This is a genomic window from Paenibacillus sp. 2TAB26, assembly GCF_052115145.1.
In the GTDB taxonomy this organism is placed as follows: Bacteria; Bacillota; Bacilli; order Paenibacillales; family Paenibacillaceae; genus Pristimantibacillus.
In genome coordinates this window covers 1-57,671 of record NZ_JBFRGC010000002.1, presented here as the reverse complement: position 1 = coordinate 57,671, position 57,671 = coordinate 1, and the positions used below count along the sequence as shown (strand labels likewise).

The 57,671-nt window shown below is 43.5% G+C and carries 44 protein-coding genes (1 of these 44 running past the window's edge); 10 read left to right on the top strand and 34 right to left on the bottom strand.

Features of this window, described 5'->3' with window-relative positions:
• The 14 genes from AB4Z50_RS01710 to AB4Z50_RS01645 form a co-directional block, all read right to left on the bottom strand.
• On the bottom strand, positions 1-156 hold the start of the coding sequence (locus AB4Z50_RS01710) for an ROK family protein (RefSeq protein WP_441874926.1). Its footprint begins 780 nt before the window's first position; only the first 156 of its 936 coding nucleotides appear in the window; its start codon is at positions 154-156; its stop codon lies off the left edge, out of view.
• Positions 146-1,927 (bottom strand): class I mannose-6-phosphate isomerase, encoded by a 1,782-nt coding sequence (locus AB4Z50_RS01705; RefSeq protein WP_441874924.1) that lies wholly within the window; start codon positions 1,925-1,927, stop codon positions 146-148. The genes AB4Z50_RS01710 and AB4Z50_RS01705 overlap by 11 nt, the downstream gene beginning before the upstream one ends.
• A gap of 77 nt (positions 1,928-2,004) precedes the next feature.
• On the bottom strand, positions 2,005-3,324 hold the full coding sequence (locus AB4Z50_RS01700) for a glycoside hydrolase family 125 protein (RefSeq protein ID WP_076265556.1): 1,320 nt from the start codon (positions 3,322-3,324) through the stop codon (positions 2,005-2,007).
• A gap of 26 nt (positions 3,325-3,350) precedes the next feature.
• The gene (locus tag AB4Z50_RS01695; RefSeq protein ID WP_441875544.1) at positions 3,351-5,660 is read right to left on the bottom strand and encodes a glycoside hydrolase family 3 N-terminal domain-containing protein; all 2,310 of its coding nucleotides are present in this window, start codon (positions 5,658-5,660) and stop codon (positions 3,351-3,353) included.
• Complete coding sequence (locus AB4Z50_RS01690; RefSeq protein ID WP_441874921.1) at positions 5,660-8,110, bottom strand: glycoside hydrolase; 2,451 nt, start codon at positions 8,108-8,110, stop codon at positions 5,660-5,662. Before AB4Z50_RS01690 ends, AB4Z50_RS01695 begins: the two co-directional genes overlap by 1 nt.
• A 22-nt stretch (positions 8,111-8,132) precedes the next feature.
• A complete protein-coding gene (locus AB4Z50_RS01685) occupies positions 8,133-9,017 on the bottom strand; it encodes a carbohydrate ABC transporter permease (RefSeq protein WP_339203079.1) in 885 nt (294 codons plus the stop codon).
• A 17-nt stretch (positions 9,018-9,034) separates the two neighbouring features.
• A complete protein-coding gene (locus AB4Z50_RS01680; protein ID WP_430059307.1) occupies positions 9,035-9,892 on the bottom strand; it encodes an ABC transporter permease in 858 nt (285 codons plus the stop codon).
• Positions 9,893-10,020: 128 nt separating this feature from the next.
• On the bottom strand, positions 10,021-11,700 hold the full coding sequence (locus AB4Z50_RS01675) for an extracellular solute-binding protein (protein ID WP_441874919.1): 1,680 nt from the start codon (positions 11,698-11,700) through the stop codon (positions 10,021-10,023).
• 99 nt (positions 11,701-11,799) lie between these two features.
• Positions 11,800-13,455 (bottom strand): response regulator transcription factor, encoded by a 1,656-nt coding sequence (locus AB4Z50_RS01670; protein ID WP_441874917.1) that lies wholly within the window; start codon positions 13,453-13,455, stop codon positions 11,800-11,802.
• A gap of 1 nt (position 13,456) precedes the next feature.
• Positions 13,457-15,190: a sensor histidine kinase gene (locus AB4Z50_RS01665; RefSeq protein WP_441874915.1), complete on the bottom strand. Its 1,734-nt coding sequence runs from the start codon at positions 15,188-15,190 to the stop codon at positions 13,457-13,459.
• Between the two features lie 54 nt (positions 15,191-15,244).
• Positions 15,245-15,517 carry a hypothetical protein gene (locus AB4Z50_RS01660; RefSeq protein ID WP_441874913.1) on the bottom strand — a complete coding sequence of 91 codons (273 nt, stop codon included), beginning with the start codon at positions 15,515-15,517 and terminating at the stop codon, positions 15,245-15,247.
• On the bottom strand, positions 15,514-15,867 hold the full coding sequence (locus tag AB4Z50_RS01655; RefSeq protein WP_441875540.1) for an endo-beta-N-acetylglucosaminidase: 354 nt from the start codon (positions 15,865-15,867) through the stop codon (positions 15,514-15,516). Before AB4Z50_RS01655 ends, AB4Z50_RS01660 begins: the two co-directional genes overlap by 4 nt.
• A gap of 338 nt (positions 15,868-16,205) precedes the next feature.
• The gene (locus AB4Z50_RS01650) at positions 16,206-16,370 is read right to left on the bottom strand and encodes a hypothetical protein (RefSeq protein WP_441874911.1); all 165 of its coding nucleotides are present in this window, start codon (positions 16,368-16,370) and stop codon (positions 16,206-16,208) included.
• Between the two features lie 279 nt (positions 16,371-16,649).
• The gene (locus tag AB4Z50_RS01645) at positions 16,650-16,991 is read right to left on the bottom strand and encodes a helix-turn-helix domain-containing protein (protein WP_441875537.1); all 342 of its coding nucleotides are present in this window, start codon (positions 16,989-16,991) and stop codon (positions 16,650-16,652) included.
• A gap of 699 nt (positions 16,992-17,690) precedes the next feature.
• Here AB4Z50_RS01645 and AB4Z50_RS01640 point away from each other — a divergent pair.
• From AB4Z50_RS01640 to AB4Z50_RS01615, 6 genes are all read left to right on the top strand, one after another.
• Positions 17,691-18,065, top strand: coding sequence for an MMPL family transporter (locus AB4Z50_RS01640; protein ID WP_441875534.1), 375 nt, complete (start codon positions 17,691-17,693; stop codon positions 18,063-18,065).
• Between the two features lie 460 nt (positions 18,066-18,525).
• Positions 18,526-19,074: a hypothetical protein gene (locus AB4Z50_RS01635; RefSeq protein WP_441874909.1), complete on the top strand. Its 549-nt coding sequence runs from the start codon at positions 18,526-18,528 to the stop codon at positions 19,072-19,074.
• A gap of 57 nt (positions 19,075-19,131) precedes the next feature.
• Positions 19,132-19,584, top strand: a complete 453-nt coding sequence (locus AB4Z50_RS01630; RefSeq protein WP_441874907.1) for a hypothetical protein — start codon at positions 19,132-19,134, stop codon at positions 19,582-19,584.
• 44 nt (positions 19,585-19,628) lie between these two features.
• Complete coding sequence (locus tag AB4Z50_RS01625; RefSeq protein ID WP_441874905.1) at positions 19,629-20,081, top strand: hypothetical protein; 453 nt, start codon at positions 19,629-19,631, stop codon at positions 20,079-20,081.
• Positions 20,082-20,165: 84 nt separating this feature from the next.
• Entirely contained in the window at positions 20,166-21,407 is a 1,242-nt protein-coding gene (locus AB4Z50_RS01620) for a sialidase family protein (RefSeq protein WP_441874903.1), read from the top strand.
• A gap of 213 nt (positions 21,408-21,620) precedes the next feature.
• Positions 21,621-22,532, top strand: a complete 912-nt coding sequence (locus AB4Z50_RS01615; protein ID WP_441874901.1) for an NAD-dependent epimerase/dehydratase family protein — start codon at positions 21,621-21,623, stop codon at positions 22,530-22,532.
• Between the two features lie 60 nt (positions 22,533-22,592).
• Here the strand turns inward: AB4Z50_RS01615 and AB4Z50_RS01610 are convergent, their stop codons facing one another.
• Complete coding sequence (locus tag AB4Z50_RS01610) at positions 22,593-23,231, bottom strand: class I SAM-dependent methyltransferase (RefSeq protein WP_441874899.1); 639 nt, start codon at positions 23,229-23,231, stop codon at positions 22,593-22,595.
• Positions 23,232-23,355: 124 nt separating this feature from the next.
• On the opposite strand from AB4Z50_RS01610, the gene AB4Z50_RS01605 reads away from it, so the two are divergent.
• The 3 genes from AB4Z50_RS01605 to AB4Z50_RS01595 are packed head-to-tail and all read left to right on the top strand — an operon-like array spanning position 23,356 to position 24,794.
• Complete coding sequence (locus AB4Z50_RS01605) at positions 23,356-23,814, top strand: hypothetical protein (RefSeq protein ID WP_339203094.1); 459 nt, start codon at positions 23,356-23,358, stop codon at positions 23,812-23,814.
• A 26-nt stretch (positions 23,815-23,840) separates the two neighbouring features.
• Complete coding sequence (locus AB4Z50_RS01600) at positions 23,841-24,290, top strand: hypothetical protein (RefSeq protein ID WP_076265539.1); 450 nt, start codon at positions 23,841-23,843, stop codon at positions 24,288-24,290.
• Positions 24,291-24,335: 45 nt separating this feature from the next.
• The gene (locus AB4Z50_RS01595) at positions 24,336-24,794 is read left to right on the top strand and encodes a hypothetical protein (RefSeq protein ID WP_441874896.1); all 459 of its coding nucleotides are present in this window, start codon (positions 24,336-24,338) and stop codon (positions 24,792-24,794) included.
• A gap of 87 nt (positions 24,795-24,881) precedes the next feature.
• Here the strand turns inward: AB4Z50_RS01595 and AB4Z50_RS01590 are convergent, their stop codons facing one another.
• The 5 genes from AB4Z50_RS01590 to AB4Z50_RS01570 are packed head-to-tail and all read right to left on the bottom strand — an operon-like array spanning position 24,882 to position 31,009.
• Positions 24,882-26,117, bottom strand: a complete 1,236-nt coding sequence (locus tag AB4Z50_RS01590) for a sialidase family protein (protein ID WP_441874894.1) — start codon at positions 26,115-26,117, stop codon at positions 24,882-24,884.
• A gap of 26 nt (positions 26,118-26,143) precedes the next feature.
• On the bottom strand, positions 26,144-27,502 hold the full coding sequence (locus AB4Z50_RS01585) for a glycosyltransferase family 4 protein (protein ID WP_441874892.1): 1,359 nt from the start codon (positions 27,500-27,502) through the stop codon (positions 26,144-26,146).
• On the bottom strand, positions 27,499-28,719 hold the full coding sequence (locus AB4Z50_RS01580) for a glycosyltransferase family 4 protein (protein ID WP_441874890.1): 1,221 nt from the start codon (positions 28,717-28,719) through the stop codon (positions 27,499-27,501). The genes AB4Z50_RS01585 and AB4Z50_RS01580 overlap by 4 nt, the downstream gene beginning before the upstream one ends.
• A 34-nt stretch (positions 28,720-28,753) precedes the next feature.
• Complete coding sequence (locus tag AB4Z50_RS01575; RefSeq protein ID WP_441874888.1) at positions 28,754-29,716, bottom strand: NAD-dependent epimerase/dehydratase family protein; 963 nt, start codon at positions 29,714-29,716, stop codon at positions 28,754-28,756.
• A gap of 15 nt (positions 29,717-29,731) precedes the next feature.
• The gene (locus AB4Z50_RS01570; protein WP_441874886.1) at positions 29,732-31,009 is read right to left on the bottom strand and encodes a nucleotide sugar dehydrogenase; all 1,278 of its coding nucleotides are present in this window, start codon (positions 31,007-31,009) and stop codon (positions 29,732-29,734) included.
• 266 nt (positions 31,010-31,275) lie between these two features.
• Here AB4Z50_RS01570 and AB4Z50_RS01565 point away from each other — a divergent pair, with 266 nt between their 5' ends.
• On the top strand, positions 31,276-32,685 hold the full coding sequence (locus tag AB4Z50_RS01565) for a glycosyltransferase family 4 protein (RefSeq protein WP_441874884.1): 1,410 nt from the start codon (positions 31,276-31,278) through the stop codon (positions 32,683-32,685).
• Positions 32,686-33,040: 355 nt separating this feature from the next.
• On the opposite strand, the gene AB4Z50_RS01560 is transcribed toward AB4Z50_RS01565, so the two are convergent.
• From AB4Z50_RS01560 to AB4Z50_RS01495, 14 genes are all read right to left on the bottom strand, one after another.
• Entirely contained in the window at positions 33,041-33,391 is a 351-nt protein-coding gene (locus tag AB4Z50_RS01560) for a CatA-like O-acetyltransferase (RefSeq protein WP_441875531.1), read from the bottom strand.
• Between the two features lie 792 nt (positions 33,392-34,183).
• The gene (locus AB4Z50_RS01555; protein ID WP_441874882.1) at positions 34,184-36,808 is read right to left on the bottom strand and encodes a glycoside hydrolase family 3 C-terminal domain-containing protein; all 2,625 of its coding nucleotides are present in this window, start codon (positions 36,806-36,808) and stop codon (positions 34,184-34,186) included.
• 409 nt (positions 36,809-37,217) lie between these two features.
• Positions 37,218-38,132 carry a hypothetical protein gene (locus AB4Z50_RS01550; protein ID WP_441874880.1) on the bottom strand — a complete coding sequence of 305 codons (915 nt, stop codon included), beginning with the start codon at positions 38,130-38,132 and terminating at the stop codon, positions 37,218-37,220.
• 8 nt (positions 38,133-38,140) lie between these two features.
• The gene (locus AB4Z50_RS01545; protein ID WP_441874878.1) at positions 38,141-38,887 is read right to left on the bottom strand and encodes a hypothetical protein; all 747 of its coding nucleotides are present in this window, start codon (positions 38,885-38,887) and stop codon (positions 38,141-38,143) included.
• Positions 38,888-38,890: 3 nt separating this feature from the next.
• Positions 38,891-39,601, bottom strand: a complete 711-nt coding sequence (locus AB4Z50_RS01540; RefSeq protein ID WP_441874876.1) for a helix-turn-helix transcriptional regulator — start codon at positions 39,599-39,601, stop codon at positions 38,891-38,893.
• A gap of 3 nt (positions 39,602-39,604) precedes the next feature.
• Positions 39,605-39,763: a hypothetical protein gene (locus AB4Z50_RS01535; protein ID WP_441874874.1), complete on the bottom strand. Its 159-nt coding sequence runs from the start codon at positions 39,761-39,763 to the stop codon at positions 39,605-39,607.
• A gap of 23 nt (positions 39,764-39,786) precedes the next feature.
• Positions 39,787-41,088, bottom strand: coding sequence for an ABC transporter substrate-binding protein (locus AB4Z50_RS01530; RefSeq protein ID WP_441874872.1), 1,302 nt, complete (start codon positions 41,086-41,088; stop codon positions 39,787-39,789).
• 179 nt (positions 41,089-41,267) lie between these two features.
• Positions 41,268-43,058: a cache domain-containing sensor histidine kinase gene (locus AB4Z50_RS01525; RefSeq protein ID WP_441874870.1), complete on the bottom strand. Its 1,791-nt coding sequence runs from the start codon at positions 43,056-43,058 to the stop codon at positions 41,268-41,270.
• On the bottom strand, positions 43,055-44,623 hold the full coding sequence (locus tag AB4Z50_RS01520) for a response regulator transcription factor (protein ID WP_441874868.1): 1,569 nt from the start codon (positions 44,621-44,623) through the stop codon (positions 43,055-43,057). The genes AB4Z50_RS01525 and AB4Z50_RS01520 overlap by 4 nt, the downstream gene beginning before the upstream one ends.
• 501 nt (positions 44,624-45,124) lie before the next feature.
• Entirely contained in the window at positions 45,125-51,871 is a 6,747-nt protein-coding gene (locus tag AB4Z50_RS01515; RefSeq protein WP_441874865.1) for an InlB B-repeat-containing protein, read from the bottom strand.
• Positions 51,872-52,068: 197 nt separating this feature from the next.
• Positions 52,069-53,088, bottom strand: a complete 1,020-nt coding sequence (mglC, locus tag AB4Z50_RS01510; protein ID WP_441874863.1) for a galactose/methyl galactoside ABC transporter permease MglC — start codon at positions 53,086-53,088, stop codon at positions 52,069-52,071.
• Entirely contained in the window at positions 53,066-54,622 is a 1,557-nt protein-coding gene (locus AB4Z50_RS01505; protein WP_441874861.1) for a sugar ABC transporter ATP-binding protein, read from the bottom strand. The genes mglC and AB4Z50_RS01505 overlap by 23 nt, the downstream gene beginning before the upstream one ends.
• A 78-nt stretch (positions 54,623-54,700) precedes the next feature.
• A complete protein-coding gene (locus AB4Z50_RS01500) occupies positions 54,701-55,729 on the bottom strand; it encodes a galactose ABC transporter substrate-binding protein (protein ID WP_441874859.1) in 1,029 nt (342 codons plus the stop codon).
• A gap of 140 nt (positions 55,730-55,869) precedes the next feature.
• On the bottom strand, positions 55,870-57,153 hold the full coding sequence (locus tag AB4Z50_RS01495) for a helix-turn-helix domain-containing protein (RefSeq protein WP_441874857.1): 1,284 nt from the start codon (positions 57,151-57,153) through the stop codon (positions 55,870-55,872).
• Positions 57,154-57,671 lie beyond the last annotated feature (518 nt).

The window sequence follows — 57,671 nt, the reverse complement described above, 5'->3', positions numbered from 1 at the left end:
GATAGCTGCCAATCCGCCAATGATGACTTCTTCCGAACCCTTGGCATTTGCAGCATAATGAGAGATCGTGCCTTCCATTACTTCCCCGCGTTCTACAACGCATCCCTTGACATAGGTTCCACCCACATCCAAAGCAAATATGAGATCAGCGTTCAATCAGGCTCACGTTCCATTCCGGAGATACTCCCGCTTTAATCAGTTTGCATGGCGTTTCCGTCAGGTTTACGATTTTGTATGCACCGAATACGGAAGGTAGAATATAAGATTCCGCGTAGTTCAAATCAACGAATATTGATTCATCCGCAATGGATACGATGCGTACACTATCTCCCTCCACGAGATTGTACATGACAAACTCGCCGTCTGTCTGGTCTAGCCATTCCGTCTGCAGATGGATCCGCCTTACGTAAAACAGTAGATCGTCTCGTTGACCGAGCAAATACTCTTCGTTGCCTCCTTGGCTCTGCAGCAGCTGTGGCTCAGGGATGAGGTTTTGCTTAACCCATGATGTCGTTTTGTCATAATCGATATTACGGAAGCCGTGATCCGCGTTGATGGGACGCGGTTTGCCATCTAGGTCCTTACGCAAATAATCGTATAGCTTGAACGTAAACCACCAAGTCGTAGATGATACTTCAAGCACAAGATTATCGATGCCTGAAGCATGAACGGTTCCCGGAGGAATGAGGAACAAATCTCCTTTGTTCGAATCGAATTCGTTGACATATTCAGTGAATTCCATCGGTACGCCTGTCTCCTGTGCCTGCAAGACGGCGTTTTGGAAATTCTCTCTCTCCGTTCCCTCCGTAAGCCCGAGGTAAACCTTGGCATCCTTTTTCTGTTCCATAATGTAATACGATTCCTGCTGTGTCATAAACTCGTTGAAATGTTCACGCACATAGTCCTGCTTCGGATGCACTTGGCAAGATAGTTTGTCCCCGTTCATCGTATCAAGGTAATCGAACCTTACCGGAAAATAATCGCCGAACAAAGACACCGGACGTTCACCCATGATGGCTTTATATTCAAGGGCCATGACGATCAGGAACGGTACTTCGATCACGTCGCCTCCATATCCAATCAGAATAGAATTCTCTGGTGCGATTGGCTCGAAGCTCCATGCACAGTTCACCCACTCCTTAGGAAGGTCAGCCATGTCTTTCAAATATTGTCCTCCCCAAATACCAGGAGCGAAAAACGGCTTGACGCGAAGCGGACTTTGGGCCACGCTCCGAATCATCGCTTCAAGGTCAGAGATGGTCAAAAATACAGGCTCTTCCGGCTTGTTCATGTCCAAGTAGAGATCGATGTTCTGGAAAATACGTTTACGGTACGTTTCCAGTATCGGCCATTCCACGAAATAACTAATTTTATACTTTTCGACGGAATCGCGGTTCCATGACATTCCGAAATTGAGCAGTTGCTTTTTATGTTGGATTTGCTGATATTCCCTAGAAACATCCAGAAATAAGACAGTGCTGCTCCGCTCTCCCGCAAGCCAATAAGCGCCTGGCCCGAACACGATAAACGCCGTTCTCCCATTTTGTTCTTTCAATCGGTTCGCGAGCGTTTCTCTTGCGTCCAATACGAAATAAGCCTCGATTTCACCTTCTGTTACGTAACCGAACGCTCTATTTTCCGTAATGTTGCGGTCGAATTCCTCACGCAGCGTTTCGCCGGATTTCAAGTAACCTGCCGTACTTTGAACGTTCAAGCTCCAACCTTGCTTCTCGATCGCGGAAGCAGCATGCCGAATGAATGACTGAAAGTCAGCGCCGTGCGTGCCGTCCACGATAATAAGCGGGGGGGTGTCCGTCTTCTCGTCCAAACTCGCTTTTAATAGCTCCGTTAAGGCCTCGTAACCTTTTGAAATTGGCTGTTTCGAGAATGGCTGCCTGACTGGATTTATAGGATATTTATTAAACATGGATCATACCTCCTTCAATAATCGCCGTCATATATTTGATAAACAGGGCTGTATGTTTAAATGAACAGTCTATCGCTCTAAATAATGCCTTGTTGCAAAGCCTTCCACACCAAATGGGCAAACTGACTGTTTGACCAAGCAAACCAATCCCTCGTGAAGTTGGTAGGATCATCTTTGTGGAAGCCTTCATGCATAAAGCCGGTGTCAGCATCCGTGGCCTCCATGATATCGATCATTTCCCTGATTTCATCCGGATCCACGGCGGTCAAACCTTGCATAGAATAAGCGAGATGCCACACGAAGTCCGGCGGTGTATGAGGGCTGCCAATACCGCTAAGGCTCTCGCCTTTGTAATAGTAAGGATTATCTTCACTCAAAATGAAAGCTCGCGTGTTCAAATAGATAGGATCGTTTGCATCCGCGAAGCCGATATAAGGTGCCGATATCAGACTTGGCGTACCTGCGTCATCCATCAGGACGTGATTGCCGAAGCCGTCTGTCTCGAATGCGTACATGCGTCCGTATTTCGGATGTTCCACGATGCCGTACAATTCAATAGCATGCCGGATTTCTTCTTCCATTACAGCCATGCGAGCCGCAAGCTTCTCATCTCGGTATACGTAACGGACGATTTCGCCCATGTCGCGAAGGGTTACAGCGGCGAACATATTAGACGGAATGTTGAAATGGAAATCGCAAGCATCGTCGCTTGGACGGAATCCTGACCAGATCATGCCAGTCTCGTTGACCAGCATGCCGCGCCCTTGCCTCCGCAGCGTATCGATCATGATTCCATTATGACGCTGGAACCTGTACGTCGAGAGCTCACCATGCTGCTGCTCGATCTGCCAGACGTCCAGCATCGCCAGTAAAGAAGCTTTGAATTGCTCATTGAATATGCCCGTCCGGCCCGTTTCCTTCCAATAATGATAGGCTAGACGGAAAGAGAAGCACATGGAATCGAGTTCGAATTTGCGTTCCCACACCCAAGGCGAACTTTCCGTTTCGTCTCCGGAGTTCCAATGCCAGTCATTAGCGGTTTCGTTAAACGCGTTAGCATAAGGATCAATGCTAATATAGAACATATGGCGATTAATGACTCCCTCCAGAATACGCTGCAGCTCGGGGTCTTCCTTGGCAAACGGGACATAATGCATCACTTGCTCCACGGAATCCCGCAACCACATAGCGGGGATGTCTCCTGTTAGGACAAAGGTAGTCCCGTCCTCCAGCAGCTTTGTTGTCGTCTCCAGCGTATTTGGGAAGCAGTTCTGAAATAATCGGTTAAGCTTCGGCCGATGAGCGAGCAGCTTCTCCGCTTCCTCCATCGCCTTTACGATAGAAGGTGGCAGCTTCAGCTCGGGGATATCAATTTGCGGCAAACGATGGTTTTTCACAGTGTTGTTTCATCCTCTCTCCATACTTATTCGGGTGGTAGTACATACAAGTCGGCCTTAAGGAGCGACTCCGCGTGACCGCCTACTTGGATACGGAACTGACCCGGTTCGACGATGCGGCGATAGTCCCTTCCTACGTATTGCAATTGTTCCTTTGCGATCGTAAACTGGACGGTCGTCGATTCGCCAGGCTCCAATTGAATTTTCAGAAAGCCCTTCAATTCCAAAGCTGGCCTCGTTACGGAACTGACAACATCCGTTACATAAAGCTGTACGACCTCCTGTCCCGCCATTCCGCCGATATTCGTGACGTCAACGCTTACTGTGCAGCTCTCATCCGGCTTTATATTAGATTTGCTTAGCTTGATGCCGTCATACTGGAAAGACGTGTAGCTAAGGCCATAACCGAATGGATATCTAGGTTCTAAGTCTGTCTCCACATACCGCTTACCTTTGGTCCGCTTCGTATTGTAATAAATCGGAAGCTGTCCCGAGTGCTTTGGAATCGATATTGTGAGCCTACCGGACGGGTTGTAATCGCCGAATAGAACGTCCGCGATTGCATTCCCGCCTTCCTGTCCGGGATACCAAGCCTCTAGAATCGCATCGGCGTGTTCATCGATCCACGGTTCCACGATCGGCCGTCCGTTGATATAGACGACGATAAGCGGTTTGCCTGTCTTGTGAAGCTCTTTCAGCAGTTCCAATTGAACGCCTGACAAACTCAGTTCCGCTCTGTCAAATCCTTCCCCGCAATCCATATCGCTTAAGCTTGACTGATCGGTAATAATCGCAGCACCCGTCTTCAAATCTATCGTTCCTTCGCCGAAGTCCCTTGCGCTGGAACCGCCAACTACGGCTATGATCGCATCTGCAGCCTGAGCGATTTGGAATGCGTGCTCGAATCCTTCCTTCGACGGATCTTTAATGCGGCAGCCCGGCGCATACATGACCACGCTTTGGCCTACGCATTTTCGCTGAATGCCGTCTAGTACCGTCACAATTCCGGAGCGCTCCTGCGGCGATGTATAATCACCCAATTGATTATAAATGTTGTTCGCGTTAGGTCCGATCACCGCGATTTTTCTCAAGTTTGTTGACAACGGCAGCAACTGATTGTGGTTCTTGAGCAGGATTATGCTTTCTTGCGCCATCCTTCCCGCCAACTTGATGTGGCTTTCTTGGCCGATAACCTCCGAGGCCCTGTCTGGGCTCGCGTATGGTCGCTCGAACAAGCCTAGCTCAAATTTCTGGTGAAGGATGCGGCGCACTGCAAGATCAATATCGTCTATAGAGACCTTTTGATTGTGTACGGCATGCAGCAAATGCTTGCCGAAGCTGTCACCGGACATTTCCATATCGACGCCCGCAAGCAGCGCCGCGCATGCTGCATCCTCTTCACTTTCTACTACTTGGTGGCCGCCGCAAAGCATATTGATCGCTCCGCAATCGGTAATGACGAATCCGTCGAATCCCCACTTTTCTCTCAAAGTTCGGGTAAGCAGCTCATGATTTGACGTGCATGGCACGCCATCAATTTCGTTGTATGCCGTCATGATCGACAGCGCACCGGCCTGCACCGCTCGCTCGAATGGCAACAAATCCTTTTCGAGAAGCTCCCTCGCGCCGATTCGAGCGGGCGCCGCATTGCGTCCTCCTTCGGAGCTGCCGTAGCCGGCGAAATGCTTGAGTGTTGCGATAACGGTATCACCCGAAGCGATGGACTCCCCTTGCAAGCCTTCGACTGCCGCTACCGCCATCTCTCCGATAAGATACGGATCCTCGCCAAATGTTTCTTCCGTCCGTCCCCATCTAGAATCGCGGACGACGTCGAGGACAGGGGAATATGTGACCGTTCCCCCTTGTACCCTCGTCTCTGCTGCAATCGCGCGGCATACTTCTAGATACAGCGGCGTATTCCAGCTGCTGCCCATCGCAAGCGGCACTGGGAATACCGTTGCACCGATGGCCATATGCCCATGGGAGCATTCCTCCCCGAACAAGATTGGAATACCAAGCCTCGTATGCTCAATCGCGTATTTTTGAATCAGATTAATAACTTCCGCCCCTTCGCGGGGCGATAATCCCGACTCCAGCGTTACACCTGTCCAAGGATCAGCTCGCAAAACGCCGTAGAGTGAGCCGACGCTCCCCCTCTCGATATAGGCACGGAATGTTTCCGTCAGCTCTATTCCGTCTTCCGTTCGCTCGTAAGCCTGCCAGCCAAAGGGTTGGATAAGCTGGCCGATTTTTTCCTCTAGCGTCATGCGGCCCAGCAGATCATGAACCCGCTTTTCCGTCGATATTGAAGCATCTAAATACGTTTTCACTTTCATCATTTCGATCTCCATGCCAAGATACCAGCATTCATGCTGCGGCAAATGGTCATTGCTGATTCCGGCTTATTGAGCGCTTCGCCCCATGCGACAAAATATCGGAATTCATAGAAGCCGCCCAGCGTTGCCGTAAAGTTAGTTTCCCAATAATTGTTCATTGCCCATGAATAGAGATGGCCTAGATCCTGCTTCAGCTTCTCGTCCCCGTTCAGTAATCGGAAGCCGTGTTCAAGCTTACCTAGTTGAATAAGCGGTGTATCCGGCATCGCTATTGACACTCCACCTTGACTTCCCACGTAAGCGACGCCTTCCCCGATACAATAATAATCGGCTAGACTTCCCGGCAATTGATCCTTGCGCGGGCGAGCTAGCGAATCCATTTTATCCATCCACAACTCCTGCTCGCCGTCCATAATGGGTCCCCCGAAAGGCAAGGAAATATACAGATTCTCCGGATCCCATACGCTGTCCTTATGCATACGCACGGCCACATCCACGCGAGGTCTGTCTGTATATGCCGTAACGAGCAATGAATAATGCGAGCATCCAGCCACCTCGAACGTCAACTGAACTGTACCGTACACATCACCCTGCGCAATCACTTCCGCACTCGTCAGTACCCCTGTCGAGATAATCGCATCGGCTCCTTTACGGTTGCGGCCCATCTTGCGTCTAACTTCGTACATATCCTTAACGCTGGAAGCACGTGTTATGTCATATACCGGCGAGAAGGCATGGTGATTGCGGTCAGAGCGCAGCATTTCCGCCCCGGTACGCTTGTCGATCCAAGATGTAATCCCTTCGCCTTTCTTCCATTCCATCCGGACAAATGGCGTTTCCAAATAAGTCGAGGTGAAGTGGAAAGTCTTCTCTACATGCGATACGTCGATATCCATCATCCTGTCTGACCCTACGTAATCCGTCGTGTATGCTGTCTTGGCTTGACCATTGTGGATAGGATGAATCATCAATGTTTTCTCTTCTCCGGCTTGAAGTGTCACTGGTATGCTAACGATGACACCCCTTGTCGCAACTCTTAGCTGAGCAGGATATACCTCTCCACTTCCTTCGACACGAGCTTCGAATCCGTCCTTGATCAGGTCGTAGTGCCAACCTTCCATAATTAGATGGGCAACGTCTTCTTGTGCAAAAGGATTAGGATTGTGCATCTTGAACCGCATCGGCCGATCTGGCGCAAGCAGCGCATCCCCTTTATGTTCCAAAATATCATACAATGCGCGATGTGCGAGCGTGCTCGCATTGGCGGCAAACGCCTCCTTGCGGACACCCAACTCCTGAACGAAGGGATTCCAAGGCTCTGTCACAGAGGAATGGTAGCCCCAAGTATGCTCGGCGAACAACGTCAGCTCGTATTCCATCGCTCTCATCGCCTCAGCCGTCACAATCTCTCCGTTTGGATCAAGCTGCTTCACTTTCCGATGGACACGCTGCGCCTCTCGGAATACTTGCACATGCTTCGGCGTTGAACCAACGCCATCCGTCCACCAATCTGGCCAATCGCCCCGGAATACAGGAATATCGTCGGGATGCTGATCTGCATGACCACGTACCGCGTCAAAAAATTCATCCAACGTACACGGTACGATTTTGATTTTTTCGCTATGTTTGCTGTTCCACTGGTTCACGAAATCCATAAGCTGGGCATTCGGAGAGCTGTTGTCCGTCGGCAGCCCAGACATCATAACAGGAGCGAATGGGAACGGATAACCGTCCGCACGCAACCGTTCCAAATACCTCGGAATACGTGCTTCCGCAATCTCGAACGTAATGCCTTTGGTCGTATCGAATTCATCCTTAATTGTATAAGAGCCTCCGATACCTGGAATTAATCCCAAGTCGTTGCCGAAGACGTAATGCTCTCCGTTCCATGTCAGAAGCCTTTCGCCATTTGGCATCTCCCACCAGAAAGGCTGCTGTTTCTTCCATAGTGGATACATCGAATGATGAGTATGGATGCAGGTGATCATGTTTTGAATACCTGCATTGAGCAGCACCTCGCCATACCCCCAGCTGAAGCCCGTAATATCAGCTGTCATGGCAGACTTCACCGGCATTCCAATCGATTCTCCGTAAGTGCGAACTCGACCGATCATCGCTTCAAGCAGATCTTTGCCGACAAGCTCGCTCATATTAAGATAAGTGCCTGAAAGCCCGATATCTCCGCGTCTTACCGCTTCAGCAAACTCCAACTTTTCCTGCTCTGCAGCCTTTTCGAGGAACGCCTCAATTGGCCAAAACGTTTCGCAGACCCATTTAAATCCATTCCATTCAGGGCGACGTCCAGCCTGAATTTCGCGGAAAATATGAAGCGCCTGCCGTATAAAATCGACATGATATTGTTTTATCTTCTCTTGTCGCTCCGTGTACCCCACATCGGTATGCGAGTGATGAATCGCGTAAATTGTCCAATGTTTAGTTCCAGTCTCCATTAGCAATCGCTCCTTTAATTAATTATTCTTTTACCCCGCCCAAAACCATACCCTTCACGAAATACTTCTGCAGGAATGGATAAAAAGCAAGAATCGGCAGTGCACCTACGAAAATTTGCGCGGCTTTTACTGTTCGGTCCGACACGGAGGCTAAATTCGCCAGCTGCTCCGCGGACATGTTGGTCAAGCTCGATTGAACGATGACGGTTTGCAGGTAACTCGACAGCGGATAGTTATGCTGCGAATTCATGACTACAAGTCCGTCAAACCAGGAATTCCAATGCATAACGATCGTGAACAACATAATCGTGGCAATGGAAGGCATCGACAGCGGCACAAATATGCGCCATAACGTAGTCCAGTGTGTCGCACCGTCGACAAATGCCGCTTCTTCCAGTTCTTTGGGCAGCCCTCTAAAAAAATTCAATAATAAAATGACATTGAATACAGGAACAGCCCCAGGAATAACTAATGCCCATATGGAATCGAGCAGCCCGGTCGCGCGAATCGTCATATACCAAGGAATCAATCCCCCGCTGAACAAAATCGTAAAGACGAAGAACCACGCGTAACCCGTCCTGAATTTCAGCTCCTTGCCGGTTTTGGACAGCGGATAAGCAATAAGAATGGTTAAAACCATGCTTATGACTGTGCCTAGAACAACCCTCTCCACCGTAATCCATAACGAAGTAAGAAACTCACTCTTAGATAACACGAATTCATAGGCTTTGAAAGTCATTTCCTGAGGCCATAACTTTACGATCCCAGCGCTTGCTGCTACATTTGAGCTTAGGGATACTGCCAAAATATGAATAAGTGGTATCAGACAAGATAATGCGATCCCAATAAGAAAGACATAATTGAGTGTGTGAAATAAGCTTCGTCCAAATGATTTTCCTTCTACCAAATCGGTTCTCTCCTTTCCTAAAAAATGCGGTAATCAGCAATTTTGTATGCCAGCCAATACGAGATAGATACAAGCGCAAATGAAATAATTGATTTGAACAAGCCAAGTGCGGTAGCTACACCGTACTGCATATCCATTAACCCAATTCGATAAATTAGCGTATCCAGAATATCTCCACTCTCGTAAACTAGCGGACTATATAAATTAAATACTTGGTCAAACCCTGCATTTAATACATTTCCTAAACTTAATGTCGCCATCAAAATGATAACCGGCATCATACCTGGAAGGGTAATATTCCATGTTTGCTTCCATCTGCCCGCGCCATCGATCATGGCTGCTTCGTACAAACTAGGATTAATCGTTGTCAGTGCCGCTAAATAAACAATCGTACTGAATCCGAATTCCTTCCAAATATCCGAAACGATCAAGGTTATCGGAAACCAAGTATTATCTCCTAGGAAAAAAATAGGTTTAATTGAAAAGATACCTAAAAACTGATTCAGCAGTCCGTTGGACGGTGACAAAATATCGATGAATACGCCGCCCAGAATAACCCATGATAAAAAGTGAGGAAGGTAAATTAGCGTTTGAACCCATCTCTTCACATACATTTTGCCAACCTCATTTAGCAAAATAGCGATTGTAATCGGAACAAGAAGCCCAAACACCATCTTAAGAACAGCGATATAAACCGTATTCCAGAGAACCTGCCCGAAATCAGGCATTTGAAACAAATATTCGAAATTTCTAAATTCTACCCATTTGGAATCGAACAAACCTTTTGACGGAATATACTTTTGGAACGCCATCAATACCCCGACCATAGGAAAATAGCAATAGATCAATACGATCACGATGCCCGGTATTAACATCAAGTGCAACGGAAGCTGCCTGAGTCCCTTATTTGTGTGCAAGATGTCCACTTCCTTATTTCGAATCTCAATTTGTCTGTATAGAAGAAAAGGGGCAAGCCATAAGTATCTTACCCCTCACACTTGGATTATTTCTGTGAAGCGTTCCATTCATTGACTTCTTGTGTAATTTGATCGCCGCCAAGTGCTTTCCAATCCTCAACGAACTTATCGAATTGATCGATCGAAGCAGCGCCGTAAACGATTTTCGTGAAGATTTCAGTCTCCATCTTCTCCAATGTAGCTTTTTTCTCACCCATCGTATCGGTAGGAGCTCCGCCGTATCCTTCAGCGATCACTTTGCCTTCATCCGACAGCTTCTTCAGCACCATCATCGCTCCTTCTGGACCGTTCTGGTACATTTCACCGTAGAAATTCAAGTCTCCGCCTTCAAATGCCTTGATTTTATCGTAGGTTGATTTCTCTTCCGGGTTCAGCTTGGACGGGTCTCCGATCTTGATCGCTTCCGCTACGTTCACCGAACGGTTGATATCCTTATCCGGCGCAAACAAATCCACCATCGAATATTTGGCAACCGTTATACCGCTGCTGTCTACTCCATATTTCAAATAATCTGCAGTTTCTCCATACAGCTTCTCCATGAAGAGATTTGCCATCTTGACCGCAATTTCAGGATGTTTCATATCCTTCTTGACTACATAGTAGAATGAAGCGCCAAACGGCATTTGCACGGTGGCATTACCGCCATCGACGGACGGGATCGGAAACGCTCTCCACTCTGCGGCACCGTTTTTCTTTTTGTTATCTTGAAGCGGCCATTGTGAAGCCCAGCTTGGTCCAAACAACATCCCTATACGGTCGCCGACCAGCGATTCCGCAACTTTCGAGCCGTCTTTTACGCCAAATTCCTTATCCAGTTCGCCGTTCTTGTACAGTTCCGCAAGCTTGGCAAGCGCTGATTTGACTTCTGGTTGGATGCTTCCGTACACCAAGTTGCCTGATGCATCTTTTTTCCAGATCCGAGGATATGCGCCGTAAGCATTCAGGAATCCATTCAGGGAAGGATATCCGTTAATGAAATCTTTGCTTAGCGCGATGCCGAATGTATCCGCTTTGCCGTTTCCGTCAGGATCTTTGGTCGTGAAGGCATTCGAAATTTGCAATACTTCTTCCCAAGTTTTCGGCTCGGTAAGACCCAGCTTCGTCAACCAGTCCGTACGCAGCCATAGCAACGGTGTTTGCGCGCCGATCATCGGCTCCGTCTTCGGAATTGCATATAATTTACCGTCGAAAGTAACGGATTGCAAAGCCTGCTTGTCCTGCTCGAAAACGCTTTTTACAGCTGGAGTTGCATATTTCTCATAAACCGAAGTCAGATCCTCCAACATATCCGATTCGACCAATTGCTTTAATTGAGAGGAGTTAACCATCATGAGATCGGGTATTTCGCCGGAAGCGATGGATAGGTTAAGCTTCTGGAAATATTGTGCGTCTGTGCCTTTTACAATCCAATCGTATTTTAGATTAATACCCATTTCTTTATAGAGATCTTCCCAGGCGTTTTTCGACTCCGATTGACCTTCCGGATATACCACGTCTTGCGTGATAAATTTCGCCGCCGTGACATCAATAGGAGGATCATATTTGCCAAGCGGCTCAATAACAGCTTCTCCTGTCCCTTGATTTCCAGAATTAGCACTCCCGCTTTGTTCGATGCCATCGTCTTTGCTGCCGCAGCCTGCCAGCACAACGGAACATACCAAGATGTTTGCGAGAATGATACTAAATTGACCTTTTCTCTTCATCATGAACACCCTTTTCTAGTTAGTTTTCTTTGCTACGGCTTCATTATAAAAGTAAAGCGAGTACGCTAACTAGTTTCCATTCGTGACATTTGTATCTTTTATTTACACGTTTGAATCCCTCTTCAGTTCGCGGTATTCCTGCGGCGTCAGATGCGTCGCTTTTTTGAAAAAACGATGGAAATACTGGGAAGACAAGAAACCGAGCTCGGATGCAATCTCATGCACCTTGTAACCATCTTGCTCCAGCATACGCTTCGCTTTCTCCAGCCTAATTTCGTTGATATAACTGGACAAACCTTTACCCGTCAGTTTTTTGTACAACCTGGAGAGGTAGGAAGGGTTATGCCCCACCACCTCACCAATTCTCGACAGCGACAAATCCCCAGACAGATGGCTCGCCACATAATGCTGGATTTTCTGTATGAGCTCATGCTCCTGAACGACCATGCCGGCATGCTGCCATTCAAATATATTCTTGGCGTAAGATGTGAATTCTTCGCAAATTTGATGCCAGGAACGGTATCTTTCGAACTGCGTAAACCGTCCCAAATCCTGATCAGTGTGAGCGTCATTACTCGAATGCAGCAAGCCATGAGGCAGGAATACTGCCACAAGCAAATAGTATAGCTCCATCTGCACAGCGCTTGGGAAAGCTCCTGAAAGCGACGCGAAAGCAAGCAGCTCCTCCAGCGTTTCAATTGTTGCTTCCTCCTGTCCGTTCTCCATGCAGGACTTCAAATAGGAAATTTTATTAAAATGAACCGAGGTAAGACGCATCTCGGCGCTACTGTTATTAGTTTGGGGCATGAATTCAGGCTCCAGTAAAATCAACTCGCTTCCGAATCCAAGACCGCTATGGAAGAGCAGATTAAGCCGCTCGAACTTGTGCGGAACGTCATACCATTCCGAGAAGCTGTTCGCAAGTGCCAGAGACAGAGGCAGCTTAAGCAAATTAAGCGATGTCAGTTGAATTTGTTCCAACATTTCGCGAACGAACAGGAAGGTTCTTTTGAAAGCGCCTTGATCAGCTGGAGCTTCGGAAGGTTGGATAAACCAAACCATTTTGTTTTTGTCATAACTCATAGAGATTACTTTCGTGAGTGGAGATAATAATTCGTTCGTCATATTGTCCAGCGCAAATTGGAACAGTGTTTTGTCCATCAAGCTTTCCCGTTGTCCCCAATCATCGATGCGCACAATCATGAGCAAGCAAGGAACGCCAGCATCCAGAGGAATCTGCAGATCTTCGAATTTGTCTCGAAGCGAATGCAGCGACCTGTCGTCCCCTTGTATCAGCTCGTTCAAATACTGCTTCTGAATATAAGGCAGCGCGACCTTCCTTTGCTGGCTCGCCTCGATGAGCTGCATATCCACTAATTGCTCTTGATCAAGCTGCTTGGCAACAGCGAGAATGCATTCCACAATTTTGGCATTGCCTTCCGTCTTTAGAATATAGTCCGCGCTGCCTTGCCGAATCGCTTGCTGAATATAAGCAAAGTCGCTGTGACCGGTCAAGAAGATCACTTTGCACCTAGGCCACTGCTTCACAATCTCGCCCTGAAGCTCCAGACCATTCATGCCTGGCATCCGAATATCCGACAACACAATGTCTATTTTCACTCTTCCGAGCCAGATCAACGCCTCCTGCGACGTACCCGCCGAATAGATTTCCAATTCGGGTTCCGTCAACCGGCTGCATAACTTCGTAAGCCCCTGCAGAATCAAAGGCTCATCATCTACGATTAATAAGCGGTACATCTTACTCCTCCTTTGTCTTAACAGGTATTTTCATCGCAACGCCCAAGCCGCCTAGCTCGCTTCGGAATACGTATAGACCAGCCGATTGGCCAAATTTGATCTGCAGCCGCCTATGCACATTGACGACTCCCGTCGTTTCAAGTTCCGATGCATCCTGAAGCTTGAACTTGAGCCGCATAAGCCCGTCTTCCGTAAGCGCGGTGCCATTATCTTCGAAATAGATACAAAGGAAGTTGTCCCGCAATTCATTCGTAATTCGCAAATGACCATCTGATATTCTGGACTCCAGTCCATGCTGGTAGGCATTTTCAATGATAGGCTGCACGATGAGACGCGGTACCAGCAATTCCTCTCGCCACGAGGGAATCGGTTCCACCGAAACATTGATCCTGCTGCCGAACCGCATCATCTGGATATTTAAATACGCTTCAGCATGCTTCATTTCTTGCCCTAGTGACAGCTCTGACTTTGCATCTCTCGTAATAAACTGAAAGTAGTTGCCAAGATAGTGTACGAATTTCCTTGCATTATCCAAATCCTCGAATTCGATCAGCTGATGCAAAATAAAAAAGCTGTTGTACAGGAAATGCGGGTTGATCTGCGACTGCAGCTGTCTTAGTTCAGACTGTTGACTCCTAATTTGCTGCTCGTATACTTCTTGTATCAAGGATTGCAGCTTAGATACCATCTTATTGAACTGTTCTGACAGGTCCGAAAATTCGTCATTACTCCTCTGTGAAACCCGAACCGCTAGCTGACCTTCCTCCACTTTTCGGAAAGCCTTTAACAGGTTGCGGACGGGATTCCGAATCGCTTTGAAAATCCAATATGAGAAAAGCGCCATCACAATGATGGACAAAGCGAACAAGATCCAGAACAACGCATTATATTTGTCAAAGTCGCGCATAATGACGTCTTCCGGCGTGTATATTCCTAGCGAAAAATCATATCCTGACGATTGCCGGAGCGAAACCAAATATTTCTTTCCTTGGTTCTCAAATATGAGGCTTTCAACTTCACCGCCTGACTGCCGAGATAATAATTTTTCGATTTCATCGGAGGTATTGGGCACCGCGTGATTAGTAATAACACGACCCTCCTGCTTGAAATAGAGGTAAGCTCCTCCTTGATCGGACATACTGCTTAAATCGTCCATGATCATCCGCTGATTGATCTCGATCTCGATCAAGAAGACGGGAGCCCTGTTTTTGATCACGCTTTCCGGGTAATAAGAGCCCATAAGCAGCTTGTCGCCATGCCATACTAATGGAGATAATTGCTGCTGCATCTTGAATCGAATCGATTCCAGTTCTTTGATCGAGACGCCCTCGATGTAGCTTCCGGACTTTATTTGCTTGTCAATCATCGGGATGTAAAGAGTTGCACTCGCAATATAGGAGCTGGAGTCCTGCAGAAGAGCCACCTTTCTCTCTAACCGCAAAATCGCTTCACGCAACTCGTTTTCCGTCAAAGCCGGAGCTACCGTGCTTAAAGCCATAAGATCCTCGTCCACCAGTAAGGAACGTTTAAAATTTTCGATATTAACGATTTCATTCGTCAGTGATGACAAATAAAATTTCACATTGGTTTGCATGGATTGCAGAATTTGATCCCGCAAACTGCTGGCCACCTGCTTGTTCAAATAAATGCCCAACATGTACACAGGTAAAATCGCGATCAAGAAGCCCAGAAGCAGCTTAGGAAAAATCGTAAATCTTCTCTTTTGAAACCACATTCCGTTTCCTCCTGCCGAACGTTTGCATCGATATCCATGATGTACTTACCATTCTCAGAAAAAAATCAATTGTTTGAACCCGCAGAAGCGTTCCAACATTGGAAAAACCCGACCGCAAAGGGTCAGGTTTTCATTAAATATATGGGTGAGCTTTACCAATCTATTCGGTAACTTGTTTTTCCCCATACCTGCCTCGATCCCTGAGAAAACTGTTTTTAAAGGATCAATGCCTCTTCTCTTCGCTTCTTCGACGCTTTTCTTAATATAGACTTGATTCGTGCTATCACCATTATTCCATCCATCCGGAGAGTTCCAGTTATAGTTCATAAAGATGGAGTTGTTAATGATTCCACCCTTCGTATCACTCGAACAAATGAGCTGTGTGATGGGATAAGCGAAGGCTGATAGCTGAGCTTCCCTTTCTCATCATCTACCGTGTCATACCACTGCGTGTATACCCCGGCATCGACCAACGTTTTCGTAAATGCCTTATACCTCTCAATAAATTCGGGATTAATAGACGTTTCTTGGTTAATGAAATACCCATCGAAGCCGAAGTATTCCTTCATCTCAATCAGCTTCTCTGCTACCGAGAAACTTCCGTCTTCCCTTTGCTTAAGCAAAAGATCATACGGCTGCCCTCCGCGCGGGATAAAGATACAACCTACCGATTTCAGTGCGCCGCATTCGTATAAGCTGGGTTAGGGAGGTCTACGATGCCGAACTCAAATGCTCGTCTTTCCCAAGATTCGGTAGGATCATATAAGCTGGAAGGTACATCCTCTGTTGCTGTTCCATGCCAACCGCCATAATAGTCTGTATATTGCCAGAAGTTAAATAAATCGTTCGAAAACTCGTTATTATAAGGCGTTGCGCCAAGGAAATAGAAGTCATAATCCCCAATTAGGTTAAAAACTCAGTCTCTGGGCTCAGCTTAGGATTCGCTTGGGTCGCAGAAAACGCCTGATTCCTCTGTTGCAAGGGCACAAAAGCTCTTAATCGCTTTGCATTCGGATCAGTCGCTTGAGACCATTGCTCGATATCCATGGGTCATCGGTTGATTCTTGCCATATGCTGCATCGCCTGTAGGCGGCATGGAGTCTCCTGCTAATACATTATAGGGGAACGCTAAAAGCGACATCATTACTGTTGTTATAAGTGCTTTTCTTCTTATTTTCACCGATCTTTCCTCCTAATTGTTATTTAGCCCTTAGAGATTCCTTAAGACAAATGGGGCTGGTACGACGGACAGACAGATCCTGCATTCACAAGTTTTATTGTTTCATTTTACAAAAAGTAATCGTTTCAAGTCTTTGAAAGATAAAGTCTTATTTTTGCACATTTCGGACAACTAGTTGATATTCACTTAGCTATTTATTTTCCCCTTCGCAATTGTCTCTTCGCGATCTTGCACCTTGATTATAATAGAGCTTGTCGTCCCCCTTCTATTCGCCGTTGTTTACATTCGACTATCATCTGTTGACCTTCCAATCTGTTCCCGGTATCCCTGCGGGGTTGCATTCGTTGCTTTACGAAAAAAACGGTAAAATGATTGCTTGGACAAGAAACCGACTGCTTTGGATATTTCGTTGATTTTCAACCTATTTTCCCCCAGCAACTCCTTCGTCTTCGTTATTTTCACCGCCGTAATAAAATCGGATAGTCCTTCACCCGTTATGCGTTTATATAACCTAGATAAATAAGACGGATTATGGCCTGCCACCTCGGCAATTCGATTCAAGCTAAGATCGCCTGCCACATTGTGCCGGATATAACGCTGAACTTGACTTACAACATCCATCTCCTGATACCCTTGACCCGATGATTTGTGCTCAAAAATCACTTCAGCCAATTTCCCGAAGTATTCGGTCACTTCAAACCAATTGTTCGTGTAATCCAACAGGGTCATCTTTCCGAGGTTAATGTCATCGCCGATTTCCTCATGAACCTTCCAGCGATTCACGTACGATAAGAAAATAGAAATGAGCGTAAAATATATTTCACTTCTAGTACTGTCTGATTTTCCTTCAGCAGATGCCGCGAGCTTCATCAGTGCGGAATATTCGACAGAAAAATGTACCTGTTGACCGTTTTCCAGAAGCGTTTGCATCAACGTCATTTTCTTCATTTGTTTGCGCAGCTCTCTTACGTCTAAATCCGCGGCAAGTTCGTGTGATTCCTGTTCAAGCAGCAGTAATTCTTGTCCAAGTCCCAGCCCGCGATTCATCAACAAGCGCAAATGCTCAAACTGATCGGATAGCTCTTTCCATTCCCGGTATGTCGTACCCACGGCGAATGATAGTTTTATATTGAGCAGCTTCTTGCACGCGTTCTGGATCATCTCTGCTGCGCCTTTAACAAACGCCAAAGCCTGCTCTCTCGTCACCGTCACTCTGCTGGAGATGAATCCTTCCTGTTTCGGTTGAATCAACCAAGCAATCTTCGTCTTCTCTTCGAATTCAAATGATACTTGGATTATCAGGTCTTTCTTGTCAGCTCCATGCGAGAGTCTTATGTCCATGGGCATCATGGAACGGAGAGCGTCGTTCACGGATACAATCAGGCCAGCCGCGTAGTTGTAGCAGCAGCCGTAATTATGGTGTCCGTCTTCGCTGGCTTTATTTTCGCTCATGATATCATGATCAAGCAGATTGGTTTTACACTGGCGATCGGTATCCTTATTGACGCCTTTATCGTCCGTATGGCACTCGTCCCGGCGGTCATGGCAATCTTCGGCGATAAAGCTTGGTGGCTGCCTAAATGGTTAGACCGCCTGCTGCCGAACCTGGATGTCGAAGGTGATAAACTGATTGCACAGCTTAAAGATCAGGAGAGTACCTCCAATATCAAGTCTAGCTCTCGTAAGGCATACTAATTTTATTAAATAAGGGGCTGTCTCAAAGCAGTAAGCTCTCTAGCGAGATTGCCCGCTCTGAATGATAATGTTGAACACCATGAATAAATGGCTGTACAGGAGACTATGCCTGTACAGCCATTTTACTATTCTGATCTATCGTTCCCATCATTTCTCCAATTACACTTTCCGATACAATCATCCACCGACCACAAGTTAGTAGTTATATCTACTTTCGAGACTGACCCTTATTTTCACTTATGATTTCGAAATTGTCTTCTATAATCAGTCGGTCCAAATTCAGCATATTTTTTAGATTCTTCTATTAAATAGAGAACATTCGAATATCCAATACATGACGAAAGTGAACTCATAGGGATGTTCCTCTCAGAAAATTGTACTTTTGTATCGGGGTTTTTGTACATTTCTTTTAAAATAGTTTGAATATAGTGGAATGGTAGTAGATTTCAACTGAAAGGAGATGTCTGAATGTGAAGGTGTAACGGTTGTTGTACCTATCATCATAATCGGACAAGTCATTAAGGCTAGTATCATAATAAAGGAGATGTCGCTCATGTTAAATATCCTTGATTTTGAATTTGAAGAGGTCCCTATCGGAGGAGGGTCTTTGCCCTTGGCTGTAAATGCAGGGGCTTCCGAACTACCACTAACTGAAATTTGGCTTAGTGTCACCGGCTCTAATCAGTATATCTTCATGTACTCTACCATTGGATGGCAAGCACAAATCACCACTACGTCTATTGCTCCCGAGCTTGTCTTCCGCATTCGGCGCGGCGGATTTGGAACGAATTCTCCGATTGTGTTTCAAACATCGGATTCTGCTTTGCTAATTGGAAACACGGCTATCAGTATGAATATTGGAATGACTACAGCATTTGATCACACGGAGCTCCCACCAACGTCAGTAATAGGAGTAGCACAACAATATTTCTTAACCGTTCAGAATATAGGAGTTGGCAATGCTTCCATTGTCGGTCCTGTAAATTTAACAGGGTTTGTATTAGGATAATTGAAGAATACAGCCAATGAATTCACCATAGTCTACAATAGAGGAGTTGTGATTTAAATGCTCAATATCCTTGACTTCGACAAGGAAGAAATTCCAATTGGTTCAGGGTCGCTCCCTTTAAATTTAACCCCAGGCCCCGAACTTGCCTTGACTTCAATATTCCTCAATATTTCCAGCACAAACGTCAACTTATTAATATCTGCTACCGTAGGATGGGAAGTACAGCTGCTGAATCAAACCATCATACCTGAACTCATCTTCCGAATTCGCCGTGGAGGTTCGGGATCGAGCTCCCCCATCGTCTTTCAGATACAAGATTCTCAGTATTTACCGGACTTCCAACAATTCATTATGCCTATCAACTTTAATACTTCATTTGATCATTCTGAGAATCCTAGCCCATCAATCGTAGGTAGTTATCAACAGTATTATTTGACTGTTCAACAAATTGGCATCGGAAATGTATCAATTATTGGTCCTGTCAATTTTACTGGCATGATTCTCGGTTAAAAGCAGGGTCCCGATGTAATCTAAAAAAAGTGAGGAATAGACCTATGCCAAGTATTCTGCAATATGCTACACAGGAGGTTCCCGCAGGCGGTGGATCGTTGCCCCTAGGACTAACACAGGGGGTCGAGATTAATTTAACTTCGATATTTCTCACAGCCACAAGCTCAACGAACCAGCTTCAATTCTGGGGAAATGTCGGTTGGGCGTTACAACTTCTCAATCAGGCTGTATCTCCCCAACTAACTTTTCGTATTCGTACGGGAGGATTCAGCCCAACAGATCCTATCGTATTTCAAACCACGGACTCCGAGCTATTTCCTGGTAACATGGGCTTTATAACTCAGGTATCATTTAACACTTCCTTCACTCATACGCAAGTACCAAATCCAACGTTAATTGGTGTCGCTGTACCCTACTTTTTGACCGTTTCCTATTTTGGCCTCGGAAACGTGGCCATTACCGGACCGATAAACCTTACAGGGCAAGTTCTAGGATAATAGAAGAAAACAACTTGTTCCTACCGTTTGTAGGTGACAAGTTGTTTTTCTACATATAAAATCTACCATGAGGAGGACATCTATTTGACGAACATACCGGTTACTATGGGTGCGCAATCACAGCAAGAGCCTTCCATTACCGTTAATACTTTGAACAACTTAACCGTCATTGTTACATCTAGCAGCATTTCTACAGGAACTTCCAGAATCAATGTATATGTGTCGCAGGATGGCGGGTTTACGTACCCAACCAGTCCGACGCTGACTCTACCTGTCGGTTTTACTACCCAAGGTAATGCTATAGGCACTTATGGCTATCGCAATACATTTATGATAGCCTGCACCGCACTGAACACGAATCCGGTCATGGATTCTTCTATCACCGTCTATACTTCTACAGATAATGGAGTTATTTTCTCCGCTCCGGTCATTACATGTGAGGGCTTTGGACAGCAAATATATAATGATAAACCCTTCATTCAACTCGATAACTCTAACGGAAGTCCTTATCTCGGTCTGGCACATGTTGGCTTTACACGATATTATGACAATTTCGCCACCTCAGGCACTTTTTATCAACGTTCTCTCGATCTAGGACAAACGTGGTCGATTCCCATTCTTTTGTCAAATCAAACGACAGGAACCGCCGTGTTCGGCACGAATGTAGCAATAGGACCAACGGGACAGGTCTATGTAGCATGGGCGCAGTATGCACCAGGTAATCCTCAATTCCTCATTCGACGATCCGATGATGGAGGTGCGACCTTTAATCCGATTGTTGTAGTATCGAATATTTCCCTCGTCCCAAGTCCCCTTCCCATACCCGGATTCGCTTTCCGCGTCTTGACCAGCGCCTTCCTTGCGATAGATATTTCGGCCAATCTCGGCCAAGGAATACTATACGCCGTTTGGCAAGGTTATCAGACTGGCTTTTCGCACATCTACTTATCGAGGTCAACCGATCAAGGAAATACTTGGTCGACACCGATTCAAGTGGATGACAGCCCCACTGGTACGCAAAATTTTTATCCGAATATTGCGGTTTCTCGTAGTACGGGACTCATCCAAATTGTGTATTACACGAATCGCGTCGACTCCAGTATGCTTGATGTTTATGGCACAACTTCAGGAGATGCAGGCGCCACTTTTGCTGTTAATACCCGCCTATCAGACACTTCATTTGATCCTAACGCAGATCCGAGTTATGGGGAGCCTTGCCCGTCTTTAGGAGACTATATTGATGTTGCATTCACATATCCCGACAGACAGATTACGGTATGGACAGGAATGATCAACAACATACAAAATATTATTTCAAACCTATAACCTAAATAAGCTATTTGCATTAGCTGGAATCTTGGTACCCGGAGCAACGTTCATAATACCGGCAGGTTTGTCATCCACATGGAGGGGCGTAATATATGCCGCTCCATTATTATTTCTGCTGTCAAATTGGCTATAACCTAGGGTATGAATACATATTCCAATCCCTTTTTTATGCATATGATGAATCAAAACGTCATAGTGGGGAGTTGTGTTATGAAAGCTTTGGTTACAGGAGGTGCAGGTTTTATTGGTTCCCATCTTACAGATATGCTTATCGATAATGGCGCTGAGGTACACATTATCGACAATCTTACAACTGGATCAATAAAAAATGTAAATCCTGCAGCAACATTGCATATTGAAGATATAAACAGCGATTCATCTTCTCAAATCATTCAAACAGTTAAGCCGGATGTTGTGTTTCATATGGCAGCTCAGGTTGATGTTCAACGGTCGATAGCCGACCCTGCATTCGACGCTAACGTAAATATCGTTGGTACCGTGCGGCTTATTCATGCTTGCAAGCAAGCTGGCGTCGGAAAAATCATATTCTCCTCTACCTCGGCCGTATATGGTGTCTCAAAAAAAGAACGTGCATCGGAGGATGCATTACCTTCTCCGATTTCCTATTATGGTTTATCCAAACATGCAAGCGAGTGCTATATTCGATTGTTTCATGAATTGAACGGCATTAACTACACGATATTACGTTATAGCAACGTATATGGTCCTCGTCAAACTGCAAAAGGTGAAGGTGGCGTTATTGCCATATTTATGAGCAACCTGCATAAGGGGCTTCCGCTTTTTGTGCATGGCAGCGGCAATCAGAATCGCGATTTTATTTTTGTGCAAGATGTTGTAAGAGCAAATATAGCTGCGAGCCGTCAAGGGAATCAAGAAACGATCAACATAAGTACAGCCTTGCCTACTTCGATTAATAACTTAGTGCATAGGTTAAATAAGATTCACGGCTCAGCCATAGATGTTGCACATGGCCCAGAGCGGCCAGGTGATATTATGGACAGCTGTCTCGATAATTTGAAAGCTGAACAAATATTGCGTTGGCGGCCGAAAGTTAGCTTAATCGAAGGATTAACACAAACTTATGAGTATTACCGTAAATAATAGGCTAAAGCGGCGATCGTTTCTCGGCATTCAGCCTGAGAGCGATCGCCTATTTTTTATTCATTTCATGGCAACAAGAACCGTTGTAAAACCATCATCACGGCCTATAATAAGCTCATACGTCTCATTATCTTGTGTACATACCTGTTGGATACGAAAGCCACAATCCGTCAACAAGCTGGACAATTCATTAGGTTGATAATGGCGATAGTGATGAGGATTCACACCACCTAGGAAGTACGGATTGTTCAAATGCGGAATAACCTTTTCATTTGGTGCTGAGATAAGAAGAATGCCGTTTACATTAAGAGAATCATAAAGCTTCTGGACGAATGACCGATCATCCTTCATATGCTCGACGGTTTCGAAGCAGGTAATAACATCGAACTTTTGGATAGGAAGTTCTTCTTGAAACAATCCAGATAAGTCGCTTTTCACATAAACGGTATTGTCGCAGTAGAAATGATCAATCGCCCAATTTAATGCATGATCCGATCGATCCACACCGATAGTCAGTGTGCAAGCAGAGTTTGTAGCCAAGTAATGAGTGCCATACCCTGAGCCGCAAGCCGCATCCAATATATAATCTCCACGACGAATGTAGTTCAATGCAAAATGATATCGATAATGATGATCCATCATGACATCGTGGAAGGACGTCGCGTACATTCGTTCCATCTTCGTAATTTCGTCATCCATTCTCTTTCCTCCAATAACCAAAAAAATCAAACCTTTAAACGGGTACATCTATCCGTGTCCGCGATGTGAATCTATGAATCTACTATAATGTAATATTCAATTGAACAGGAAAGGAGCTGCGTAAATGGCTCAATTGATTGATTTTGCTTCACAAGAAGTTTCTATCGGACAAATGTCGCTTCCTCTTAATTTGCCAGCTGGCACAGAAGTTTTGCTGACCTCTATCTTTCTTAATATCGCTAATGCGAATGTGGAAGTGGAACTGTCTGCTACCGTCGGCTGGGAGGCTCAACTATCACTGCTGCCCCTAGTTCCTGAGGTCATCTTCCGTATCCGCCGCGGTGGATTCACACCAGCTAGCACGCTCATCTTTCAGACTACAGATTCCGTTTTTCTCGGAGCTGGCAACTTGATACCGGTACTGACTTCTGACTTGACTACATCCCTTCAGCGTTCCGACTCTCCTGATACCCCCGCAATTGCAGGAACCTATCAACAGTATTTTTTAACCGCGCAACTGAGCGGCACGGGTGGGGCGACAATTATTGGACCCGTTACATTATTAGGATCAATTATCGGGTAATTTACGATTAAAAAGGAGTTGAGAGTATGGCATTTTTAGTTGATTTTGCGTCACAAGAGGTGAAGCAAAACACACAGTCATTACCATTATTGCTGGCTGCCGGTACCGAAACGTTATTAACATCCGTATTTCTTAATGTCACGAGCACAAGCAATAAATTAGTATTGCAAGCTACGGTCGGTTGGCAAGCTGAATTACTTTTGCTTCCGATTGTACCCAAGCTCACATTCCGCATCCGACGCGGGGGTTCTACGGTGGCATTCCCTGAGGTCTATCAAACAACAGATTCGGAATTTTTAGGAACAGGTGGGTTAATCTCGAACATCATAACAACAACTTTAAATCACGTAGAATCGCCTGATCAAAGCCTTGTCGGTTCGTTTCAACAATACTTTTTGACTGTGCAAAGCAATGGACTCGGAACGATTACGGTAGTTGGTCCGGTTACGTTAATGGGTACAACGATTGGCTTTTAAATATCCCAATTCATGCTTTTTTCAATAGGAAAGGAGGTGAAAGCTATGGCTGTAATCATTAATGACTACCAGTTTCAAGAAGTTCCCGTTGGAACAGGGTCTCTCCCCCTTTCTATTTCTCCCGGTTCGGAAGTGCTGCTGACATCTATCTTTCTTCAAGTTACTAATGTAAACAACCGGATTGAGTTAAAAGCAACCATCGGCTGGGAGGCGCAATTACTGGTCCTGAATATCGTACCGAAGCTTCTCTTCCGCATTCGTCGCGGCGGAACGAGTGCCCCCGCGACGGTTGTCTTCCAAACGACTGATTCCGTATTTTTAGGAACCGCAAGTGAAGGTCCATGGGTACCGCTCGATTTCACGACTTCTTTCCAACACACCGAGACGGCTATTCCTGCTATCGTTGGCACATTCCAGCAATACTCCTTAACTGTTGAACATATCGGTCAAAACGTTGCTACGATTACTGGTCCAGTTCATTTGGACGGTACCGTTCTTCTATAACACAATAGTCCGATACCTTTACCGTTTCTATACTAAGCAGTATGGCGAATTGATTTCCGTTAGGCTGGAAATCAATTCGCTCTTTGTTTAGATATCCTCGAAGATGTTCTGTGATCCCGTCCGTGTGTCCATCCAGACAATGAGTGCTGCGCCAGTTGCTTTTACAATTAGGTCGTTATAATCACCAATCGATGGTGTTGGAGTGCCTAATGACGGGTCCGCATTCGGATCGAAGGAGACGCTTGTCACACGAAGATTAGGCGCAAACGACGAACCGGCATTGTTTGATTCAGCTAAAAACACATCGATTAACGAGTTGCTTACACGGTTCGTATAGTACATCACCTTCACCCCGCCATTATCACGCGATACCGTTAAATTGGGCAAAATATTTTGCGATCCTACCGGGCTATCATCTACTTGAATTGGCGTTGACCATGAAACGCCTTTGTCAGTCGATCGCGAGAGAAATATATGTGCAGAACCTGTACGGTTGTCTTGCCAAGCAGCATAGACGATGCCTTCTCCGTTAAATGGCGAGATATCTACGGCTAAATAAGCAATCGTCAAGACGCGAAAACCAAAGGTTGGAACAGGAAGAGGGGTTGGAACTAACGAGACTGTCGATATGGTAATAATAGGACCATACGTCACTCCCCCATCATCTGATCTGCGCATAAGAAATTGCGGCGTTCCTGGACCATATTGCATCCATCCGACATAAATTTCGCCTGCGGGACCAATTGCGATACTCGATCCAAAATTCGAAACATCTTGAACTTGATTTGTTAACAGAAAGGGAGTAGACCAGGTTATCCCTTGGTCTAGTGATCGCGAAATCAATGTTTCAGAGCTTTGGAAATTGTTGAAATAACGTGTAAAAGCAATATACGCTTGACCAAGATACGGACTGCCATTCGACGTATCTATGCGTATTGACGGCTTGTCGTTATATACCGCGGTGCCAAACCCCTGGTTTACAATGATTGGGGTTGAAAAGGAGGCGCCATTGTTCGTCGAGCGGTACACGATAATGGACGAGTCCCTTACAGGGTTCACATTCAAAGCTGTCGCTGCAACAAGAAACAGATTAGGATAACCGTACGCTGCTACACCATCACCTGATGCCGCGAACCCCGCTGGAGGGGGATTCAGCATCTCGGTGTATGATGCACCGCCATTGACTGACCGGTAGATCGTCGTCATATTATTCCCCGACCGCAGATCATTCGTTGTTACGATGACAGTAGATTGATCCAGTGAATTAAGAGCGATGGAAGGTTCTTGTTGAGGACCTGATGGAGTGATTTGTATATTGGTCATGAAATCTTTCCTTTCAGATAGTTTTTTTATTTTCCTTGATATAGAACGGAACCAATAATATGATCATCAACAATTGAATAGGATTGCGGGATGTACATATTGTACACTTCTCTTAGTGATGAGCTTATCCATGCCCCATGTCTTCCAGCATGTTTCGGAGGATGTGTTACTTTTCGTATACGCTGTTTGTTCAAGAGCTGTTCATAAAGATGGGTGGTTAGCTGCTCCATGGTCGTTAGTGACCATCGTTTCACGCCCCATTTGTAACCATTTGCTGCAAGCTTATTGCGAAGCTTATGATCATCCAACAGTGCATTCAAGCAGTGTGACAATTCGTCACTGTCCCCAGCTTTTGCAACCAATCCCGTATGATTGTGTTTCACCATTTCCGGAATACCGCCAGCATTGGAAACAACGAGTGGCTTATGTGCAATCTGCGCTTCCATGACAGTAAACGGATGATTGTCATTTAAGCTTGCGAGCACGACGATATCAGACTGCTTAATCAATGACGGAACGTCATTTCTGCTGCCCGTAAAAATTACGTGACTAGCTAAGCCCAAGCGGTTTGCTTTCGACTCTAACTCTGACCGAAGATTCCCATCACCAACGAGTAGACATATCCAATCATTTCTTATTTGTTTGAGAGTATACAGAGCATCTAGTAAACAGCTGTGCCCTTTTACTTTGTCAAATCGCGCAGGACAGATGATGACATTCGCTGCATCCGGTATCGTAAAGGTAGAGCGTTCATTCATCCGTTGCAAATATAGCTCCACGTTCATCCCATATGGGATAACCTCCATATGCTGGGAAGGCACCATATATCCAACGAGCGTATCATGCAGCCATTTCGTCGGAACAATAGTCAAATCGCTTGAGGTTGCGCCATAATACTCCCGAGCACATGCATACTTCCAAATCGTATCGGACGGCAATTTCCCTTCGAGCGATACCCAGTAGTCAGTTGAGAGACATCCATGGATTGTACTTATTAATGGTATCTCTTCCGGTTTAATTTGCCATAGTGCTCGGGATGAAATGACATCCTGAGTATGAATCAAATCATATTTTCCAAGTCCAAAATAAGATGCTGCAAGGGCATAAGAGCAGAACTCAATTTCCTGTTCAACAATCCATGGATCAATTAGCGACTGGTATGGAGCGTAGATCGCTCGTATTTCGCCTTCGACGAGCCGTTTAAATCTCTCTTTCTCTACCCCCTCACCAGTATTAGCCATATAATAGCTATTTTCATCCGGATGCCTAGCGAACACATCCACCTCATGACCTAGTCGTTCCAAGCTTGCTTTTAAATCTTGAATATAGACCCAAACCCCTCCAACATGGGGGATCAGCCAGTACGTTGCAAGTAAAATTTTCAATTTACTTCACCTCGCTTGACTTGAAGCGCCTTTTCGTACAGCTGTAAAGTTCGATCGCACATCTTATCCAATGACCATTTTTTGAGTCCATAAGATCTGGCTTTATTGGCCAGACGTTTTCGAAGAGAGTCATCATTGAATAGTTTATGAATTTGGCTGCATAACAAATCTGCTCGACCGGCTGGCACTAATAAACCGTTCTCGCCATGAGTTATCATCTCTGGAATACCTCCTACTGCTGAAGCAATGATCGGTTTCCCCATTGCTTGCGATTCCATGACCACGAACGGAAAATTATCATGAATGCTTGGCACTACAACGTAATCCGCTTCCTTCAATAGAGCTGCCATATCGTTCCGATGTCCAAGAAACTTGACATGGCCCTCCAGATTATACTGGTTCATCACTTGTTCAAGACTATCCCGCAGCGGTCCGTCTCCGATCAACCAACATATCCAATCCGAACGGTTCTTTAACAGCAATGAAAGTGCATGGAATAAAACATCATGGCCTTTCACCTGATCTAGACGCGCGGGACAGACCAACAGCTTCACCCCTTCTGGTTTAGTCGTTATTATTCCATTAGTAGATTTATGGAGGAAAGATAACGTATCGAATCCATATGGAATAACATCCATTTGTATATCATTCATGAGCCCAGTTGATTCATATTGTTGTTTAAGCCATTTGGAAGGGTAAATATTCCAATCACCAACCATGCTTCCATAATGATCGAGCGCATTTCCCCATTGTTCAGATAGGGTATCATCAGAAATATAACCTTGAAGCCTCCATTCGGCTTCTAGTTTCCCGTGAAGGGTTACAATAAGAGGTGTAGTTCGCGGCTTAACTTCAGATACTCCAATCGCAGAGATCACATCTTGCGCATGAATCAGGTCATATTCCTTTAAGGAAAATTCGGATAATGCTTGACGGAAAGCGATTCGTTCCCCGTCCATTGCTGCCAACCAAGAATCATAATTCAATGATTTCTCATTGAACCGAAGACCCATATACTGCATGATCGGAGTTAATACAGCTTGCTTATCAATCGACTTACCTTTATCGACAACGTGGTAATTCTGCCCAGTTTCGTTATGAGAGAGGATATCGACCTCATGCCCCCTATCTTCAAGTCCTTTCCTGAGTGCCAATACATAAGTGGATACTCCACCTGTATATGGAACACACCAATATGAAACAAGTGCAATTTTCATCCGTCACCCCTCTTTCAGCCAAAAGGAACAAAAATCATATATGATTTCGATACCAATCTATTGTTCTCATAAGTCCTTCTTCCAACTTCACGGAAGGTCTATAGCCAAGCAAAGTTTGTGATCTTGTTAAGTCCGGCTCTCGTGCCGGTATATCCTCATAACCCGCGCCATAAGCTTCATCATACGTTTTGGACACGATAGAAGATGTCGAATTGCTAAGAGAAACAATCAAGTTTGCAAGTTCCCTAATCGAGATAGAGCGGTTCGTACCGATATTGAATGCAAGTCCGTTAGCTTCCGGCTTGAGTGCTGCTAAAGTACCAGAGATCGTATCCTCTACATAAGTGAAACAACGTTTTTGAAACCCATCTCCATAAACCTCAAGTAGCTCTCCCTTCAAGGCTGCCTTAATGAATTGTGCTACAACACCGCCATATTGCGAATTTGTTTGCCTAGGTCCGTATGCGTTGAAATACCGAAGCACGGTAACTGGCAGTCCCTTTTGGGCATAAGCAAAGCACATATGCTCATCCAGCGACTTCGCCGTTGCATAGCACCAACGATGAACAGATGGGGCACCATAGATACGTCCGGACATTTCGTGAAAAGGCAGCTCCTCATTTTTTCCATATATTTCGGATGTTGAAGCAAAAATGACTTTGACATGGCGCGGATATGCTAATTCAAGTACATTGCGTGTACCGTCAATGTTGCCTTCTATAACTTTAATGGGATCATCTACCGTATTTTTAACGCCTAGAACAGCCGCTAAGTGGTAAACAACATCAGCTTTGGCAATCAATTTCTTCATCACCACTCGATCCATTACTGAGCCTTGGATAAGTGTGTGACGTTTATGATTTTGGAGATGGGATAAAAATTCCGGCCGCCCATTCGAGAAATCATCTATTGTCCAAACGGTGTGGCCTTCCTCCAGCAAACGCTCAACTAAATGTGAGCCGATAAAACCTGCGCCACCAGTTACTACTATTTTCATTGAAATCCCCCCCTTTTAAAGTAAGATGACGTTTTTACGGTCTGCGACTTTGCTTGTAGCATTGCGTGTATCTATGACAACAGGTGTGTGTTTCACAAATAGCTCGTAAGGAATATTCGAATGATCCGTTAAAATTAACGTACAATCAATATTTCTCATATTTCGTGCCGTAAGCGGGACTGCATGAAGCACCGTTTCGCCAATTTTCAGTTCATTTACATACGGGTCAAAATAATCTACCTTAACTCCGGATTCTAGCAGTTGCTCTATAATGTGCAGCGCGATGGACTCTCGCATATCATTTACATCTTTCTTATACGTAACCCCGATGACAAGTACATTGCATTCGTTTAGCTCTTTAGGACGCAAAGTCTTTGCAACCCGTTCTACTATTAAACTAGGCATATCCTCATTTACCTGACGGCAAAGCTCAATAAAAGGCAGATCAATATGGTGTTCCCTCGACTTCCACAACAAATATAATGGGTCAACCGGTATACAATGTCCGCCAACACCAGGACCTGGATAATATTTCGTAAAACCATATGGCTTTGTACCTGCTGCCTCGATCACTTCCCATAGGCTTATATCCAGCTCCTCGCATATCTTCAACAGACTGTTCATAAAAGAGATATTCAAATAACGCTGACTGTTCTCGAGCAGCTTCGTCATTTCGGCAACGCGCGGTGAAGACACGACGACCATGCGTTTAAACACTGCTTCATATACTTCCTTGGCATACGATGTGCATGATGGCGTTACGCCTCCGACAACTTTGGGGATATGCTCCAATTCCCATTTCGAACCGGGATCAATTCGTTCTGGTGAATATGCGAGCGAAATTTCTTTGCCTACTAGGAGACCAGTGGACTCCAATATCGGCTTAAGCAGCTCCTCACAAGTTCCCGGGTACGTAGAACTTTCCAATACAATGAGTTGACCTCTTCGCAAATGTGGAAGCAAATTTTGTGCAGCTCCAATCACATATTTCAAATCAGGTTGATCATGATCATCTAGCGGCGTAGGCACACAAATGATTATGACATCGACTTTCTCGATGACATTGAAGGTAGTCCCAACATGAAAACTATTTTTACTGAAAAGATTTCGAATCTCGTTTTTCTTATAGTCAGACAAATAGGATTGACGCTTGTTTAACATATTGATTTTTCGTTCATCAGTATCAATACCATAAACCGTATTTCCTTTCTCAAGAAACAACTCAGCCAATGGCAATCCAACGTACCCTAGCCCAATAATACCAATTTTATAATTAGTAGCATGCTCTTTCACTCTCTCAACTCCTTTGACTAATCTTCTAGCATCATACGAAAATTAATCAAAATCGCATTAGATAAAAGTCTATATTTTACAGAAATAGTAGAATGTCACGAAGTTTATAAGATTTTGAGGATATTGAATTATACCGACTGGATGCAATTGTTGATTGACAATCGCCTGTAATGATACGAGAGAAAAATAGGTGGATGTACGTTAACATTATTGTAATAGACTCATATGATAGTGGAATGACAGACAAATTGACCGGAGGGGAACAAATGCGAATACTAATCGCCTGCAGCTGGTCTCTACCTCATGCAGGTGGCGTAAATACGTATGTCAATCAGTTGTCAAAAGGATTACAGCTCACAGGGCATCACGTAGATATATTCTCCCCGACGCCAGATGGACAGGGATTCCATGTCCCAGGAAAAAGCTTATTCATTGATAAAAGCAAACTAACATCTCTTATTGCCGATCAGACTAGTCTCTATATGAATCACTATTTGCCCGGAACTGATCCATGGATAACTAGCACCGAAATTGAGCGGTATTGTATTGAAGCAGCTGCCTTGTACTTCGACTTATCCGATTATGACATTATCCATGCACAGGACATTGTTAGCGCACATGCGTTGTCACGTGTTAAATCTCCTAAAACTCCTTTAGTAACGACAATTCATGGCTGTCTCACCAAAGAGTGGTTTGTTAAGTTGAAAGAATTGGGGTTACTGGAACAAGACACAAATACCCCGCTTTGGCACTATTCGGCCATACGTGAAAATTTGGGTGCAACCGTCAGTGATGTAACAATCTCGCCCTCGCAGTGGTTAAAAGATGTTTTAGTAAATGAATTTTCTGTTCCAGAACATAGTATTACAGTCAGCCATTATGGTTTTGACATTGACGAGTTTCTTCAAAACATGAATCGAGAATCAAATGTTACAAGACCTGCTGAGAAGAAAGTATTTATGTGCCCTGCACGCTTTGATGTTGTGAAAGGTCAAATCCATCTCATCTATGCACTAGCCAAACTAAAAGAAGAACGTACGGATTGGATTTGTTGGTTCGTAGGAGATGGTTTTCTTCGTGAAGAAATAACGCAAACTGCCAATAATCTCGGTCTTACTGATCACGTTATCTTTATGGGAAACCGCGAGGATGTTCCTGAATTGCTTCGACAAGCTGATTTTGTCGTCCTGCCCAGCATGCAGGATAACCAGCCATTTGCCATTATCGAAGCACAAATTGCAGGCAAGCCAGTCATCACTTCAGACGCTGGTGGTATTCCAGAAATGGTAACCCACTCATCGACTGGACTTGTATTTCATGCTGGAGATAGAGATCAGCTGTTTCATTGCTTAAGATCAGCCTTAGATGAAGATGATTCAACATCACTGATTGAGCTGGCAAATCATGCAAAGAGATGGGGAGAGGAACATTGGTCATTGCATGCGATGACTGAACGTGTCGTCGATTTGTATAATCTCGCGAAAAGCAAGCATCCAGAAATCGATAACGGAATTAGTTTGCAACCTATACAACCTACACAACCTATACAACCTGTTCAACGGAAGAAAAAGAAAGGAAGAAGTAAATGGCGCATCTTACGAAGAAGAAGATATCTAATCGCATTAAAAATAAGAAAACGAAAAAACAGAAAAAGAAGACTCTCAAAAAGAAGATAATTAAACGAGTGCTTAAAAAAGCACGTCGAAGATCAATACTTTTTAACCTGAGAAGACCAGAATTGCTAACTGCTCATAATTTACAGCAGATGATCGATTCCAAATTCTCATCAGCCCATGATATTGAACAAAAAAACATCTGGAATCGTATTCTTCAATTAATGCCTATTGGATACACAATTCCCGATATGAGCATTGTGCAACCGCTTATGAATAAGCGTATAAATTAAGATTCTATATATAAGTAATTTCTTATTAGAATTAAGAATAGTTGCTGATAGATCGTATGAGCAGGCTGCCCTTTAGCTTAATAGAAACAAGGAGCAGCTACCGTAGTAGCTGCTCCTTGCTCTATTTAACCCGTGTAGTTTGGCAACCATTCCGTACAAGTATCTGCACGTAATTGCAGCTCATTATACAGCACCCCGGCATGGTAACCGTCGCAAACGGCATGGTGGAATTGTCCTGATAATGGCAACAGTATTTTTTCGTCATGCTGAAAATATTTCCCCATTGTAAAGATGGGTAATAAATAGGTTCCCTCATTATAGATGTTCAGGTTAAAGCCAGTGAAGCTAACCCAAGGAATGCTAGAAATGGGGAAAGTGCCCGGTGGTTCGTATGTTTTAGCGGCAAATTGTTTAACATTTCCGTACTTTTTTATGTCATCAAGATAACGACTGTAGAGATAGCCACAGGATGACACCACCTTTTGCTGAATACGTTTAATTGTTAGCCTTATATTTTTATTTTGGTTAACAATAGAATGTAGCTAGTTTAGCAGACATAATTTTTCCTGTAAAGATCATCACCCCAGAAATTTTTAGAATCCAATTCAAACGTTTATACTGGATAAATACGATGCAAAAGTAAATTAGCTTTGTTCGAACGGTGGATTAAGAGTAAAAAAACTAGGATAGAAACCTATTAAGACAATAAAAAAACCACTTTAGAAAGTGGTTTGAGATCATGTTTAATTTTGTTTTACAAATTGATTTTCTGACCAACACGGCCGACACTGAGCACTCTATAATTATCGAGCAAGCAGAGTCAACACATCATAATTGTCCATTAGTTCCTAACTCTCTCCAGAATGTTGTTAACCTCATCCATCCCGTGACAATAGCGCAAGGTTCCGTTTTCTTCCGCTTTATAACATGATCACTCCGCTTTTAATCATTACGCTCATCGAAAAAGTCTGATCCGGATTCCTTGAGCTAACCTCTACTTCATGATCGCCGGCAATCGCTTTAACCTCATGAGCACTCACGGTGCGTTATGTAATTATTGGGGTCATAATAAAAAGTCAAAAGGTTTTTCTGATTTCGAAGCAATTTTTTATGATAATCATGTTATTCCCATAAAATGGGGAGAAATACAGAGGTAAATGGAACCAAAAAAAGGGATACAGTTCCCTTGCTGCGTATAAAAAGAACACGCGGCAAATGAACTACCTCCCTAATTTCGAATCATACCAGCAGTGATAACTCATACATATTTATTTCCGAACGAAAAACTCTCCTGTTAGCGGAACGTCGCCCGAGTTTGGTCCGACCATTACCTCAAATTTACCCGGTTCCACAACCCAATCATGGCTTCTAGTAAGTGTACGGAGTTGTCTGTATCCCAGTGTAAGCGTGATGCGCTTTGTTTCGCCTATTTCAAGATGAATTCGCTTAAACCCTGCAAGCTCCTTGACTGGTCTGACCGTACTGCTGAATTCATCCCTAATATAAAGCTGAGCAACTTCCTCACCTGCGACATTTCCCGTATTAGTTACGTTAAACGATACATCCACTGTTCCATCCGGAGCAATTTCCCTTGCTGAAATGTCAAGATCCGAATACGCAAATGTTGTGTAACTCAGACCAAACCCGAATGGGTACAGTGGGAGCCAGTCCATTTCAACATATTTATGTCCATAGAATGGTGTGCGGTTATAGTATACAGGTAGCTGACCAACCGATCTTGGGAAAGACATCGGAATACGACCAGCAGGATTGACATCTCCGAAAATAACCTCTGCAATAGCATTTCCGCCCTGCTCGCCAACAAACCATGCCTCTATAATCGCGTGCAGATGCTCTGCCTCCCATGTGATCGACATCGGACGTCCGTTTTGGAGGACAAGAACAACAGGCGTTCCTGTTTCATAAATTCTCTTGACGAGTTCAAGTTGTCTGCCCGGAAGATTAAGGTCCGCTCTGTCCAGGTTCTCTCCACTAGTCTGATCGTTGTCACCCACCGCTACAATAGCAACATCCGCCTCTTGTGCTGCTTTAACCGCAGCGTCCATATAATCGTTGCCGAGGCTGTAACCGAGGATTACCCTTACCCCACGTGAATCATTGAGATACTCAACCTTAACATCGTACTCTTCGCCTTCGACAAATTTGAACGCAACCATCTGATTGGAGTCAAGGTCGCCCCAACCGTCAACAAGCAGCGTGCCGTCGATCCACAAACGCATGCTGTCCATGCTGCTGAGTCCAATGTAACCATCCACTGTATCGCACGGTTTAATTTTGCCTGTCCAACGAACAGTGAAGTTATCTGCGTTTACACCGTCAGCAGGTTTTGTGTAAATCCAGTTGAAGTTTATCTGTTTGTCATTTCGCACACAAACAGGATCTCCCTCAAAAGAAAGAGAATTGTAGTACTCACCTACAAGTCCGTCGTTGCCATCATTGTCCTTGAGCCATTTGCCCGGTATAGTCATTAAGTCGGACTCCAGAATTTCGCAGCCCTTGGCGTAGATAACTTCGGTCTTTTCCGAAACGATGTTTTGGATGCCTTTCAAAAGCGTAACCGCATGCTCAGGCACAACTGGGCTGCTGTAATCTCCGTAACGGGGAACATCCGCGCTTGGTCCAATCACTGCAATCTTGCCAATGTCTCTTTTGAGAGGAAGCGTATTTTTGCTGTTTTTCAACAGGCAGATCGACTTTCTTGCAACTTCGAGAGCCGTCTGTACGTGCTCCTCACTGTGCACAACTTTCGAAGAAAGTTCGATATCTGTATATGGATTTTCAAAGATTCCAACTGTAAATTTAACTGTAAGTACACGTCCAGCAGCTGTGTCTACTACTTTCTCGTCCACCTCACCTGATTTTACAAGGTCAATAATGCTGTCCTGGTATATATCATGCGGAAAGTCGTAAAGCTGCATGTCAACACCGGCTTCAAGACCCATTTTGATAGCTTCCCGATTGTTTTCAGCAACAAAGTGCATGGTATGCAGCATGGAGACAGCCGTCATATCCGCTCGTACGAAGCCCTTCATGCCCCACTTATCGCGAAGTACACCAGTAAGCAGCGAATGGTCGCTAGCTACAGGAGTGCCGTCAATAGAGTTATAGGAACACATTGTGTTCATTGCACCCGCTTGAAAAGCAGCCTCAAATACAGGCAGACAGTAAAATGCATTATCATGATGCCCCATCATGGCCGGAGCACAATTGTGTCCTCCCCTAGGAGCACCGTATCCTGTAAAGTGTTTGGGTTCCGACACTACGGCATCGGGTCTTGTAAGGTCATCCGTTTGAAGCCCTCTTACCATGTTCTCCGCGAACATAGACCCTAGATAAGGATCCTCTCCGTATCCTTCTTCCACTCGTCCCCATCGGATTTCCCTAGCTAGATCGAGAACAGGTGCCCAAACCTCATGTATACCAAAGCTGCGCGCTTCGGAAGCGATGACTCTCGCTTGTTTATATCCGAGTTCTGGCTCAAATGTTGATGCGAGTGCGACCTGCTGAGGGAGCACTGTACAGCCTTTCCACCCAAAACCGTGAAGTCCCTCTTCACTAAAGAGTACCGGAATCCCCCATCTTGAATTTTGGATGATATACTCCTGAATTTTATTAGCAGTCTCCGCTTTGGAATTTCGGTTTTGGATGCATCCGATTCCAATTCCAGCAGATACCTTTTCCATTTTTTCGTAGTTAAGCAAATCTGCATTTAAGCCTTCTACTGAATCGGAAATTTCATTTCCAGAATAAATATCAAGCTGTCTTACCTTTTCTTCAAGTGACATTCTCGATATAAGGTCCGCAACTCTTTCTTCAATAGGCAAGCTTGCATTCATATAAGGGTAATGTTGTAAGTCTTTTCTTGTGCTCATTGTTTTCTCCTTTTAGCTCTCTGAGTGCTTGATTCTTTCATTTGTTGGCTAAAGTATCTGTCAAACTTCAAGTGAACAAGATCACAAGCCTGAATGGCCATATTGCCCAGCCTGGAATAAGATCATAGCTGTATACCGAATTTCATAATTAAGGTTTTTTTCGTTGTCCTGAAGTTGAAACAACTTCTCCAGACTCTAAACTATCAGTCTATTAGTAAAAGCATATTCTTAGATGATAAACTCCCAAACCATATTAGTATTTGAACTAACAAGACTTAATTTTGCACTATGTGGACATGAATGGATAATCGGAGATACGGAAGCAATAGCGAACCATTAGAGTTTCGGAAATCGGCGTACTCAGAAAAAACAACCGTTCCCCTATTATGTATAGGAAAACGGTCGCCGCTTATTTTACTACTTCTTCCCCTTCTCCCCATGTCGTCACTCGGACGCTAACTAGAGGCTTCGGAGCGCCTTCGAACTTGCAACTAAAAGATAGCGGTTGTCCACCTGTCCTTACGATTGGCGCATCGGCGGAAGCATGAACGGTTTTCAGCAGATTCCAGTTCTGATCATATACTTTACCGATTCTGTCACCTTCACAAATAAGATATTGGTTCACGAGGATTTCTGTATCAAACGTCATGTATACACCGTTCGTATAAAATGTTGGACGTTTAATCGAGGCGTCATCGTTACCATATGAAGGAATGACGCACAGTGTAAATTTTAGCGGCTGATCCGCATATCGGTTGAAATACGTCCAATCTGCCCCCCCTGGTTGGCCTGGCTGCAGCTCCGCCGGGTTGCATACGAGCGGTTTTGAGATATGAACAGGGTATAAATTCCACTTTCCATCACCTGCCGCTTCCAAATGCCAGTCGCTTTTCGGGTCCTTCATCCGTTCCCGTTGTTCGGATGTGAAGGCGCCAGCTTGTCTGGCAGCTTCCCACTCGCGTACGGATGTAAATACCGACTCGATGTTGCCGTTTCGCCCAAGCACCTGCATATCGGCAACTAAAGCAAAACCAGCGTTAAAAACTGCCGCTTTCGATAATACCCACTCTATTTCATCAGGTGACGTTGCTTCGAACTGATCGGAAGCCGAACGAACAAGAAACCATCCAAGCATTGACGGAATGAAGTTACGAGCAAAAAACCGTTGGTTGGTGAGCCGCCATTCAAGCTGCCCTTCACGTGTTGCTGCACCCCAAGGCTCACCCCAATTGAACCGTGTGAATACATGCCACAAATAGTTCGGAACGACAATGCTAGCATCATTTATGACTTCTTCTCCCCAGCCGTCATAACACATTTTCACAAAACGATTCACTCCGTACCCGTCATGTCCTGTTGCATAGCAGCCAATTTCATAATTTCCTTGAAGTCGAAGGCCGTCAACTTTGCACTTTGATTCGCATATACGATCCGACTATTGTCATCAGAGATGATGACACCATACTCCTGAGCTAAATCGGTAATGTTTTTGAAAAAACTGCTCTCATTAATTCGCATATAAACAATATTCGTGTAGCGCTCTTTTAGATTACCTGGGAATTTATGGACTACAAACAGTTCGTTATTCTCATATTTCCATAGTGGTTCTATCCCCTTCATAGCTTCGTTATACCATGGCTCCTCACTAACACGTTTGTGTGAGACTACTAAATCGCCGAATTCCGGCACAGTGCTCTGGGTGTAAAAGGTTATTTTCTGAATATCCTTGTCAAGGTTCATCATCATAATAAAATACGGATCTAAGAAATCATTCAAATCCCGCGAAAGATTGACTAAGTCGATATAATCATTGGCTACGATCTTCTGAAACATCTTAGTGAATACGATCGATCGAATCGCATGATTGTAGCGTTCAACCGAATTGTCAATACTCTGAGTAACGGTATTTACATTCTTATCAATCCCTTGCAGTGCCTGCAACTTCAACATGTCCTTTGATTGATTGTAGGCGTATATGCCAAGCACCATAATAGGAATGATAATAACGATTAAATAGGAAAGAAATAGTTTTTGATTAAACCGTAAACGATTGAACAATCCATAGATCAGCCGTTTCATAGGTTATGCCTCTTCTCTGCACTTGGAAGGCGTTCGACCAAAATGATTTTTGAATAACGAGCTGAAGTAGGAAAAGTTGCTATAACCAACATCAAGGCTGATATCGATAATTTTACGGTTGGTTGTTATAAGCAGTTCCTTTGCCCTTTCCATTCGGTGCAAGGTCATGAACTTATTGAGACTTATCCCTTTCTGTTTCTTGAATAAATGGCTCAAATAACTAGGAGATAAATAAACCCGCTCCGCCAATAACTCCAACGACAAGTCTGACTGGTATTCGTTCTCGATTATTCGGACGACTTCATCGATCGCTTTGGAGGTCGCTTCCGAATTCGTTTCGCAAGAAGACTCGTTTGCCTTTAAAATTCTCAGTACTACTTTACGCAAATCACTCAGCTTTACCGTTTTATAGATGTCCTCCAAACTATGCTTGAATCTATCATTATTTTTTGTTATAGAAGCATTGAATGTAGCTTTGACAATTTCGGTGCACACATATTTTACATATATAACCGTAAAATGCTCCCTGTGTTGCAAAGCATCAAATAGTTGCTCGACATGCAGTTGCGCGATATCGTATCGATTGTGCTGAATGTTTTGCTTCAATTCCGTTAGCACATCATTTACTCCTGCCGCCATATCGCCCGTAACAAATGACGTGCGGTTCGCAAGCATCACCGTACCCTCATCGAAAAAGAACTTGTTTTCCAGCATCGTTTACATCTCGTGAAATTGTTTGTGGAGCTGCTTCGCATCATCCATCAATCCGCTGATCACAACACAAATATCATTATCGTACATATCCTGGAATATCCGGGTCAATTGCTGGCCAAGCTCTGTTATAGCTTCCAGCGACTCGTCGGGGGCTGTTTCCAAGAGTAGCAACGCTTGAAATGTTTTTAGCGAATTTGAGTATCGGCTTGCATCTGCGCATCCTTCAGAACGGTATCTACATCTTCCCCGCCAAAATAAGCTTGCAATGCAACAACGATAATATCCTCTATGGCGTAAGTGTTCGTGCCGTAGTTGACGGTAGGAATCTTAGCAGTCCATGTTGCAAAATCAGATACGATTTTTTGGCCTTGAAAATATTCGTCTGCCGCAGAGTAAGCTTCTCCACTTGCCGCAGCCTTTAGGGTACCAATGACTCCAATCTTTGTATTTAGAGACTGATAGAGTTCAGCGTCGGAGGCAAATGTCTTTCCGAGAAACTGGGCAGCAGCTTCTTTTCCCTCTACATTCATTACATACCAAGAGCTGCCGCCAAGACTTGATGCATGGACGGAGCCTTTTGTTACTGCAAGCTTAGGAAGCGGAGCTACTGCCCATTTTTGTGACTGAGAAGCTTCAGCTTTAATTGAAGGGGTAATCCAGTTACCGGTAGGTACGCTGGCGACTTCACCATGATTGAATGCACCAACAAATTGGCTCCAATCCGATATCACCTTCACAATGCCGGAATCCAGCATTTCTTTATACAATTCAATCGCCTCTTTTAAAGCGGCATTGTCTGCAATGATCGGAGTCTTGCCATCTTCAGCCGTATACCATTGCCCCGCAGATTGCATCATCATGCGAATAAGTCCAAGATCGTTAGGGTCAAGGGTGAGCATGCTTTTGCCGGTCTTTTCTTTTACAGCTTTACCGATCTCGATATACTGCTTCCAGTCGATTTCTTCCATATCAGCTAAGCTATAGCCCGCTTGCTCCAAATAATCTGTCCTTACATACATTCCGGTTACACCTGAATCAAATGGTACGCCGTATTGCTTGCCATCAACACTGGTCGGATCAATCTTATAATCCGCGAAGTTTTCTACATTTACAATGTCTGTCAATTCACAAAATGAATTCGGATACGCTTGCAAAAAGCTCTGTGCTCGATAATCCTCGATCAATACGATGTTAGGCAAACCTTTCGTAGAACCTGAATTCAACACGGTGTTCAACTTTTGAACGATATCAGCCTGCGCGTTTTCTACGATGTTAATCATGACATCCGAATGAACTTGTGAATATGCTTCCTTTGCTACACCCATGGCGGCAATGTTAAACGCCGGGTCCCACGCCCAAACTGTAATCTCTTTCGGATTGGAAGTGCTTCCATCTCCCGAGCTTGTTAGGCTGCCTTTCGTTCCACCAGACGAACATGCCGTCAAGAGAATAACGCCAGCAAGCAGAATGAAAACTAATTGCTTCAATAAATAATCCCCCTTGTAAAATGAAAAAAGATGAAAGCGTTTTCCAATAACGCATCCATCTTAACACTTTGTATTCATGTTCTTTTGTATTTTCTTTGTTAGCTTTGGTGCTATTATTGGTTCGTTTATTCACTTTTCATGACGTCTCTAGCACATTTTTTAGTTGTTTAGCACTTTCTTTATTTATTAATTAATGGAATGTTAATTTTGATTTTAGTACCTTCACCCCGTTTGCTTGTTATGTTAATCCCATAATTCTCCCCATACATTAATTTAATTCTGTCGTCAACATTACGTATGCCGATGCCGGAGAAAAATTGGCGTTTCCTCTTCGGCGTACGTATCTGCTCTACTTTCAGTTGTTTTTGCTCTATATCCATACCGTCTCCGTTATCCACGACCTCGCATACTAGTTGGTCCTCCTGCACGGCTATCATGATCAAAATACTTCCTTGTTCTTTAATGTTGAATCCGTGAAAGAATGCGTTTTCGATAAAAGGCTGGAGAATGAGCTTCGGTATGTGGTAATCCAAGCTGTCAGGCTCCACAAAATAATTCACGCGTATCTTCTCACTGTACCGCACATGATTGATATAGACATAATGCTTCATTGTCTCCAGTTCCTGACAAACAGGAATAGTGGACTCTACATCACTAACTGTATTTTGCAGGAGAGAGATAAGTGCATTAATCGTACCTGCTGCTTTTTCCTTATTACCCTGCAGCACCAAAAACTTTATTGATGCCAGCGTATTGTATAGAAAATGCGGATTGATTTGCATTTGAAGTGCGGCCAGCTCTGCGTTACGCACTTGCTTTTGCGTCTCCAACAGCCGATCTACATAATCATGCAGTGCATCAAGCATATAATTAAAAGCGTTGCCCAGCTCTTTAACTTCATAACTGCTAGTAGCGATATCGATATGATTATCGAATCCACTCGTTGGAATATGTGACATCTGTTTAACGAGTACACGCAGGGACTTCGTCATTTTTCGGGTAATTAAAAATACGATAATAAGGGAAATCGCCACGATGACCATAATTGTCAACGTCACCGCTTCTGCATTCACCATCTGTCCGGTCACTGCTTTCTTGTCAATTAGATTTACCAGATAAAAATCAAACTCCGGCAAATATTCAGAAAACACAATTCGTTCATTGCCCATGACATAGGCGGATCCTTCATCTTCTTCTCCGAGCTGCTGAGCTGCTACTTCTGTATATAACGGCTTATCCATTAGCCCAATCCGCTCGCTCCGATTGCTGGACACAATCAATCCGTTTTTATTTATCAACAACACGTCATTGCCTTCACTCGTAAAGTTAGCATAAAAAGATCTGAAATTGCGATCACGAATCGCAACATACAAGGTGCCGTAAAAACTACTAGTCTGTTGATCAAATAAAGCTTTGGAAGCCACAAGCACTTGCTCTTTCGCAATGCCTTTGTTGTCACCAGCTGGATAGAGCTGATACAGGATTTGCGCAGATTGCTCATTTGTTGCTTTCATAACGGTGTGGTTTTTCATTTCCTCGGCGAAAGTGGACCAATAATAAGCATCTGTTGAATAACTCCGACCATTCACGCCTATGATCATAATCCCAACGTCATAAGCGCTAAAGTTGGACCGAATCGCCTTCATGCCTTCTGTCATATGGTATGTTTCGGTGGCAAGTGATACTGCATCCGTCTCTTGCCCAGATAAATAGTTTCGGATAGAGGCATTTTGAGCTATCATCGCTGCTCCAGTAGCTACCGTGTAGTTGTAAGACTCAAGGTTGGTCTTCATCTGGTTCAGCAGCTTGCTGTTAGTAATGCTGAACGTTTGAAAAAATAATTTTTCCGACATGCTGATCGTTATAGCCAGGGTTATTAGCGATACGGTAACGATGCTAATGAGCGTGACGAGAAACAACTTGAGGAACAAGCCCTGTTTTTTCAGCTTTAATGCAGCATTTCTTATCATGACTCCTTTATCTCCTCCGAGAATTGTTTCCGATACTGGCTTGGCGATATGCCGGTATGCTTTTTAAACACCTTTGTGAAATAGCTCTGGTCCGAATAGCCTACATTTGCACTGATTTCGGATATCGATTCTCCCGTCGTCAAGAGAAGCTCCATCGCTTTTTCCAGCCGGACTTTGTTTAGGTATTCACTGAAACCTTCCTCATTATGAGTAGCGAAAAAACTAGACAGATACGAAGCGTTGAAATGAAACTGCCTCGCCACTCCGGTCAGCGTGATCGGATCAGCGTAATGCTCATGAATATATTCAAGCAGATTAGATATATTTGGATTAAATAATGAGTTCGCCTTGCGAATCACATGTTCTGCCTCATGTATGAACGCTTCAGCTAGAGCAATTGCGTCTTTAGCATACCTAGCTTCATCAATTTTTCGGAAGTAGTCATATTTAGCGTCTTCTCCCCCAGGGGTTTCATACTTCATTTTCCCAAGTGTTGTCGTCACGTTAAATATGAAGTTCCCCAAAAACGATTTGAATTCAAAAATTTCGGTGCGATAGTCCTTTGACCACAGATGCACAAATTCCAGAAAGCTCGTAAACGCCTTCTGGAATTGCTTTCGTCGCAGCTGTTCCGATAATTCTGCCATGTCATATTCTTGATACGCATCCGAGAGTCCCGGTAAATGATCATTTTCAATCAGGCTTCGTGTCGGCAGGTAAAAGCTATATCTTGTAAGCTTCAAGTGATTGTTCCGATAAATCTCTCCAAGGCGGTTAAAATCCTCGAAGCTTTGACTAAGAACGAATTGGGTACCGCTCTTAATCTCTGTCATTTCTGTGACGAGGCACCTGAGCTCCATAAGCATTTCGACCCATTGCTCTGGATTCACATTAATTAAGAAAAGAATAGAATCGTTGTCAAACTTTAGCTGCATATAGGCTGCTTTGTCCTTGCTGAGCTTACGCAGCCCTCTATCTATTTGGCTTGCGAAAGTCACCTTTTCATCAGAATCTTTAATATGGTTCATGTCCGTACCGAAAAATGCATAACGTCTGTATGGAAACTTCGAATGCACCAACCCAGGTTCTTGCGAAGCCTCGTATCCGCTCATTAGCTTCTCGATTATTCGTGTAAGCTGTTTTTCCTCCATATCAATTCCTTGATCGCCCATCTGCGTCCCAACCATTTTGGCAGTTGTTTTATTTAAGATCGATAACAGGTATTCGGCTTCCAACTTCGGCTTTAGGATATAGTCCGCTACTCCGCTCTGAAATGTGGAGCGAACGTAGCCGTATTCACTGAAGCTGCTTAAGACGATTACCTCAATATGAGGGTACTTCTCCTTCACCCGCTTAACAAATTCCTCACCGTCCATAACTGGCATCACGATGTCTGTTAGTATGACATGAGGGTTGACCTCATCAACCAAATCCAAAGCTTCAAGACCATTCGAAGCCTCAGCGACAATTCGGTATCCCTCCTGTTCCCAATCTAGAAGGTGCTTAATTCCTTGTCTAACAAGCATTTCGTCATCTACAATCATAATCTTATATATTGGTTTCATTTCTGCCCCCTTGCAGCTTTTCAACCTATAATTAATACGCTACGATTTGATTTCAATCTAAAAAAAACTGAAAATTACCAGGGTAATTCATTTTTGGTCTTTCATTCAAATACACTCCTCTACTCTTGGTAATTGTTATAAGTGTAGAGGAATTTCACAGATTCATCCATGTATGCTTGTATCCACTACATGTATAATTGTACACATCATACGAGATATTTAATGAAAATAATGGTAATTTAATGTATATAAGTACAATTGTTAGGAGTGTCGCGAGTTGTAGACTGGCCAATCTTTATCGTTCATGAGGTTATTGCCAAACACGCATCATTTTCTTCGATGCTATTTTTGACATCGCTTACAATCAGTGATATGCGAATAACCATTTATTAACAACACACCTTAATCAGTCTGCAAATTGAGCTCTATCTTCTCATACGTTTGGTTAAAAACACGTAGTCAGCTCACATGATGAGCTGACTACGTGTCATTCTTTATTGATTACGAATTAATCAGCTTAACAAAGCTCAATGCTCGCTTCAGCATGACTGCTGTCTGAGCACGGCTTGCTGTATCTTTTGGCGCAATCGTGGTTTCCGATTTGCCATTCATAATACCTGCATTTATTACGGCTTGAACTGCTTCACGGGCAAAGCCCGATAGCTGGTCTTGATCAGCAAAAGCAGCTAACGAAATGCTTGATGAATTCGATCCAACGCTTGTATCTCCTTGAACGAGATGAACAGCTTTCATAATCATAACAGCCATTTGCTCTCTAGTGATGAATGCGTCAGGATTGAACTTGTTGTTGCCTACTCCTTGTACTAACCCGTGCTGAACCGCTGTACTTACATCTGCGGCATACCATTTAGCAGTTGCTACATCGTCAAATACCTGATCAGCACCATTATTATTCAAGCCCAAGCTTCTTACTAGCAGCGATGCGAATTCTGCACGGGTCACTTTCCCTTCCGGATCATAGACATGATTCGTTTTCCCATTTACGATCAGCTTAGACGCGAGTGTTTCTACATCCTTCTGTGCCCAGTGTCCGCGCATATCTTTGAATGTTTTATTGCCTTCAATGATGACATACATGCCATTCGAGTAATGCTTGATCGTTGCTACAGTCTTGCCATCCATAACGGTAAACACCGCTGGTACAAATCGAATGGCTCCCGTTTCAGGATCATATGATACGACCGTTGCTTCATTCAAATTGCGAATTACTTTGTCTACGGTTAAAGTACGCTCAATATAACCGATGGAATGATTATCGTATTCCGCATCTTTCGTTTTCAGCGTTGCTTTATAGTCGATAATGTCGCTTATACGCTTCATTCCATTGCCGGATAGGGCTGCATCCAATTGCTGCAACTTATCCTCGTTCGCTTTCACCATGCTTACAATTAATACAGCATCGGCATCTACTTTACCTTTCATATCCTTGCTGTTTAAAATAGACACCGGCCATTCATAGCTTCCAAACTTGCTGCGGATCGATACGATCGAATCCGGCTTGTTCGCAGCTAATCCGCTCAAAGCGTCCAATGGAATTCTCACTTCATATCGTGTGTGATTTCCAGGAACATCAATCGTTAGAATGGTACCGGCTTGTTCTGCTTTTAAAAACTCCGCTGCCTTTTTGGTAAGTTGATTGCGATCAAGTGAAGACGTCAAGCTATTTAGTGCGGAATCAATCGTTAGCTCAGATTTCTTCGGCTCGTATAAAGCTGGGTTTTCGTGGGCTGGTTCTTTAGTACCACCACCGCTACCTCCGCTGTTGTTACCACCACCATTATTTCCTCCGCCGTTACCACCACCACCGTTGTTTCCTCCGTCGGAAGTTTGATTAGTAATATCAATCGCTTTTTCACCTCGAACCTCTGATCCGTCCGTTGCAGTTGCGACTACTTTTACAACGCCGTCCTTCACGGCAGTCAACAATCCGTTTTGATCAATCGTTGCTTTGTCCGTTGTCGTTACGCCATCTGACTCATAGACAGTCCAAGTTACCTTCTTATTGGATGCGTTCGTTGGCAATAGCTCTGCCGTCAACTTCAGGCTGCCGCCCTTCACATCTATTGCCGCTTTGCCACTTGCGCTAGTCAGGCTGATCGATTCTACCAACACATTCGTAGACTCAGACTCCCACTTCGCATATAAGGTGATATCTTGTTCTGCTGCTTTATCCGTTGCAAAATTCCATTGTTCCATCAATGCTTCATCTTTGTACCAGCCAACGAACACGTAGTCTGCTTTTGTTGGTGCTGTTGGTTCAGAAAGTACGGAGCCTGGTTTGGCTTTAATACTTGCTACTTCGCTGCCGCCGTTACTATTAAAAGTAACAGAAATATCTTCAACTTCAGATTGATTCGTGATGACAATCACGATCTCACCTTGAACCTTTGAACCGTCCGCTGCTGTAGCGATTACTTTTACAGCGCCATCCTTCACGGCAGTCAACAATCCGTTTTGATCGATTGTTGCTTTGTCTGTTGCCGTTACTTCATCTGACTCATAGACAGTCCAAGCAACCTTCTTGTTGGAAGCGTTCGTTGGCAATAGCTCTGCCGTCAGCTTCAGGCTGCCGCCCTTCACATCTATTGCTGTATTGCCAACCGCGCTAGTCAGGCTGATCGATTCTACCAACACATTCGTAGATTCAGATTCCCATTTCGCATATAAGGTGATATCTTGTTCTGCTACTTTATCCGTTGCAAAATTCCATTGTTCATTCAAAGCTTCGTCTTTGTACCAGCCGATGAAAATGTATCCTTCTTTTATCGGCGCTGATGGTTCAGAAATCGGTGAATCAGGGTTTGCTTCAATGCTAGCTACACCACTACCACCATTACTATTGAATGTTACAGTGTACTTTTCTATTTGCGCTTCTCCAAATTGTGAGTAATCCCATTCCGATTGCCAATTCATTGAAATGCGTTTATTCTCACTGTCCAAGTGTATTGGGGACCAAATGTATCTGGAGTCACTCAAGTTTCCAGGATTCCAACGATCTGCCATAAAGATAAATTTATCTCTTACAATATTTCCGCTTTTATCTCTGTATGGCAGTACAAAAGTACTTTGACTCTCATGAGTAGTTCCTTTCCAATCATCCCAGAATGGATCGCCTTTATCTTCCCACCACCATGTTAATGGATGTCCTGTAATATGATATTTAGCAGGATTTGGGTTCCAGCCTGTTAAACCAGATGTTATTGAATAATACGTATCATCTTGTTTAAATAATGTTGGAGCTTCTCTACCATTGCTATGAGCTTTCGCCCAAATCGCATTTCCATGTTCCTCACGAGCTGGTTGTGTATAAGTATCATCCAGTTTTAGAACGATGGTAGTCCCATTTCCTTCGGATGAATAGATCAAATATGCTGTTTTATCATCATCAACATAAAGGGTCATATCTCGGAGCATACCATCTCCTTCACCCCTTTTGTCAGGATCCCATCCATCATTTGGCATTCTCTCAATATCAAGCACTTTAAACGGACCAATCGGTGATTTACTTACAGCTACACCACCTGATGCTGTCCAATATTTACCCGACATTGGACCGTCATGATGCCACCACATGACATAATTATCATATTTCTCGTTGTAAACAACTTTTGGTCGTTCCACAACTTTATCCCAATTGAACAGCCCGTATAATCTTTGTTTCTCTTCGATAGAAGTATCTTTATACAGTGCATTCAAATCGGCAATTTGTTCCCGTGTATTATGTTTTTTAAGTGTTTGAACTGGTGATTTCATGTTACCAGCGAAATTATAAAAACGTTTTTCCACTCCATTTTCCGGAATGAAATTCCAATCATCAAGCTTCCCATAATTTTGTTCTTGTCGCCAAGACTCGAATCCTACTCCCGATTCCTTATACAATTCATCATCTTCATGAATATACATTGGAATGTCAGAAGCATCCGTCAATCCATCGTGTGTTCTATCTCCAAGAGACGGATTATTAAATACTGGCAATACAACACCTTCATTTTTCCAATTATAAAGGTCAGTAGATGAGTAAGCATGTACACCAGTCATCGGAACATAACCAGCACCCATGTTCGATTCCGTTTTATCTTCTCCGTACCAATAGTATTTTTTAGTGTTTTCGTCATATATAATACCTCCGCCATGCGCCTGAATGGGCACACCCTCAGTATCTAGCCACACTTCACCATTTTTGATTGAGCTTACATGACCAAGATTAGAATAGAAATTATAATATTCATTAAGCCAGTAATTATAATGTTCTAATGATTCTAACGTTAGATGTTCTGTATCTTCGAGTTCATTTAAATAATTGTCCATAATATTTCTTACGTATGGAACCATATCTTCGTAAAGAGTAACCAACTTTTCCTTAGCAATTTGAACTATACTCGTATCAATGTCCGCAACATACTTTTGATAAACAGCCAAATCGCCAATCGATAAAGTAGAGCTGTTGCCGCCAGTTTTGATAACTTGAATAGCTACGTAACGTGCATTTTTTGAGGGGAAGGTTGCGGATTGATCATAATCTTTTCCTGTATCAAGACCGCCGACGGCTGCCAACTCAAAATGTTGATTTAATTCACTTTGTGTACCTGTCAATTCAACGTTTGACAAATCTTTATCGCTTGTATAAATTTTGAATTGTTTAATACGACCGTTTTCTTTATCTTTACCTTGTCTCGGTGTGTAGAGGATTTGGCTTATATCTTTTCTACTTTTATTCAAGTCAAGAACGATATAGTCGCCTGCTTGGTATTTACGGCCCCAATCTTCCCAATTCGTTTCATAAAATGTATCTCGATTACCATCTAACATGCTTTCTATAGGTGTGCTCCAGTGTGCTTCTGGGGCGTATTTCACTGTGATCCCTTCAACGAGGAAACTATCTCTCTGCAAATTAACCATTTCATCATTAATTTGATTAGTCGTACGATTCATTTCTTCTTGCGTGGATGAATCCGATCTCATTAATGCATTGCCGGCATCAACATACTGTTTCAAAAGCTCTAATAGATTTTCATCTTTATTCGAAGTTGCAATAAATTGTTCAGCATCTGTTATTGCTTTATCAAGTTGCTCTGAATTTAGTTTAAAATTTGAATCCCTGTACAAATTGATTTCAGCAGCAGATGCAAACTGTGTGCCAGCATCACTTTGCGATGCTAGTGCTTTGAATTTAATATGAGTCGCATCGACGGGAGTAAAGGTTGCTGTTTTTATTGCTTTGTTAGCATCCCATGTTCCTTCTGCAATTTTATTAAAATTCACACCGTCAATACTTGCTTCAATTTCAAACTTAGTAACTGTACCATTCGTATCTGTGTCTTGTCTTGGTGTATATTCCAGTTTGTTAATACCTTTGTACAGTTTGCCTAATTCATAAGTAATAGAGTGCGGTGGATCTTGATAGCCATCGCCCCATGGCGTATGCCATTTTGTATTTACATCACCGTCTATAGTAAGCTCCGGACCTTCTCCAGATTGTGCGCTACTCGCCGAAGCTCTCATCAACTGTTGTGGTATAACACCTATAACACCATCAGACAACATTGCCTTGAATTTGAGGCTGATTTCAACAATTGCATCAGATATTTGTTCATTGCTGCCAGATTGAAGCGCATCGTCAGCTTTTGTAATTAGCGCTTCCAACTCTTCAATATCCGGGTTATCTTCATTCAAGGTTGCTTTATGTTGTTCAATACTTACCTTTAAATCATTTAATATCTGTGTAACGTCTGCTTCTTGGCCTTCGACGTACTGAGCGTTTTTGATAACAAAAGTTGTAATTGATTTTCCTTCCACATTTGCATAAAGCTTAGTTCCTAAAACTTCTAATTTACCTTCCTGTAAATCTTTTTCTGAAGTTGTCACATAAGTGGATACTTCACTTCCAGGCTTTACAAACTTGGAAAGATCAAATGACAATTGTCTGCTGCCTTGATCCGGGTTGCGATAGACGATAACCGTTTCCCCTGTCCCTTCGTTATAAGCCGTTAGTGTCTTTCCATCACCATCGCTATTCTCAAAAAATTTCGAGCCTTGCGGAATGAATTTACTAAATTGCGCCATCGCGTAATATTTTTTCGTATACCACCATTGTTCAGTATCAAAATCAGCATGAATCAGACCCCAGTTCATATTCTCCTTGTCTGATTGCATATTTTGTTCGCTTTCAATAGCTTGCCAAATTACCCATGCCTGCGGTTCAAACCATTTAATATCCACCATAATTTGATCAGCCAGCGCTAATGCTGGTTCGATATCATCATGATTATGAGCAATACCGCCTGGTCCTAAATCAACTTCTGACATCCATAGCTTTTTATTTTCCTGTTCGGCAAGCTGACGAACCTCATATCTTTTTGAACCTCCATAAGCATGAACGTTCATTTGAGAAATGCTGTTTTTTGCATCGTCATTATAATGGCTCCAATTTTCCAGGAAAGTATCGATTACGGATTCTTCCATTGCTGAAATGCCAACATTATTCAATCCTTTTTCATTCAGCTTTTGTCGAGCTTCCCAAATAATCCATGACTGCGCCCAAGGATCCCAATGCGAGCCTTCCTGACGATTGAAAGCACCCCAGTAATTTGTATTGGGCTCGTTAATTGGTGAAAGAGTATCGAACTCTATTCCAAAATCATCATTATAATGTTTGACTACCTCTGCTAAATATTCCGCGAAATCATCATAATAATCTTCTTTTAAGTTATTCTCCCAAGCATTATGATTACCAGCAGTACAACCACTGTGGGTCATATAGTATGGCGAAGAATTGGAAAACGCTTCCATAATTAGTTCTGGTTTACGTTTCAATGCTTCCTGCAACCACCAACGCTGTTTTTCATCACGATTAATATCAAAATGACCCTCTTCTGTTGAAAAGCCTTGAATATCAGCGCCTTCACGCATATGATTGTGAGTCGGATCATCGCCACCGCCAATGTTGTAGCGGGCAATATTATAATTAAGTCCCTCTTTGCCATATAATGCATCCACCAAATCATTTTTCGCTTGCTCGCTTTCCCAGCCGCCAGTAGCATTAGCAAACCATATTAATGAAGTTCCCCAACCATCCCATACTTTCTTCATCTTGTCTGGACTTAACTTAATTTCAGTTGCACTTGGTGCTGCCGAGACAGCATTCGGCAAACCAACGAACATCGATCCTACTAGCGAAAATGCCAAGCAGGACACCAACATTTTTTTTGCACGTTTTTTAATACCCAATTTCAACCCTCCCAAAAATAGTAGCATCCTAAAGCAACACTTTTTTTATAAATCCTCTGTTACCTAAAGGAATGTATGCCTTTAATAGCCATGGCAATCGCCAAGGCTGCATGTGATAAACATTCCTTTGAATCATCATGTACTTGCCAATAAGCAATACATTCATCACCTCCTTTTTAATACGTTGAATGTACAAACTATTTTTTTGCCATATATTTTCGAATATCAAAAGCTACGGCTGCAACTATAATGAGTCCCTTAATAATTAATTGATAATAGGGACTAACACCGATATACGTTAATCCGTAGTTAATAACACCAAAGATTAATACGCCTGCTGCTACGCCTTGGATTTTGCCCACCCCGCCAGCAGTTGACACCCCGCCAACTACGCATGCCGCAATGGCATCTAATTCATACATGTTTCCGTAGTTATTCGTAGCTCCTCCTGTTCGGGCTGCTTCAAGTACACCAGCAAGACCATACAACGCTCCCGAAATGGCATAAATATAAATCAGATTTCGAGCGACATTAATGCCGGAAACATGTGCCGCATGGACGTTTCCTCCAATTGCATACATGTTTTTTCCCAGTCGAGTCTTATTAAATACGACCCAACAGATAAGTGCTACAGCGAGCGCAATAAGCACAATATACGGGATCGTATAGCCGCCTCCAAGATCGATATATCCCGAACCCCACACTTTAAAATCATCTCGAAGACCGCCAATCGGCTGCGATTGATTCGGCTTCATATCGAAATAAAGGCTATTGATACCGTAGATTCCTACCATTGTTCCTAACGTAGCAATAAAAGGTGGAACATGAAGTTTTGCTACGATAAAACCGTTTATTAATCCAACAAGCAAACCAACTATAATGCCTATTAAAATCGGAGCTATTACCCAAAGCTGCGGCAAGTCCGGGTAAAATCGGTTGGCATACGTATCTATTTGCAGCATCGATGCCGAAATAACTGCCGTTAGCCCAACAACTCGTCCAGATGACAAATCTGTACCGCCTGTAATAAGAATAAATGCCGCACCAATTGCAATAATTAGCTTAGTCGAAGACTGCTGCAATATATCTCTAAGCGTAGAAAAGGCTAGAAAGTTAGGATCTGCCACCGCGATGCCAATTACAATCAAAATCAACACCACGAAAATCGCTCGTTGCATTAAATAGTCTTTCACTTTAAACAGTAATTGCGTGTTCATTACGTTTACCCCCTGATACGACCGAACGTTGCTGCGCAGCTAGGCGCATAATTTCTTGCTCTGTTACTGACTTGCCCTCCACAATGCCTGTCAATTTGCCTTCGCTCATGACCATAATTCTGTCAGACATCCCAAGCAGTTCAGGCATTTCCGAGGAGATCATAATAATGCTTTTCCCTTGCTTCGCAAGCTCGGTAATTATCGTATAAATTTCAAATTTAGCGCCAACATCAATACCACGAGTAGGCTCATCAAGCAGCAATATATCTGGTTCTGTAAGCAGCCATCTTGCCAAGAGTACTTTCTGCTGATTTCCCCCTGATAAATAACGAATTTGTTGATGAACAGACGGTGTCTTTGTTCCAAACTTTTCAACATTATCCGCCGCGTCAACTCGTCCTTTTCTTTCATTCAACAGCCCAAATTTATTTTGGTAACGAGACAAATTCGCGATAATCGTGTTCTCATAAACCGATAACACTGGAAAAATCCCTGTTACTCGCCTTTCTTCGGTTAGAAGCGCAATTTTATTCTTTTTCGCTTCAGAAGGTGTTTTTAAATTCACTGGCTTCCCGTTTATGGAGATTTTTCCGGAAACTACGCTCCGTAGTCCAAACAAGGCTTCAATCAGCTCTGTTCGTTGAGCGCCAACCAAGCCACCTAAGCCGAGAATTTCCCCTTTCTTCAGCTCAAAGCTAATATCCTGAAACGACTTGGGATTAGGCGACGATAGACCTTCCACCTTCATCATTGTGCCGCCAGGCATATTCTTTCGTGCAGGAAAGCGTTCTTTCAAATCACGACCGACCATTCTTGTAATAATGAGGTCTGTCGTTAGCTCACTTGAAGGCCAAGTTCCAACATAATGACCATCACGCATGATCGTCACTTCATCAGAGATGCGCAAGATTTCTTCCATTTTGTGAGAAATATAAATAATAGATACACCGCGTTTACGCAAACTATTGATAATGTTGAATAGCTGTTCAACCTCGTTGCCAGTCAAAGAGGATGTTGGCTCATCCATTACGATGAGCTTTGAGTGAAAAGAAACCGCTTTCGCAATTTCCAGCGTTTGAATTTTTGAAACAGACAGCGTCCCCGTGCGCACTCGAGGATCTATATCGACCTCAAGATCTTTGAATAAATGCAATGTGTCTTCGTACATTTTCTTTTCATGAATAAACTTAATCGGACCAAAACCTATTTCCGGAAACCGACCAAGCCAAATATTTTCCATTACATTACGATGCGGTACGGGATGAAGCTCTTGATGAATCATGGAAATTCCATTTTTCAGTGCCTCTTTAGAGTTATGAATCGTTGTTTTATGACCATTTATAAAAATCTCACCTTCATCCGGTCTATATATGCCGAACAAGCACTTCATTAGCGTTGATTTCCCAGCCCCGTTTTCACCCATAAGAGCATGTACAGTTCCTGGTTTCACCTTTATTGTTGCGTTGCTGAGCGCTTGTACCCCTGGAAAGCCCTTCGAAATTCCTCGCATTTCCAGAACATAATGCTGCTCCATTTCATATCCTCCCATCAAAAACCAATAAATAAGTTAGGAGGAAACAGCGGGATACCGCTTTCCCTCATCTTTATTTCATTATTCCGCGTCTGCAATGTTCGCATTTGTGATTTTCTTGTAAGCGATCCATACATATTTATCATCTGTGATTTCAAAACCAATATTTTCTTTTGTTGGCGTCTCCCCTTTGGAAAGCGCAGTAGCAATCGCAACAGATGCTGCTCCTTGGTTTTTCGCGTCATTCAGCACCGTACCCAGCATGGTTCCGTCCTTCAAGGCTTGAATAGCAGGAGCTGTTGCATCTACACCAACAACCGGAATATACTTATCACCTTTGAAGTAACCCGATGCTTTCAACGCTTCAATCGCGCCAAGCGCCATATCATCATTATTAGAAAGAACTGCTTCGATTTTATCTCCATTTGATGCTAGAAATGCTTGCATTTTTTCTTGCCCTTTGACTCGGTCCCACATCGCTGTATCTTTAGCAAGCTCTTCAACCTCTATGCCTGCGTCCACAATAGCCTCAACAGAATACTTTGTACGAAGCTCCGCGTCTTGATGCCCTGGCTCACCAGTTAACATCACGTATTGCAGCTTGCCGTCACCGTTCTTATCCGCGCTTGGGTTTTCTTTCCAATAATCGCTAATTAATTGCCCCGAAATCGTTCCTGAATCCTCTGCTCTAGCACCGACGTAGTATACCTTATCCCATTTTTCCATATCTTCCGCAATCGGCTCGCGATTTAAGAATACGACTGGCATATTAGCTTCTTTTGCTTTATCGATAATGACGCCTGCAGCTGTACGATCAACTGGATTAATAATAAGCGCATCGTACTTTTTCGAAATAAATAGATCCACCTTCTCATTTTGTGTTGGTTGCGAGTTTTGGCTGTCCACAACATCTAATTTCGCTCCGTTTTTCGCTGACTCCAGCATTGCATTGCGCACACCCGTCATAAAGGTATCATCAAATTTGTAAATAGCTGCTCCGATCTGTATGCTATCCTTTTTTTCTCCCTCTGTATTTCCTCCATCGTTGCTGCATGCTGCAGCCGTCAACATCATACCTGTCAGTAACGCAAGAACCCATTTCTTTTTCATCCAAAATTCCCCCAAATTCATTTTTTAACTTCTCGACCTATTATGTAGAAGAATGATTGTTATTCGAACCCACAATTCTCACGTCTTGTCTGGAAATTCTAATCTATTGTTGTAAATCTGATATGGTGTGTAACGATGAATCACTCATATTTCACTAGGGATTCTGTAATTCTACTCCGATACTCCGTTAGCGAAATCCCGACATGCTTCTTAAAGCAAAAACCCAAATATTTAGGATCGGTTATCCCGACGCGATCTGCAATCTCAGAAGCTTTAAGCTCTGTAAGACGCAGCATTTGCTTAACAGCCTCTATCCGGATGTGCATGACATATTGTCCATAGGTTAGTTTTACTTCTTTTTTAAATACACGACTGAAATAACCTGTACTAATGTGTAGGAATGAGCAAACCTCTTGAATGGATAAATCTGGATTCATAAAATGATCTTTCGTATACTGAATGGCTTCTTCGACAATATCTTTATATACATGCTTCCGCTGGCTGGAAATCTTCCTCATCATTTCAATGCATATATCAAAAACCCAACGTTTTGCCTCTCTTAAACCTGGCAATCTATACATTTCTGCATGCAGTTGAATACTTGTACCTAACAGTCCATCAAGATCAATATCAGCCTCTTTCGCTGTACGCAATATTACCGTCAATACCTCAAATAAATAGATTTGAATATCCTGCAAAGCAAAATTACTTTCAAACAGTTCATCGAATATTGTATCAACTGCGTCAGAAAGCTCTTCGGCCGTCCCCATCTTCAAGCTGTTCCTTAAAGCTTGCCCCTTCAGTTCGTCGAATCGAAGTTGCTCACTCTCATAATCTTCAATATTGTGAAAATAGATAACCTTCTTGGACCCCATAACAAGACGATAGTCTAGTGCAATAAGCGTTTCTCGGTAAGAATGATGTACATCGGCAATATCTGAAACACGCGATCCAACACCAATCGTGACATTCAGCTTCAGCTCTTGCACAATCTGCTCAAGAACATCCGACAGTGCTGCTTGCATAATCGAAAACCAATGCTCCTTGTGCTGTCCATTATCGATAGCCAGCAAAGCAATGCTTTCTTGATAAATAAACACTTTCCCAAGCGAATTGATGTCCCATACTTCTCGCGTTCTATTCAAAACAGCTTGAATCATATAATCCACACCACGCGACTGTCTTAACAAGGAAGAGGAGTATTCTTTTGATTCTTCCGTAGGATAAAGAGCGATGAGCGCTACAACATACTGAGAGCCGCGCAGCTGAATATCATAATTCATTGATTTTTCTTCAATTTGCTGGCTTGTCAGTTTTCGGGTAAGCAGCGATGCTAGAAATGATTCCTGAAGCACAGGCATACTTGTTCGATAATGATCTTGCAAAATTCGAAAGTATTCAGAATGCTCTTCGTTCTTCTTCATTTCTTTTGCTATGTCTGACTCTTCATCCACTTTTTTTACAATTTCATCATATCACCCTATAAAATCAGGCCTTATGACAAACTTTATACGTTTTTGTCCTTTTCATTGCCTATCCGAAAATGCTTACATTTTGTGTTGGTATTATTTTTAGATTTTGTTTTTTTATTGGTTCGCAGCTATGCTCAGCTTTCTAATGAGCAGTATTTTACTCCGATGGATTTATTGAAAAATAATTAATAATCGCTAGAAATAGCTTGGAAAAAGGTAATAAACCCATTCTTGATGAATATGGATTTAAACCTAAAGCTCATAAAAAAGCAGCCCCGTCTATAACATGGAAGGGACTGACCCCATAACGTGAGACAAATCAAAACACCTTCAAGAAAATGCAACCATGTCGTAAGATATGGAGACAACCTTGGAGGTGTTTTTACGTTGGCAACAAGAGTAAGTTACCCAGTGGAAACAAAAATGAAAGCCATTGAATTGAGAATAAAAGGAGTTCCAGTGAAAAAGGT

Bases quoted from the DNA above. Each gene is read 5' to 3' on its own strand.
- AB4Z50_RS01705 (WP_441874924.1), bottom strand. From the start codon at position 1,927: ATGTTTAATAAATATCCTATAAATCCAGTCAGGCAGCCATTCTCGAAA.
- AB4Z50_RS01695 (WP_441875544.1), bottom strand. From the start codon at position 5,660: ATGAAAGTGAAAACGTATTTAGATGCTTCAATATCGACGGAAAAGCGG.
- AB4Z50_RS01690 (WP_441874921.1), bottom strand. From the start codon at position 8,110: ATGGAGACTGGAACTAAACATTGGACAATTTACGCGATTCATCACTCG.
- AB4Z50_RS01680 (WP_430059307.1), bottom strand. From the start codon at position 9,892: ATGTTAATACCGGGCATCGTGATCGTATTGATCTATTGCTATTTTCCT.
- AB4Z50_RS01675 (WP_441874919.1), bottom strand. From the start codon at position 11,700: ATGATGAAGAGAAAAGGTCAATTTAGTATCATTCTCGCAAACATCTTG.
- AB4Z50_RS01670 (WP_441874917.1), bottom strand. From the start codon at position 13,455: ATGTACCGCTTATTAATCGTAGATGATGAGCCTTTGATTCTGCAGGGG.
- AB4Z50_RS01665 (WP_441874915.1), bottom strand. From the start codon at position 15,190: ATGTGGTTTCAAAAGAGAAGATTTACGATTTTTCCTAAGCTGCTTCTG.
- AB4Z50_RS01660 (WP_441874913.1), bottom strand. From the start codon at position 15,517: ATGAACTATAACTGGAACTCTCCGGATGGATGGAATAATGGTGATAGC.
- AB4Z50_RS01645 (WP_441875537.1), bottom strand. From the start codon at position 16,991: ATGGATGTTGTAAGTCAAGTTCAGCGTTATATCCGGCACAATGTGGCA.
- AB4Z50_RS01640 (WP_441875534.1), top strand. From the start codon at position 17,691: ATGCGAGAGTCTTATGTCCATGGGCATCATGGAACGGAGAGCGTCGTT.
- AB4Z50_RS01635 (WP_441874909.1), top strand. From the start codon at position 18,526: ATGTCTGAATGTGAAGGTGTAACGGTTGTTGTACCTATCATCATAATC.
- AB4Z50_RS01630 (WP_441874907.1), top strand. From the start codon at position 19,132: ATGCTCAATATCCTTGACTTCGACAAGGAAGAAATTCCAATTGGTTCA.
- AB4Z50_RS01625 (WP_441874905.1), top strand. From the start codon at position 19,629: ATGCCAAGTATTCTGCAATATGCTACACAGGAGGTTCCCGCAGGCGGT.
- AB4Z50_RS01615 (WP_441874901.1), top strand. From the start codon at position 21,621: ATGAAAGCTTTGGTTACAGGAGGTGCAGGTTTTATTGGTTCCCATCTT.
- AB4Z50_RS01610 (WP_441874899.1), bottom strand. From the start codon at position 23,231: ATGGATGACGAAATTACGAAGATGGAACGAATGTACGCGACGTCCTTC.
- AB4Z50_RS01605 (WP_339203094.1), top strand. From the start codon at position 23,356: ATGGCTCAATTGATTGATTTTGCTTCACAAGAAGTTTCTATCGGACAA.
- AB4Z50_RS01600 (WP_076265539.1), top strand. From the start codon at position 23,841: ATGGCATTTTTAGTTGATTTTGCGTCACAAGAGGTGAAGCAAAACACA.
- AB4Z50_RS01595 (WP_441874896.1), top strand. From the start codon at position 24,336: ATGGCTGTAATCATTAATGACTACCAGTTTCAAGAAGTTCCCGTTGGA.
- AB4Z50_RS01590 (WP_441874894.1), bottom strand. From the start codon at position 26,117: ATGACCAATATACAAATCACTCCATCAGGTCCTCAACAAGAACCTTCC.
- AB4Z50_RS01580 (WP_441874890.1), bottom strand. From the start codon at position 28,719: ATGAAAATTGCACTTGTTTCATATTGGTGTGTTCCATATACAGGTGGA.
- AB4Z50_RS01575 (WP_441874888.1), bottom strand. From the start codon at position 29,716: ATGAAAATAGTAGTAACTGGTGGCGCAGGTTTTATCGGCTCACATTTA.
- AB4Z50_RS01565 (WP_441874884.1), top strand. From the start codon at position 31,276: ATGCGAATACTAATCGCCTGCAGCTGGTCTCTACCTCATGCAGGTGGC.
- AB4Z50_RS01555 (WP_441874882.1), bottom strand. From the start codon at position 36,808: ATGAGCACAAGAAAAGACTTACAACATTACCCTTATATGAATGCAAGC.
- AB4Z50_RS01545 (WP_441874878.1), bottom strand. From the start codon at position 38,887: ATGAAACGGCTGATCTATGGATTGTTCAATCGTTTACGGTTTAATCAA.
- AB4Z50_RS01540 (WP_441874876.1), bottom strand. From the start codon at position 39,601: ATGCTGGAAAACAAGTTCTTTTTCGATGAGGGTACGGTGATGCTTGCG.
- AB4Z50_RS01525 (WP_441874870.1), bottom strand. From the start codon at position 43,058: ATGATAAGAAATGCTGCATTAAAGCTGAAAAAACAGGGCTTGTTCCTC.
- AB4Z50_RS01520 (WP_441874868.1), bottom strand. From the start codon at position 44,623: ATGAAACCAATATATAAGATTATGATTGTAGATGACGAAATGCTTGTT.
- mglC (WP_441874863.1), bottom strand. From the start codon at position 53,088: ATGAACACGCAATTACTGTTTAAAGTGAAAGACTATTTAATGCAACGA.
- AB4Z50_RS01505 (WP_441874861.1), bottom strand. From the start codon at position 54,622: ATGGAGCAGCATTATGTTCTGGAAATGCGAGGAATTTCGAAGGGCTTT.
- AB4Z50_RS01500 (WP_441874859.1), bottom strand. From the start codon at position 55,729: ATGAAAAAGAAATGGGTTCTTGCGTTACTGACAGGTATGATGTTGACG.
- AB4Z50_RS01495 (WP_441874857.1), bottom strand. From the start codon at position 57,153: ATGAAGAAGAACGAAGAGCATTCTGAATACTTTCGAATTTTGCAAGAT.